We start from the raw sequence: 55,945 nt of genomic DNA on the forward strand, positions 1-55,945 counted from the left end.
TCATTCGGTGGTGGTGGGTGGGGTGGTGAGGAGGGGGCGGAGTTCGAGCCATTCGTGGATGGGCTTGCCGCCGGCGCCGGGGGCGGCGGAGAGTTCTGCGGCGAGTTCGAGGGCGCGTGGGTGGGTGTCGACGTCGATGATCATCCAGCCGGCGATGAGGTCCTTGGTCTCGGCGAAGGGGCCGTCGGTGACGGGTGGGCGGCCTTCGCCGTCGTAGCGGACCCAGGTGCCTTCGGGGGCGAGGGCCTGGGCGTCGACGAACTCTCCGGTCTTCTCCAGTCGGGCGGCGAAGTCGTGCATGTACTGGATGTGGTCGGTGATCTCCTGGGGGGTCCACTGGTCCATGGGTGCGTCGTTCACCGCCGCCGGTGCGCCGCGGTAGTGCTTGAGCAGCAGGTACTTGGCCATCGTGGCTCTCCTTGGTGCCGGTGCGACCCCATTGTGGCCGCCTTCACCACGGGGACGGAGCCGGCCGCGGGTTCTCGACACCACCGCCCGAGTCTTTTCCGCGATTGCTCCGGGGCTCTCCCGGGCGGGCCCGTCCGACGCGGCCCGCCCCGTGGCGGCCCCTGGGGGACAGCGGAACAGGCCGTCGGCTGCCGCACTGCCCGTAGCGGCTCCGACCGGGTCGCCCAGGATGAAAGCGACCGGTCGTCTTATTCGGTCCGGCCGGTTCCGCTGCCCGGAGTGCAAGCTACCAGAGCTAAATGTGAGATTTAAAGTCAGACGCCTCCGTACCCGTCGGTCAGCGCACCGTGACCGAGTGGCTCAGGTCGATCCACTCGCCATTGCCCGCGGTGCGCAGGTGCCCGGCGAGGCCGGCGTCGTCGAAGGCCCGCTCGATGTCGGAGCGGGTCTCGCTGAAGTGCGCCCATCCGTCGCAGTGGGCGGCCACGACCACCGGCGACCCCAGGACCGAGGCGGCGGCGCCGGCCCGCTGCGCGGTGAGCGTCAGCGGCCGGCCGCGCATCTTCGACGGAACGCGCGCCGCGCCCACGAACAGGACGGCCACGTCCACGGGCGGCATGCGGCGGGCGATCTCCGCCACCACCGCGAGCGAGGCGTTGTCACCGCTGACGTAGACGGTGGGAAGCCCTTCCCCCGTCAGGACGAAGCCCGTGACCTCGCAGTTCACATGCCCCTGCTCGTCGCGCTCACCGTCGTCGGGCCCGTGCTGGGCGGGGACGGCGTGGACGGTGACGGTGCCCCCCGAGGGGCGGGTAAGCGTCACGCTCTCCCAGGCCGGCAGCCCCTGGGCCGGGGTGCCCAGGCGCCGCGCGGCCGCGGGGCCGGTCAGCACGAGGGGCGATGCGAGGGCGAAGGCGCGGCCCCGGGTGTCCAGGTTGTCGGGGTGCAGGTCGTGGCTGACGAGGACGGCGTCCACCGGACCGAGGGCGTCCTCGCCGACGGCGGGCCCCGCGGTCTTGGTGAGGTACCCGTGATCGCCCGGATCGTCGAACGTGGGGTCCGCCACCAGGCGCAGCCCCCCGATGTCGATCACCGTGGTGGGGCCCCCGAGGACGCTGACCGCACCGGGGCGGCGGGCGGAACTGACCCGATCGTTCATGACGCACCTTTCCTGTCGGGTGTGTGGCGGAGGGCCTGTCGCGGGCCCCCTGCGATCACATCACACGGAGCGGCCGGGCCCGGCCCGGGCACCGCGGCTCACACCACCGGAGGCCTGCCCAGGGCGGTCATCCGCGCGACAGTGCGCCACCGCATGGGGCGCCGCGCGCCGCACGGCGTGCGCACACCCTCCAGGAAACCGCCCCACCAGGCCCGGAGCCCCTCCGGCGAGGGCCGCCTGAGCACCGTGAGCACCGCCCACACCCCCAGGTACGCGGGGATCAAAGGGGCGGGCAGATGCCGCTTGGCCAGCCACACGCGGTTGCGCGCCACCATCCGGTAGAACACCGCATGCCGCGTCGGCGACGTCCACGGGTGCTGCAGCACCAGCTCCGGCGCGTACCGGATCCGCCAGCCCGCGTCCAGCGCCCGCCACGCCAGGTCCGTCTCCTCGTGGGCGTAGAAGAAGGCGTCCGGCCAGCCGCCGATCTCCTCCAGCATCCGCATCGACAACCCGTGCCCGCCGCCGAGGAACGTCGTCACCAGCCCTCCGCGCATCGGGTCCGACGCGACCAGCCGCGGCACATGGCGGCGCTGGGTCCGCCCGAGTTCGTCCGCGATCCGGAACGACACGATGCCCAGCCGCTCGTCCCCGCGGTACAGCTCGGCCATCCGCCGGAAGACGTCGGTCGCGACCAGCAGCCCGTCGTCGTCGAGGTCGACCACGAGGTCGACGTCCCCGTACTGGCGCAGTCGCTGCAGAGCGACGTTGCGACCGCCCGCCACCCCCAGGTTCTCCGGCAGTTCCACCCGGGTCACCCCGTCCGGCAGCGCCGGCAGCGGCGACCCGTTGCCCACCACGACGACCCGGGCTGCCGGCAGGTCCTGCGCGGCGACCGAGGCCAGCAGCGCGTCGAGTTCGGCGGGCCGGTCGCCCATGGTCAGGACGGCGACCCCGACGCGCAGGTGGCCCACGGGTGAACTCCGTTCGTCCGGCAGTGGTGTCCGCGATGCTAACCGGCACGGGCGTCCACGGCCGCGACCTCGCTCCCGCCGGGAGAGCCGTGCCCGCGCGGACGGTGGGCCCGCGGTGCGCCGGGCGATGGCGCGGCCGACGGCGCCGGGCGTGGTGCGGCCGTACCGGCCCCGACGCGAGCGCCGCCGTGCAGGCTGGACCATTTCCGTACACGGCGGGCGGACGGAACGGACGCGGTTCACCTCACCCGGGACGCATGTCGCCTTCAAGAGTTGATGGCCGATCAAGCTACTTGCCCGTATTTATGTTCAATGTTCTACTTGTTTGCCCGAGCAAGTTTTGCGGGTGTGGGGACGCCTTTTGCTCGGATCATGGGGACGCGGCCTCGCGGTGATGAGCCACCGCGAGGCCGCACATGGCCCGCCCGCCGCCGATCCGCCGGTGATGCCACGGGGCGTCGAGCGGCGTCCCGCCGAGGCGATCGCCGTGGTCGGGCCGGGACAGGGATCGAAGCGCTCGGACACGACCGCTTCCCCTCCGCTACTTGCCGGGTGCTCCGGGGTCGCGCAGGGCCGAGAACGCGGCACGCAGTTCCCGGGTGAAGATGTCGGGGACCTCCCAGGCCGCGAAGTGCCCGCCGCGAGGGGCCTTGTTGTAGTAGATGAGGTCGTGGTACGCGCTTTCGGCCCAGCTCAGCGGCGCCTGGTAGATCTCGCCGGGGAACACCGTGATGGCCGCGGGGACGGACACCGACACGGCGTTGAAGTTGTTGGCGTTGTTCTCCCAGTACAGGCGCGAGGAGGAGACCGCGGTGTTGGTCAGCCAGTAGAGGCTGACGTCGTCGAGGATCTCGTCCTTGGTGAGCACCCGCAGCGGGTCGCCGTCGCTGTCGGTCCAGGCGGCGATCTTGTCGTACATCCAGGCGGCCAGCCCGGCGGGGGAGTCCGTCAGCCCGTACCCCTCGGTCTGCGGGCGGGTGACCATCATCGCCGAGTAGCCGGACCCCGTCTTGTAGAAGGCGTTGAGCTTGTCGTACGCGGCCTTCTCGTCGGCGGACAGCCCGGCCGGGGCCGGGTCGCCGCAGGCGAGCTTCTTGGCGATGTCCGGCGGAACGGTGGCCGGCATGTTGACGTGGATGCCGATCAGCCCGGGGGGCTTCTGCGCCGCCATCTTGTCCGACACGACCGCGCCCCAGTCGCCGCCCTGGGAGACGTAACGCGTGTATCCCAGGCGCCGCATCAGCACGGCCCAGGCCCGGGCGATGCGGCTGGGGTTCCAGCCGGTGGTGGTGGGCCGCTCGGAGAAGCCGTAGCCGGGCATCGAGGGGATGACGAGGTGGAACGCGTCTCGCGCGCGGCCGCCGTGGGCGGTGGGGTTGGTGAGGGGGTCGATGACCTTCAGGAACTCCAGGACGGATCCCGGCCAGCCGTGGGTCAGGATCATCGGCAGGGCGTCCTTGTGGCGGGACCGGACGTGGATGAAGTGGATGTCGAGCCCGTCGATCCTGGTCTTGTACTGCGGAAGGGAGTTGAGCTTCGTCTCGATCCTCCGCCAGTCGTAGTCCTTGCCCCAGTAGCGCGCCAGCTTCTGCATCGTCGCCAGCTGTACGCCCTGGGACTGGTCGGGGACGGTCTCGCGGTCGGGCCAGCGTGTGGCGTTGACGCGCCGGAGGAGCTCGGCGACGTCCGCCTCCGGGATGTCGACGCGGAAGGGCCGGATGCCCGCGGCGTCCGCCGCCGCCTCCGTCTCCTTCGCCGCCCCCGGAGTCCGGGAGGCCAGGCCGAACGCCCCTGTGGTCGCCGCGGTCATCGCGGCGGCGGAGGAGAGCAGGATCTTTCGCCGAGAAAGCAGACTGGAAAAGTCGGGCATGGCAGATCTCCGGTCGTCCCGATTCCGGGGAGGGAAGTCTCGTTGGCGTGCGCGTCCCTCATCGGTGACTGCGGGGAACGCGGCACGGAATTGCCCTGACCCGGGGAGTGCGGGTGGCAGCCGATCCGATGGGCCGAGGTGAGGGCATTACGACGAGACGAGACGCTATGGGGCGTTGGATCACCCTGCAACTCGGGGACCAGTCCGGTGCTCTGCTCCCCGGACGCCGCCGGGTGCGCTCCGTGATGGCGTGTCATCGTGGTGCCGACAACACACGTCGTGGGCGCTCGCGGGGGTCGCCTCCGCGGCCCACGCCCGAGACCGGCAGGGGAACCGAGTGGCAACGTTGAACGACTTCGCGGAGCTCGCCCGCGCCGAGGAGGGCCTCGGTGCGGTGTCGACGCTCCGAGCCGACGGGAGCATCCAGTCCTCCGTGGTCAACCTCGGAGTCATGCGGCATCCGCTCGCCGACGCCGACGTGGTGGCGTTCGTGACCTACGGCAGGGTCAAGCTCGGCAACCTCAGGGAGCGCCCCCGGCTCGCCGTGTGCGTGCGCTCGGGGTGGAACTGGCTGACGGTGGAAGGGGACGCCGAGATCATCGGCCCCGACGACCCGCATCCGGCGCTCGACGCGGACGGCACGCGTCTGCTGCTCCGGCAGATCTTCACCGCGGCCGGCGGCACCCATGACGACTGGGACGAATACGACAGGGTCATGGCCGCCGACCGCCGGGCGGCCGTCATGGTGCGCCCCGAACGGGTCTACGGCGTCTGAGCGTGGTGCCGGGGGCAGCCCGCTCGGCCGCATCGGCGAGCCGGACGACGTCGCCGACGTCGTCCTCTTCCGCCCCTCTGGGACGGTCTGCTCGGCCGCATGGGCATCGACGGCCTGCCGCCCGAGGCCCGCGCCCTCGCCCGGCCCGACGCGGTCCCCCCGAAAACTGCTGCTGTCCTACTGGGACGAGCTGCTGACCACCCCGCCCGCGACGCTGGACGAGCGCAACGCCGGCCGGCTGGCGCGCATCGCGTCCCAGGGCACTCCGTACCACTACGTCACCGGCGCCGAGCCCGATCCGGAGTACCGCGCCTGGCTCTCCCGCGCCCTGCCCGACGTCACCATCAGCGTCCTGCCCGGCAGCGGCCACTTCCCGCACCTCGCCCATCCCGCGGAGGTCGCCCGCCTCCTGAGCTGAGGCGGCGGCGAAGCGGGAGCCGGCGAACCCGCCTGGGGCGCGAGTTCGGCGACGCGCAGAAGCCGTACGTCGACTCCCGCCTCGGCCGTGCCGGCGGCGACGGTCTCCGCGAGACGGTGGATGGTGCCCGGTAGGAGTAGGAGGCGACGGCGACGTCGGGCGTGTGGGGCATGCGGGATCCCTTTCGGTGCGGCACGCCTGAGGGCGGGGTCTCGGCGACGTGCGCTTCGCGGGGCCGGGAGGCCTTCACGAGAGCTGCGTGCGCGAGCAATGAAGTGCGGGATCCGGCGTCCGGGTATCGGGAACACGACCTGCCGCCCGGGCCGTACGGGCCCTTCGCCGTCCCGGTGCCGGTGGTGCAGGGGACCTACGGCGCGGGGACCGGGCGCACACAGGGCACAACGGGTGAGGAAGGGCCGTTGCGTACCCTTGCGGCATGCGCATGCGCCCCACTTTGAGCTGGACCCCCACCGAGGACCTCCCGCCGGGCACCACGGACCTGGGGCCCGTCGCCGACGCACTGGGCGGCGGCGGAGTGCTGGTGCTCACCGGCGCGGGCATCTCCACGGAGTCGGGCATCCCCGACTACCGGGGCGAGGGCGGGAGCCTGAGCCGGCACACCCCGATGACCTACCAGGACTTCGTCGGCAGTGCCCAGGCCCGGCGGCGGTACTGGGCACGCAGCCACCTCGGGTGGCGCACCTTCGGCCGCGCCCGCCCCAACGCCGGGCACCGGGCGGTGGCCGCGTTCGGACGGCACGGCCTGCTCACGGGAGTGATCACCCAGAACGTCGACGGCCTGCACCAGGCCGCCGGCAGCGAGGGCGTCGTCGAACTCCACGGAAGCCTCGGCCGCGTCGTCTGCCTCTCCTGCGGTGACTTCAGTCCGCGCGGGGAACTCGCCCGGCGGCTGGAGGAGGCCAACGCGGGCTTCGAGCCGGTGGCGGCGGGCATCAACCCGGACGGCGACGCCGACCTCACCGACGACCAGGTCGGGGACTTCCACGTCGTGCCCTGCACGGTCTGCGGCGGCGTGCTCAAGCCGGACGTGGTGTTCTTCGGCGAATCCGTACCGCCCCGGCGGGTCGAGCACTGCCGCGATCTGGTCCGGGGAGCGGCCGCGCTGCTGGTCCTGGGCTCCTCGCTGACGGTGATGTCCGGGCTGCGGTTCGTCCGTCAGGCCGCCGAGGCGGGCAAGCCGGTACTGATCGTCAACCGGGACGCGACCCGCGGCGACCGCCACGCCCTCACCCGGGTCGCGCTCCCGCTGGGAACCGCCCTCTCCTGCGTGGCGGAACGGCTGGACATCCCCGTCGGCGGACCGCTCGACGGCCGGGAAGCGGCTCCGGCGAGCCTGTGACGGCGGCCGGTCCGTCCGCGGTGGACGTACCACCGCGGACGGACCGGCCTGCTTGTCGCGGGTCCCGGCAACGGCCGCGCCTCAGCGCAGGCCGAAGGCCCGGATCACGGTTTGCTTCACCGAGTTGCCCGCATCGTCCTTCGCGCTCGCCCGCAGCGACACGAAGGACGCCTTGCCCGGGGCGTCCAGGCGGAACCGCCCGTCACTGCCGCGGGCGGCCTTGTGCCACGTCCGGCCGTCGTCGTAGGACAGCTCCAGGCCGACCGCGCCGATCTTGCCGGCAAGACTGGCGCCCGACAGGTGCGCGGCGGTGACGGAGAGGCCGTCGTGCCGCCCGGCACGCCCCGCCGCGTCGGTACCGATCCGGTAGTCGAGCTGCACCAGCGGCAGCACCACGGTGACGGCGTCGGTCGGCTTCGCCGACGTGAAGTCCCACTCGGTGCGGGTGCGGGAGGAGTACGGGGTGTAGGGCACGTCGCGCTCACCGGTGACGACCAGCTTGTACGGCAGTTTGCGGGCGCTGGGGGCGTCGCCCCAGACGGTCGTGAAGCTCCCCTGGCCCAGCTGCCGGGTGCCCTGGTACAGGGTCTGCTGCTGGGTTCCGGCCGGGTCCTGGTTCCATCCGACGTGGTCCCGGGTGCCCCAGGCCGGGATGTCGATGTACAGCTGGTCGCCGTTGCGGCTGGGCGGCAGGTTGTTGAAGAAGGTGTCGTTCAGGAAGGGGCGCTGGATCGGCTTGAACCACTCCTCGGACTGCCTGCTGCCGGCGCGGTAGGCGGCCTTGGCTCCCTCCTCGAAGCCCAGGTACTGGACGTATGCCTGCTGGTGCCAGCTGACGCCGGTGGTGGACACCCAGTCGGTCCGCTTCCCGTTCGCGGGCTCCGGCATGAGGGGGCCGGAGGACCAGTCGACGCCGTCGAGCCACTCGAAGCGGAACTCGCCGGCGGCCACGTCGTGCTTCGGGCTCGCGAAGTCGACGTCGATCCGGGCCAGGTTCTTGGTGTCGCCCTTGACCGCCATCTTCGAGGGGATCTCGTTGTGCCAGGCGTGCGCGAGGTCGTACACGTACGGGCTCGCCGTCTCGGAGTCCACGGTGACCTTGGCAGCGCCACCCTTGACCTGCCGGATGAGCTCCTCGCCCGCTTCGGTACCGAGGAGGCCGACGTCGAGCGGGATGGGCCGCTCGCCCAGCGGCGCGTAGGAGCGCAGTGGGCGGCCGTAGCCGCTCTCCACGACCAGCATGAGCTTCGCGCCCGCGGCGATCGCGTTGGCCGCCTGGTCGAATTCGTTGACACCGTCGTCGCTGTGGCGGACCACCACGGCCTTGCCGCGTGCGTCGAGGCCGGCGAATTCCGTGCTCGACCCCTGGCCGGCGAAGACCAGCGGCAGCTTGTAGGTGCCTGTGGCCAGCGGGGTGATGCCCTCCTGGCGCAGGATGCCGGTGAACTCGGTCGTGCGGGTGGAGACGGACAGCGCCGGCTTCTCGCCACGCCACCGGGCGGTCAGCCGGAAGTCCCCGTGGGTCACCTTGTGGGTGGTGGGCTGCGCCCAGATGCTGTCGTAGTACACGCTGTCGGCCGACAGACCCGACCTGACGCCGTTCATGACACGGTTGTAGCCCAGCTTCTGGAACGTCACGTCGCTGCGCTGCGGGGTGGTCATGTCGATGCGCTCGGCCTTGGTGGCGTCGAACGTGACCGTGGTGTCACGGTCCACCATGACGTCGGGGTCACCGAGCAGGGCCAGGCCCCTGGAGTGCGGACCGCCGATGCCCTGGACCTCCTGGAAGGAGAGCACCGAGTACACGTCGTCGGGCACGAGGAACTCCCCGGTGCCGGAGGGGCCGACGCCGATCAGGACGGGGTCCTTGTCGCCCGCCCTGAGCAACCAGACGTCGCCGAACGTGGGATCGCCCTCGGAGTCCTTGAACGTCAGCGTCAGCGTGTGCATCGTGGCGAAGCCGAGGGAGACGGCGGTGTGCGCCACGGCCCTGCCCGCCGAGTCCGTCGCGAGCACCTGGCCCGAGTAGTGGTTCTCGGCGGTGCCCGCGGAGCCGTCGATCGCCACCGTGACCTCGGCGGTGCCGTGCGCCGGAACGACGACGCGGGAGGCCGACAGAAGGAACATCCCCGCCGGCGCCTGCGGCGCGTCGACGGACAGCGTGAGCGCGACCGGCGCGTCGGTGATGTTGGTGTAGGTCACCGGACGCCGGAGGGCGCCTTCGTCCTCGTCCTGGGCGGCGTAGGCGGTCGCCGAGGCGAAGACTCCGGCGGTCGCCGCCGCCGCGACGTCGAGCCGGCCGCTGCCGGCCTCGAAGGCGTCATACGCCGGGGTCTGCCGGGAGCTGCTTGCCAGCAGATCCTTCAACTGGCTGCCGGTGAGCTCCGGGTGGGCCGCCGCGAGCAGGGCGGCGGCGCCCGCGACGTGCGGGGTGGCCATCGACGTGCCGCTCATCGACTGGTAGGAGCCCTGGTCGTTGCCCACGAACCGGGAGTTGGCAGCGAGGATGTCGACGCCGGGGGCGGTGATCTCCGGCTTCAGCGCACCGTCGATGCGGGGGCCCCTGCTGGAGAAGGGGGCCAGCGCGTCGTCGGAGTCGACCGCGCCCACGGTCAGTGCCGAAGCGGCTGTACCCGGTGTGGAGATGCTGTCCGGTACGCCCGCGTTGCCGGCGGCGACCACGAACAGCGCGCCGGTCTGGGCGCTCAGCCGGTCCACGGCCAGGCTCATCGGGTCGGTTCCGTCGGAGACCCCGGCACCGAGGCTCATGTTGATGATCTTGGCGTGCTGGTCGACGGCCGCCCACTCCATGCCGGCCAGGGCGAAGGAGATCTGTCCGCTGCCGGTTCGGTCGAGCACCTTGCCGATTCGCAGCCGGGCGCCCGGAGCGACGCCCTTCTCCTTGCCGCCGGAGGCCGCACCGGTGCCGGCGATGATCGACGCGACGTGGGTGCCGTGTCCGGCGCGGTCGTCGGTGTCGTCCTCCTCCGGCACGAAGTTCTGCCGGGTCACGATGCGGTCCGCCAGGTCCGGGTGGCCCGCGTCGACACCGGAATCGAGGACGGCGACGTCCACGCCCTGCCCGGTGTCGCCGCCCTGCCAGACCTGCGGGGCACCGATCTGCGCGGTGCTGTCGGCGAGATCGGCGTGGATGGGGGCGTCGAGCCAGATGTGCGAGATCCCGGCACCGAAGGACGGCTTGGCGTCCTTCGTGCGGGCGCCGTCGTCGGTCGCCGCCCCGGCGACGGACTGCCAGAAGTCGTCCGCGCGGGAGCGGTCCGCGCTCAGGGCGGCACCCTGGATGCTGTCGAGGCTCCGCACCCGCTTCGCGCCCTCGGGCACCGCGGACGCGTGACGGGCGGCACCGGCCTGCGTGTAGGAGACGATCAGCGGCAGCCGGTCGCGGTGCGCGTCGTCGTACCCGTCCGCGATCAGGTCCGTGATGTTGAACAGCTGCCGGTCCAGGGTGCCCTGGGCCAGGAAGGGCAGGACGGACTCGGGGTAGACGTACAGGTCGTCGTTCGACGTCAGGATGCGCGTCCGCGCCGGCAGTCCGTCCGCGCCACGGACGGTGACGGTGCCGCCGGACGGGCCCTCACCGCGCGCGACCTGACTGGTCGTCACAACGTCACCGGTGATCAGTGTGACGGTGTGGGTGCCGGCGGGCACACGGTCCGCGGCGGACGAGTGCGCGGGAGCGGGAACTCCGGAAGGGGCGGCGGCCTGAGCCGTGATGGGGCTCGTCAGTGCGAGCACGGAAGCTCCGGCGATGGCCGGCACGCTCCAGCGCCTGTGGTGTCTCTTCAAGGTGTCCCCGGGTAGGGTCCGGGCAGAGGACGATCACCCTCCGCCGTACAAGGGCGCCAACCGCGGCGGGTTGGAAGCACCTGGGCTGGGTGATCATATGCACGTCTGGATTCGCTGTGAAGAGTGGTGCTTCTCCGTTGTGAACCATGTGGCGACGATGTGGCGCACCCCGGAGCGCCGACGGCGGCGGGACCGTCGCTCCGCCGTGGGCCGGACGAGACCCCGGCGTGGCACAGTCCGGGCAGCAACGGCCTTACTTGTACGGTCGGTTGGCGCCCTTCTCCGGTGGCCTCCGCGGTGCGATCCGGGAGAGCCGTCGACCGGCGAGAGGCTGTCAGGGTTGTCGTGCCGGGGTGTGAGCCATGTGACACTGTTCGTGTGCAGCCACAGCGCCTGTCCCTCGACCCCTTGAGTGGCACCGCGGTTCCGGACCGCCGAACAGCGCAGGATCTGGGAGGAGGGCGGCTTTCTGGGGAGTGAGGCGCAGGAGCAGTCGGACTCGACGGGCCCGGCAGATCCGGTGGATCCCCGCCACCGTGAACGCCGTCCGGCGTCGCCGGAACGGAGCGCCGGCTGCGCGCGGGCTACGAGACGCACGGGGCCGGCGAACTCTCCGACTCCGTCGCCGAGCGCCACATCGACAACAGCTTCTCCCCGCGACAGCGAGCAGCACTCCTGGGGGTCGTGGGCGCCGCGCGGGGTGTCGAGTACCGCGGGGTCGTGACGGACCGCGCGGGCCGATCGGGGGAGGCCTTCTCCGTGGCCACGGTCTACGGTGGCCCTTCCGAAGGTGCGGACCCTCGTGTTCGACCCGCGAACCGGCACGTTGCTGTCGTACGACGAGCAACTGACGAGCGACGCCGGCGCCCTGAACGTGAGGGTCCGAGCCGTCGTCCTCTACATCGACTACCTCGAGGGCGGGTGACGAAGCCGGCGGCCGCACGGTCGCCGCCGCCCGCCGAGGCCGTCCGGGCTACCTGGCGGCCTCGGGGCACGAGCCGGCCGTCTGCGCCCTCGACCAGCCGTTCCCCACCGCGTGCACGGTGCGTGCCGGGGAGCCCGGGTCGGTGGCCGGCGGTGGCTCGGAGGAGCCTCCCGTGCCGCCGATCACGGCCGTCGAGGGCAGCGCGGCAAGCGTGACGTCGACACCGGACACCGTGCACGCCAACTGCAGCATGGCCGTGTGGCTGAACGGCGTGGCTTCCTCCGGGAGCAGGACGTAGACGGCGCTGCCGGACTTCGCCTTGACCTGCGGTCCGATCTTCAGAAGGGGCAGTTCCGTGGTGACGGTCGCTCTCTCGTCCACGTTCGGCCCGGCGAACAGCATGCGGACGGCGTCCTGAACGCTCGCGGGGGCGGTCGCCTTGCGCGCGTAGGCCCTCAGCCTGCCGTCCTCCAGGAAATAGAGGGAGACGAGGGTGGGCCTCGCGCTCCGCGGGGCGGGGGAGGACATACCGGTCGCCGCCTCGCCGGCCTCGATGACGCCGGACGGGGGGACCCCGCAGGCCGTCAGCGCGAGCGCGGCCGTGAGGCCGGTGACGAGTGCCGCGAGGCGCGTGCGCTTCACCGGGCACCCGCGCCGGCGTCGTCGTCGGCGGGCCTGCCGTCGGGCGCGGAGTCGCGGTGCAGGGGGAGTTCGACGGTGAACGCCGCGCCGCCCCAGGGCAGGTTGGCGGCACTGACCCTGCCGCCGTGCAGGTGCACGTTCTCCGCCGTGATGGCCAGGCCCAGCCCGCTGCTCGCGCTCCTGGCCCGCGTGCTGTTCGCCTTGTAGAAGCGTTCGAAGATGTGCGGCATGGCTTCCTCGGCGATCCCCGGTCCGTTGTCGGTCACTTCGATGACGGCCCACGCCGCGCCCGCGGGACCCTCCCGTACGCTCATGGCCAGCCGCACCGGCGGCTCCCCGTGCCGCAGCGCGTTGCCCACCAGGTTGGCGAGCACCACGTCGAGCCGCCGTGGATCCACCCGGGCCCGGAGCACGCCGGGCGGGGGCAGACGCGTCTCCACCCGGCCCTGCCACCCCCGGGCGGCGAGGGTGTGCTGTGCGAAGTCGGCCAGGTCGATCTCGTCCAGGTTGAGTTCCGCCGCGCCCGCGTCGAAGCGGGAGATCTCCATCAGGTCGTTCACCAGCACGCTCAGGCGGCTGGTCCCCTCGCTGATCAGCCGCAGCGCCTCTCCGGTCTCCCGGTCCAGGCGCAGCGCGTTCTCGTCCAGCACGTCGGTGACCGCGGACATCGCGGCCAGGGGAGTCCGCAGTTCGTGGGAGACGTCCGCGACGAAGCGGCGTGCCTGCGCCTCCATGCGGCGCAGTTCCGCGACCGACCGCTCCAGTTCGGCCGCGGTGTGGTTGAACGACTGTGAGAGGTCGGCCAGTTCGTCGGATCCGTTGACGGTCAGCCGTACGTCGAGGTGTCCTTCGGCCATCAGGCGCGTCGCCCCGCGCAACGCCCGTACGGGACGGAGCACACCGCTCGCGGCCAGCAGCGCCAGGACGACGGCGAGGCCCAGTGCCACCAGGGTGGCGTGCTCGATGGCGCTGACCATCGCCTGGACGTAGGCCTGTTCGGTGTCCTGCGGCACGACCAGGTACATCACGAGCCCGGAGAGCCTGGACTCCGTGCCCTCGCCGTCGGTGTAGGTGACCGGCATGCCGACGACGAGCCAGGGGCGCCCGTTGTCGTCGACGCGCTGGAACACCGCGGCGCGCTTCGTCGCGACGGAGCGGCGCAGTTCCGGCGTGATCTTGTCGAAGTCCGCGCTCGGTGCGGAGGCGCGGAGGTCGCCGTAGGTGGCCAGTACCCGCCACCCCTGGGACTGGTTGGCGCGCAGCACGTGGTTCACCGCGACCTCCAGGTCCGACTGGTCCGGCTGCAGGGGGGTGTTGACGGCCAGGTCGTTGACGCCTGCCCGGAACTGCCGGATGACGGTGTCCTGGCTCTGCTGCAGCACCCCCCTGCGCGCCTCCCGGAAGGTGACGGCTCCGGTGCTGAGGGCGCCGGCCATGGTCACCAGGACGAACGCCACGACCAGGCGTGAGCGCAGCCCCCGCAGCGGAAGAGGGACCTTCGCCAGGGCCTTCCGGTGGAAGCGCGTCCACCTCGGCCCCCGGACGCCGGCGGTCGTCGCGGCGGCCTCCCGGTCCCGGACGGCCCGGTGCGCCCGTGCGGATTCCCGGCGGCTCACGCGGTGCCGAAGCGGTAACCGAAGCCGCGTACGGTCTGGATGTACCGGGGGGCGCCGCCCAGTTCACCGAGCTTGCCGCGCAGCCGCTTCACACAGGCGTCCACGAGCCGTATGTCGCCGTAGTAGCTGTGCTCCCAGACCGCTTCCAGGAGTTGCTGGCGGCTGAAGACCTGTCCGGGCGAGGCCGACAGGGTCAGCAGCAGCCGCAGTTCGGAGGGGGCGAGCGCGACGGGTTCACCGCGGTGTGTCACCACGAGCCCGGCCCGGTCGACGACCAGCTCCCCGTGCGACTCGGCCCTGGGCCGGAGGGTGTCGGAGACCGACGCGTCCTGCCGGCGCAGCACGGCGCGTATGCGGGCGTCGAGTACGCGGGCCTGCACCGGCTTGACCACGTAGTCGTCCGCCCCGGCCTCGAGGCCCACGACCACGTCGATGTCGTCGCCCTTGGCGGTGACCATGATGATCGGCACCTGGTCGCGCTCCCGTATGCGCCGGCACACGTCGAGGCCGGAGATCCCCGGGAGCATCAGGTCGAGCACGACGACGTCCGGACGGAAGGGGCGGAGCTGTTCCAGTCCCTCCTCGCCCGTTCCGGCGGCGAAGACGTCGTGCCCCTGGTGCCGCAGCCCCAACTGGACGGCCCTACGGACATCTGGGTCGTCTTCGACAATCAGGACTCGTGGCACCTCGCCAGTTTAAGCAGATCCCGATCGGCGCCCGTCCCGGGAAAGGGCAGCTCACGGGAGCTGTTACAGAAGGGTCATACCCGCGATGCGAGGTGGCCCTTCCGAGCGGCCGGGGGTCCCGGGCGAGCGCTCGTTATCGTTTCGTGATGGGCCGGGCTCATGGCGATCATCTCGGATGACCAGGTTGAGCTGCCATGGATTCATCCCACCGTGCCGGACGCCACCGCACCTCGCGCGGCCACCGCACCTCGCGCGGCCACCGCACCTCGCGCCGCCGGCGGCGCCGTCCGCGCCGCCGGGTCAGGGGCTATCTGGTCGCCACGCTGGTGGTCGGCGGACTGCTCGGCTCCGCCGCGTTCTTCCTGGACGACGGGCCCGGCGACGCCTCGGGCGGTGCGCGGCGGCCGCGGAGCGTGGTGAAGGTCACGCCCACTCCCTCCCGTCCTCCCACACCCACACCGACGCCCACTCCGAGCACGAAGCCGAAGCCGAAGCCGACCCCCACCGAGATCGACGTGCCCGCGACGGGCAGCGGCACGTTCGTCACCGCGCGTGCCGGCGGAGACAAGGTAGGGCGCGGACCGCGGCCGCTCCGCTACCTGGTGAGGGTCGAGACCGGCCTCGACGTCTCGCCGGCCCAGGCGGCCGAGGAGATCGCCGACATCCTCGCCGCCCCCCGCGGCTGGACCCACAACCCGGCCTACGCGTTCCGGTTGGTCGGCGCGGGACAGCCCGCCGACCTCACCGTGAGCATCGCGACACCGGGCACGGCCGACGCACTGTGCTGGGCGGGCATCAAGCAGGACACCCGGGGCGAGTACAACTGCGAGGTCCCCGGCGGGGTCGTGGTCAACCTCAAGCGGTGGGTCGAGGGATCGCCCACGTTCGAAGGGCCGATCCACGACTACCGGGCGCTGATCATCAACCACGAGATGGGGCACTTCCTGCAGTACACGCACACGACGTGCGCGGGCCCCGGGCAACTGGCCCCCGTGATGATGCAGCAGATCAAGGGCCTGCACGGGTGCGTCTCCAACGCCTGGCCGTACGACAGGAACGGTCGCTTCGTCACCGGGCCGCATGTGCCGTGAACCCTGGGGCCTCTGAGCGTGGTGGGGCGGCTGTGACGTGAAACCTCCGCTGATACACGGTTGACGCACGGCCGAGCGCCGGCGGATGCCCGGCGCGGATCCGCCTCGCGCATCATGGAGAGCCTGTACCTGCGTCCGATGGGAAGAGATGTCGGTTTCCATGACAGAGGCGGCGGCCGCCCCGCCGCCCGTGGCGGTCCTGCTCGTCGAGGACGACGAGGTGATCCGCCGGTCGGTCTCCATGGCGCTGGAACGCTACGGCTACCGCGTCACCTCGGCCGCGGACGGCCTGACCGGCCTCGAACTGTTCCGGGAGGGCGGCCACGACCTGCTGCTGCTGGACGTGATGCTGCCGGGCCTGGACGGGATAGGGCTGTGCCGCAGGGTCCGGGAGACCAGCATGGACCCGATCCTGATGATGTCCGCGCGGGGCGACGCCCTGGACGTGGTCTCCGGCCTGGAGGCGGGCGCCGACGACTACGTGGTCAAACCCGTGGACACCGCGGTGCTCGTGGCCCGGATCCGGTCCCTGCTGCGGCGGGCGACCTTCACCCCCGTCGCTCCCGCGCCGTCGGACCCGCCCCCCGCGGGACCGCAGGCCCGGCCGCAGGACCCCGGGCGGCTCGTCTTCGGTGACCTGGAGATCGACACCGCGGGTCTGGAGGTGTCCCGGGCCGGCACACCGGTCGCGCTCGCCCCCACCGAACTGCGGCTGCTCCTGGAGTTCGCCGCGAACCCCGGTGTCGTGCTGGACCGGAACACCCTGCTGCGCAACGTGTGGGACTACGGCTGGGACGGCGACAGCCGCGTGGTCGACCTGTGCGTGCAGCGGCTGCGGAAGAAGGTCGGCGCCGAACGCATCGAGACCGTCCGCGGTTTCGGCTACAAGTTGCGGCGCTGAGGTGGACACCGTACGCGACCTGCTCAACTGGCGTTCGCTGCGCTGGAAGACCACGCTGCTCGTCGCCGTGGCCTGCTGCGCGATCGCGCTGACCGTCGGGGTGCTGGTCCACCGCAGCACGCTGGCGCGGTCGATGAACGACGGCGGTGCGAAGGCCACGGCGGAGCTGGACCGCGCCGTGGAGGACTCCCGGCGCGACGGCGGGCCCCTTGAAGGGCTGGAGACGTCGCCTGCGGCGATGCCCGCCGAACTGCTCGACCGGCTGCGGCACGGGCCGGGGCCGAGCACCGGACACGCCACCTGGTACGACGGCGACGGCCCCGGCGACCACCCGCGGATGTGGGCGGCCCGCATGTACGGGGACAGGCCGGTGGCGATCGCGATCGACATGACCTCCGACCTGCTCACCCGGCGCGCCCTGGACCGGCACATGTGGAAGTACTCCGTCCTCGCGCTGGGCGTCGTGCTACCGCTGACGGCGCTCGCGGCGGAGCTGCCCCATCGAAGGCTGCGGCGGGTGGCTCGGACCGCGCGCCGCATCGCGGCCGGTGACCTGGCCGCGCGGACCGCCGACGGCCGCGAGGGCCGCGCCGACCGCGCCGACCGCGGCGGTCGCGGCGACGAGATCACCGAGATCTCCGCCACCGTGGACTCCATGGCGGACAGCCTGCTCGGGCGCCTGGCGGCCGAGCAGCGCTTCACCGCCGACGTCGCCCACGAACTGCGCACCCCGCTGATGGGACTGGTCACCGCGAGCGGGCTGCTGCCCGAGGGGGAGGCCACCGACCTCGTCCGCGACCGGGTGGGGGTGCTGCGGGTCCTGGTGGAGGACCTGCTGGAGATCTCCCGGCTGGACGCGGGCGCCGAACGCGCCGAACTCAGACCGGTCCCGCTGGCCGAGGTCGTCGAGGAATCGCTGGCCCGCACCGGACTGCCGGCGCGGTTCACGCCGGACGGCGCCGGGTCCGCCAGGACCGACCCGCGCCGGGTCGACCGGATCGTGGCCAACCTCGTCCTCAACGCCCACCGGCACGGAGGCGCGCCCGTCGAGGTCGCGGTGACGGGCACCACCGTGACCGTACGGGACCACGGTCCGGGCTTCCCGCGCGAGCTGCTCGCGGACGGGCCCCGGCGGTTCCGCACCGGGGCGTCGGAGCGCGGGCGCGGCCACGGCCTCGGGCTGACCATCGCGCTCGGCCAGGCCCGCGTCGTCGGCGCGTCGCTGTCCTTCGCCAACGCCTCCGACGGCGGGGCCGTCGCGACGCTCCGGCTGCCCGTGGCCGACTGAGCCACCGCCGGGCAGGCGCGGCGGTGCTGACACACGGCGGCGTTGATACACGACGGATGACCGGCCGAGCGCCCGCTGCGACACGGCCTCGGCCGGCCCGACATCAGTGAGCCCCACGGTAGGCGGTGTGCGTGAGAGCCACGCCGTGAACCCCGTGGAGGTGCCCCGTCCATGCACCCGGTCTCTGAACCCCGCGAGCCCGGCACACCCGGCACAGGCCGTTCGCAGCCGCAGCCGCAGCCGCAGTATCCGCAGCAGCAGCAGCAGCCGCTCGCCGGGCCGTGGAATCCGCCGAGCCGTACACGCCGCTCCCGGCGCGTCCCCGTACCGGTCGCGGCCGGTGCCGCCGCCCTGGTCACTCTGATCGCCCTGGGTGCGGTGGTCGTCCTCACGGACGGCGGCGGCGACGCGGACGGTGCTTCCGGGAGGAGCGGCCACCACGGCGGACAGCCGGGGCACCGCCCGCCGGTGTCACTGCCCTGGCCCCGCCAGGGGCAGGCCAGCGTGCTGGTGGAGGGGCTCGGTGACGGCGGTGACCTCGGCGACCGGGGCGCGCAGAAACCGGTGCCGATCGCCAGCGTCACCAAGGTGATGACCGCGTACGTGATCCTGCGCGACCATCCGCTGCGCGGCGGCGCGTCCGGCCCCCGGATCACCGTCGACCAGCAGGCCGCGGACGAGTCCGTGTCCGGTGTGGAGTCGACCGTGCCGCTGCGGCTGGGGCAGCGACTGGGCGAACGGCGGCTGCTGGAGCTGATGCTGATCCCCTCCGGCAACAACGTCGCCCGGCTGCTGGCCCGTTGGGACGCGGGCTCCCAGGAGGCGTTCGTCGCCAAGATGAACAGGGCCGCCGAGGAACTCGGCATGGACCGGACCACCTACACCGGGGCCAGCGGCATCGAGTCCACGACCACCAGCACCTCCGGCGACCAGCTCAAGCTGGCTCGGCAGGTCATGCGCGACCCGGTCTTCAGAGCGGTCGTCGCCCAGCCGAGCACCACCGTGCCCGGTGTGCCCGGCTCCGTTCTCAACACCAACACCCTGCTCGGCACGTCCGGTGTGGTCGGGCTCAAGACCGGCTCCAGCACCCCCGCCGGCGGCGCCCTGATGTGGGCGGCCACCGCCCCCGACCGGCACGGACACGGCCATCTCGCCCTCGGCGTCGTCCTCCACCAGCGTCCGGGCACCAGTCCGCAGGAGGGCCTGAACGCCGCGCTCGGCGCCGGCCACACCCTGGTGGAGGGCGTACGCCGGTGGGTGGCCGGGACCGGAACGGCGTCCGCGGCCGCCGCCCTGTCCGGGGACCGGTGAGCCGGCGGTGGCCACTCTCCTGCGCACTCCCGGCGCCCCGCCGGCACCGGCTCGCGAACCGCTTCCCGGCGGGTGCGCCGGCATCTGGCGACGGGGACGCGTCCCGGCCGCCCTCGCGGCGGTGGCCGCACTGGTGACGCTCGGCCACGCCCACGTCCCTGACGGGGCCGGCCACCTGGGCAGCCTCGTCGAGACCTTCCTGCCCTGGTCCGGCCTGGCCGTGCCGCTGCTGCTGCTGTGCGCGCTGCTGCGGCGCTCGGCGACCGCGGCCGTCGCCGTTCTGCTGCCCGCGATCGTCTGGTGCTCGCTCTTCGGGGGCACACTGGCCGACAAACGGGCGTCCGGCGGGGACCTGACCGTGGTGACGCACAACGCCAATGAGGAGAACCCGGACCCGGCGCGCACTGCCCGTGCCCTGGCGGCCTCCGGTGCCGACCTGGTGGCCATCGAGGAGCTGGGCGACAACGCAGCGGCGTACGGCGCCGTGCTGCGCGCCGGCCACCCCTACCACTCGGTGCGGGGCACGGTCGGCCTGTGGAGCCGCTACCCGCTCGCCGACACCCGGACGGTCGACATCGCGCCGTGGCCGCGCGCCCTGCGTGCCACTGTCCGCACCCCCAAGGGGCCCGTCGCCGTCTACGTCGCCCATCTGCTGTCCGTCCGGCTCACACCGCTGTACGGCTTCGGCACGAGCGGGCGGGACACCGCCGCGCGCGCCCTGGCCGCCGCCCTGCGCGCCGAACCCCTGCCCCGCACCCTGCTCATGGGCGACTTCAACGGCACCACCGACGACGGGGCCCTGTCCGCGGTCACCTCGCAACTGCGTTCGGCCCAGGCCGAGTCGGGCGCCGGCTTCGGTCTGAGCTGGCCGGCGTCCTTTCCCGTGGCCCGGATCGACCACATCCTGGTGCGCGGTATGGAACCCCGGTCGGCCTGGACCCTCCCGGCCACCGGCAGCGACCATCTGCCGGTCGCGGCATCGATCCGGCTGTAGGAGACGTGTCAACCCGGCGCGCACGGCCCTGTCGCCACCCGGTACGGGGAGCCGGATCGTCCTGGCCGCGTCGGAGCCCGTCAGGGCGACCGCGGCCGGGTGGACGGGGAGCGACGAGCGAGCTCATCGCCGTATGGGGCTGCTGTCGCCGGAGGCCGGCATGTTGTGTCTCCCACGGACACAGCCTGGTCCGCGGGTACGCCCGTCCGTTCCATGGCCTGCGAGACCAGGTCCGGCGCCGGTTTGCTCGCGGTGACGTCGTCCTTGCCGGTCCGCGAGGACGTCGGCGTCGAGGGCGGCCCGCATCACGGCGAGCGCGCACCGCCTGCTCCGCGGCCGAACCGACCCCGGCGGTACCCGGCGCATGGGGAGCCGAGCCCTGGGCAGGCGACCCGTGATCCCGACCCGCGGAGGGAGACGACGGTGACCGTTGCCCTCGACCTGAGCCAAGAACCCGCGGCGCCTGCCGCGCGTGGGCCGCTGTCCGCAGCGGTCCTGAGCACGCTGACCGCCGGGCCTCCCCCGTCGGCGTTGCCCCCGTCGGCTGCCGTCGTCGCTGCGCGAATCGGTTCGCAGGTGTCCTGACCCGCGCTGAAGGGTCGATCACCCGTCCTGACGTGGACGATTCGTGTCGGCGGCGGCGCTGACGTCCTTGCCCGCGACCCGAACATCACCCCCAGGGCTTCCGCGGGTTCCAGGAGGTCCAGGGGGCGAACTTCGACGTCACGCAGGGTGATGTCGGCACCCTGCGGGGGCCGATACATAACGCTCCCGGTCGGCGGCATTCCGTCATCGCTGCTCCGCGGATGCAGCGCACCGGCCGCATGCCTGCCCGTTTGAGTGTCGAATATCGGGCATGGGCTCGAAGAGGGCATATCGCCCCTCGGGGGGGATGAAGGAAGGCTGTCCTGGCGAAGAAGCACGGCGAAGGTCGGCAGGGCGAGGAAACGAGCCGGTTCAAGGGCGATGACCAGCACGGGTGGGCGCAGGACGTGGACGCGACCCACCACGAGGAGAACCCGAGCGCGCATCGCTCCTTCCATCCGGACACCTATGCGCCGGGCGGGAAGAACCGCGAGCCGAGTCAGCAGGACATAGCGGACTCGTCGCAGGGCTCACCCGTGGAAGACATCTCCCGCAGCGGTGAGGAGCGGTCTGGGAAGTGCGGCAAGAGGGGCATCCATGACACGGGACCGCGGGGCCCCTCGGGGCGTCCCAGCGGGACTGAAGACGCCTCGGAATCCACCGCGGTGGACCCGCAGGAGCCGTCTGGCGGTCCTTCGCGAGGGAGGAGGGAGAGGAACCCGTAGGCCTCTCGGAGCCGTTTCGGTGCCACGGTGACGGACGCGGGCCCGTCGACCCCGGACCGCGATCATCCACGCGACGGGGTGCGGGTTCGCGTTCCTCTGGGAACGGGGCGCGTCCCGGAGGAGTCCGTCGGCGACCGCCGCCCTCCGGACCGGATCATGCGGGTGTCCGTGCGATCCGGGTGATGGTGACGGTCACGGTGAGGGCCTTACCGGTCTCGTGGGCCGAGACGAGCGGCATGAATGGGGCCCGGGCCCGGTCGTGGACCGCGCGGGCGAGCTCCACGGCCCGGTGGCCCTCGGCCACGACGCAACGTATCCCCACCTGCCAGCCGAGCCGTCCGGGCAACGCGCGACGCGGACGCCCGACAGCGGTGAAGCCCTGTTGTCGGCCGTTCCCGGAACCGGGCATGCGGCGGCTCGCGCGAGACGGCTGGCGAGAGTGGGCTGCAGGTCGAGTACCCCGTCGATCCCGAGAGGGGCCTCGGCGGCGCTCCGGCGAAGGTCGGCAGGGTCGCAGCCCGTCATACGGTGGCGCCCGGCCCGCCGTGCGCGGGTTCCGGCATGCTCGGCGACCATGCTGCGTGGTGTACGTCGATCACCGTGACGTCCACCGCGGCCGCCAACAGGCCCAGTGCGTCGTCGGCGGCGTCTCGTACCGCGCGGCGCACCAGTGCGGCCGTCTCAGGCAGGGGGCGGTTCAAAGCGGCGGCCAGAGTGATGCTCACGCGTAGGCCCGTCCGCTCGTCGGCTCGGGTCAGGCGGCAACTGGCGGTCGTGACGCCGAGGACCGAGTCAGCCGCGCTGCGCAGCACGCCGGCCGCGGTGCGCCCGGCGATCCGCAGGGTGCGCGTGGGGTCGCCCAGCGGCAGCATCGGCCCCAGCCGTACCTCTCGTCGGACGATGTCCACGACGCGGGAGATGATCTTCTGCGTGCTGGGTGGTTCCTGCTCCCGCAGCGCCTGCGTCGCCCTGGCCAGTGCGGCCAGTCCGTCCACGGCATCGCGGCAGTACGGGCACTCGGCGAGGTGGGGGTCCACGGGCGGACCGGCGTTCCTGGCCTGATCCCAGGCGTGACTGAGCGTGCGCCCGCAGGTGAGCACTTCGTCGCCGGTGTGACGGCGGACCTCGTCGAGAGGGCAGCCGTCCGCCGGAGGCCGGGGGGGATGGTCGTCTAGCGCCATGGGCCCAGCGCCTCCTTCAGGGTTCGTCGTGCTCGGTACAGTCGCCCGCGGACCGTTTGCTCGGTGGTGCCGGTGACGTGGGCGATTTGCGCGTAAGGAAGTCCCTGCAGTTCCCGGAGGATCCAGCAGATGCGCTGCTGCGGTTCCAGGGCGCCGAGCGCGCTGGCCAGAGCGTCGGTGAGGGCGTCCTGTTCGGCCGCCCGCGGCGGCGAGCTCCGCATACCGGGGGCGGCGGGTTCGGCCACCGAGTTCAACGGTACCGGGGCCGGGCGGTGGCGCAGGGAATTCAGGCAGCGGTTGACGGTGATGCGGTACATCCAGGTCCTGAACGCCGAGCCGTGGCGGAAATCGGGCAGGCGCCGCCAGGCGCTGATGAAAGCGTCCTGGACGGCGTCCTCGGCGTCCGGCAGGTTCCCCAGCGTGTGGAAGGCCAGCATCAGCAGAGGGCGGCTGTGGCGCCGCACCAGGATCGCGAAGGCCTCTTCGTCTCCTTCGCCGGCCCGGGTCGCCAGCAGATCGTCCGACGCGGACGGCAGGCCGTCGGCCAGGCCCCGGAGGGCGGGGCCCGTGGACGTACCGGGAGCGGTCGCTCGGCGTGGGGAAGTGCCGACGCTGTGCGTCATGACCGCACCTCCTCCCTGCGGTGTTACGCATGCCCGGCTTCAGGCATGTGATGCCGGTTCGCGGATGTGCATGACGAATTGCCTCCCGGATGTGTCCAACTCTGTGACGGGCCCCGTACGGTGCCCGCGGCAACTGATCGAGGCGACTGCGATGACGGACACCACCGACCGTCCCTTCACCGGACAGGACGGCTCCGCCGGGACCGGGACGATGCTGAAGGGGCCGACCGGCGCGAACACCTCCCCCGAAACGCGGGGCCAGACCACCATCGCCGACGGCGTCGTGGCCAAGATCGCGGGAACTGCCGCCCGCGAGGTCCCCGGGATCCACAACCTCGGCGCGGGCATGGCCCGGGCCATGGGCGCGATGCGTGAACGCGTCCCCGGCGGCGGGACCGGCAGCGTCAGCCGCGGGGTGAAGGTCGAGGTGGGCGAGAGCCAGGCCGCGCTGGACCTCGATGTCGTCGTCGAGTACGGCTACGCGATCCCCGACGTGGCAGCAGAGGTCCGCGTCAGCGTCATCTCCGCCGTGGAACGCATGACCGGCCTCGAGGTCGTCGAGGTGAACCTCGTCGTCGACGACGTGAAGCTGCCCGACGAGGAAGAGGAAGACGTAACCGAGCCGGACGAGGGCCGCGTCCGATGACCTCCGTCAGTGCGCCTTCCAGCGGGCACGAAGGCGGCGGCACACGGGGTGCGGGACAGGTGAGTGAGTCATGAATACAGCGACAGCGGGACTGGCAGCCGGAATGGCACTGGGATTCGCCGGCTACTTCGGCGGGTTCTGGGCCTTCCTCCTGGTAGCGGTCCTGGGCGCCGTGGGGTTGGGCGTCGGTCTCGTCCTGCAAGGCGACGCCGACGTGTTCACCCGGCGGCAGCGGGACACGTCCGCTCGGCGGCCACGGTGAACACCAACGCCCGTGCCGCAGGATCGGCCGGACGTCCCCCCGGTGGGCATGCGGACGACGTCGACGGCCGTGTGCCGCCCGCCGCACGCGGCGCGACGGTGGTACCCGACCGGGTCGTGGCACGGATCGCCGTCCGGGTCGCCGGTACGGCGCTGCGCCGGCTCCTCGGCCCGAGGCATCAGCCCACGGATCTGGCCGCACCAGGGGCTCGCGTGACCACGTACGGAGAGACCGCGCAACTGGCGCTGTCGGTGGACCTTCCATACCCCGCCGACATCGCCGTCACCTGCCGGCAACTGCAGCGCGAGGTCGCCGAACGGGTGGCCCAGCTGACCGGTCTGGACGTCGGTGACGTCACGCTGACGATTCGGCGCCTGGCCACTGTCGGCGGACCTGGCCGGGTTCGGTGACCCCCGCCGCCTCAGCGTCGCCGCGGACCAGCCGATCGTCACGCACCGACCAAGGAGCAAGGAGCCCCCATGTCTCTCCCATCCGGTATCGCACCGCCCGGTCGCCATGAAGCGCCACCCGAGAGCGAGAGGGCCGCAGTCTCGGGCCGGCCCGGCATCCGAGATCCCGAGGCGAGGTCGCCGGCGGGCGATGGCCTTGGGGCGAGCTCACCTCGCCTGTGGTCGGCACGTCGCATTCCGGCCGCCGTGGTGGCTCTGGTGGCGCTCTGCGCCTTCGGGGTGACGCTGTACGACGTGATCGCGGTGCGTGCCGGACAGCGCGCCGGGGCTTGGCGCACCGGCCTCGCCGACGAGTTGGCCAGTCGCCCGGTCGACGACCTGTGGATGCTGATCGGCGCGGCCGTCGCCGTCGTCCTCGGCCTGTGGTTGCTCTCCCTCGCGCTCACCCCCGGCCTGCGCCGACTGCTGCCGCTGCGGGCACCCGACGGCTGTGCGGGACTGCGGGCCTGGCTGGACCGTCGGGGAGCCGAACTGGTGTTGCGCGATGCCGCGATGCGGGTCTCCGGCGTAGGCCGAGCCAAGGTCCGGGTCGGACGCCGGCGCGTGATCGCCCGAGCGGAGGTCCGCTTCCGCGACCCGGCGACCGTCCGCGACGACCTCACTCACGCCCTGCAGGAGCAGTGCCGTGAACTCGCTCTGGCACATGCCCCACGCCTGGCGATCCGCCTACGACATCACACCCGTTGACCCCGCCCCGGGAGCGCGCCATGAACGGCCGATCCACGCTCAACCGCCTCCTCCTCGCCATCAGCGGCCTGGTGTTGCTGGGGGGCGGGCTGCTGATCCTCACCGCAGCTCTCGACCTCTACCGTCGGCTTCATGTGGTTCCGCCCGCCGGCTGGCCGCTGACCTCGCACTATGAAGTGCTGCTCAGCAACGCCGACCGGATCCGCTGGAGCGACCAGGGCTGGTGGTGGTGGCCCGCCGTCATCGCCGGCCTCACCCTGGTGACCGTCCTGGCCCTCCTGTGGCTGCTCGCCCAGTTCACTCGCCAACGTCCCGCCTCGGTGCACCTGGGCGGAACGCCACCACCCGACGGTGTCGAACTGCGCGGTCGCGCCCTCAGCGACGCCGTGGCCTCCGAAGCAAGCGCTCTGCCCGGCGTCGGGCGGGCGGGCGCCCATATGACCGGACGCCCGGTGCATCCCCGGCTCGACCTGGCTGTCACGCTGACGGACCACGCCACACCCGCCCCGGTCCTGCAGGCACTGTGTCACGGCCCCGTGGCGCACGCACGCGAAAGCACCTGCTTGAGCGCACTGCCCATCCGGGCACGCTTCGACGTCGGCAGGCACAAGGCGCGCCGCGTCGAATAGGGCGCCGTCATCGGGCGCAGCGGGGTCACTGACGCGCCCGGTCTCCCACGCTCGTCAGGGGTGCGGGGGGACACGCAGGGCGAGGAGAGCGGTGTCGTCGCTGGTCCGGCCCAGGCTCCGATCTTCATCCGCGTGACTGCGGGATGGCTGCTCGTGCGGGCGTCGGCAACGGCGTCCGCGACCACGAACGGCTCCCCGTGCCCGCCGTCCACGAAGGGGCAGAAGCCCTCCCCCACGGGGTTCTGTCGCTCGGCCATGGCCACCTCCCCGGCGTCCACCCCGATGCACGACTTCCAGAACGATCGACGCTCGTCGACCAGCGTGATGAATGCCCGCGCGCAACCGGTCACCGAGGCCGCGAGCTGGGCCAGGTCGTCGAATGCCGCCTCGGGGCCGGTGTCCAGCAACCCCGTCGCCTCCACCGCGGCCAGCCCCCGTCGATCGGACAGTGCCGAGGGCATGCCGTCGGGCCGCGTCTCGCCTGGGGTCGCAAGGCTCTCGGACAAGTGTCTCCGTGCCCCCATGGCCGCCTCCGCCACATCAGACAGTATTCGATCACTCGCAGACCGGCATGCAATCGTCTGCCGCACGACAACCGTAGCCACCAGAAGGCCGGTCCCGGGCACAAGGAGGACGACCGCCGGTGGGGGCGCCGGTGCAGGCCCCCAGGACATCGGCGCCCACGTCTTCCGCATTCTTCGCGGCGCGTACACGGGCACCCCGGGGTGTGGTCAGCGCCTGCAGACCGCAGGTGAGCTCGCTATCGCCCGCTCGCCGACGTCGTTCTCCACGGCGTCGGCCGGTGTGCCCAGCATGCGGCGATGCCGTAGCCGGACCAACGCGTCAAGCGCCGCGTTCTGTTGAAACCCGCCAGGGACCCGCAGCGGATGTTCATCGAGGATGACCAGAGTCGGGGCTCACTACTGCGTGACGGCGTACATCCCCTTGCGGACGACACGGTTGCGACACGCCATGAAGGGGGTTGACGCTGCGGACAGAGCCTCGGCCCGCCTGGTTTGGGGTCCGGGCTGCGTGGTCGGTTCACACGACCAGTCGGCGGACACCTTCCACGCTACGCTCCACGGGCCCCGCAGCGCACGCCGGGCACCGCAGGTCGAATGCGGGCGGACAGATCGGGCACAGGAGTCCGGGACTTCCTGACGCCGCATGTGCCTCGGACACGTGACGGCCATGGACTTGGGCTGGTCATACGGCCGCCAGGGCGATCGCCGCGTAATGGGTCGCGAAAGCAGCCAGGGTGAAAGTGTGGAAGACCTCGTGGAATCCGAACCAGCGCGGAAACGGATCAGGTCGCTTCATCGCGTACACCACTGCACCTGCGGTGTAGAGAACTCCGCCGGTGACGATCAGGATTACCACCACGGCCCCGCCGACGTGCATGAAGTCCGGTAGGAGAAAGGCGCCGGACCAGCCGAGCACGAGGTAGCAAGGGGTGGACAGCCAGCGGGGAGCTCCCACCCACAGCACCCGCAAGGCGACTCCGGTGAAGGCGCCGGCCCACATGAGCCCCAGCAGGACGGCTCGTCCGTGCTGGGGAAGAAGGACCACGGCCAGGGGCGTGTACGTGCCGGCGATGACCACGAAGATGTTGGCGTGGTCGAGCCGACGCAGGACCGTCTCCCCGCGAGGACCCCAGGTGCCGCGGTGGTAGACAGCGCTGGTGCCGAACAGCAGCCACGCGGAGGCGGAGTAGATTCCACAGGCCAGTGCCGTCGGGGTCGTGCGCGCGAGGCAGATCAGTGTGATGCCCGCGATGATTGAGGCCGGAAGCATGCCGGCGTGCAACCAACCACGCAGCCGCGGTTTCAACGGCTCCATGGCCTCGGCGGCGGCGTCGGCCATCTCACCAACCTGGTGGGCGGCTCCTGCGGCTCCCCTTCTGGTTGCCTCGGCGAGGCCGACCGCTCGTTGATGCGTTCCGTTTGCGCTGCGAGCAGGAACTGCGGCGGTGGGCATGGCGTCGGCCGTGAAGTCCGGCCGCCTCAGCGGTCGCTGGACGTCATCTGCGCACATGTGTCCCATGCTAGGAGCCGGCTCATACCGGCGCATGAGGGCGAGGCGGGAGAGATGGTGGGGCCCTGCCGTTGATGGGGCGCCGTCATCACCTGGGCGTCGTGCCGGGATGTTGTGGCGGCCCCATAGGGATCCGCTCTCCGCATGCGCTTGCTGGCGTGACAACCCAGACTGGAGATAGCGGAGCGAGCAGCGCGGCGACTGCCCGCTACCCCCTTCAGACGCTTCGCCCTGACGGAGCGAGCCCGCGTACCCGACGCCGTCGGGCGCCGGGCCGGAACACCAGCTCGGTCACCCTCTCGAAGGGACACTTGATGAATGACGTACCAAAAGTCGCTCTTGCTGTCGCGGTCGCCGGAGGCTACGTCCTCGGCCGGACCAAGAAGGGGCGGCTGGCCTTCGGCATCGCGACCTACCTGGCCGGACGCCGAGTCGGCCTCGAACCCCAACAGTTGCTGACGGAAGGGGTCAAGAGGCTGCGCGAACTTCCTCAAATCGAAGAACTCAGCGAGCAGCTACGCGGCGAGGCTTTGAAAGCCGGCCGTCAGGCGATGGGTGCAGTTGCCGACCGCAAGCTCTCCGAGTTGGCCGACTCCCTGCAAGCGCGCACTGAGCGCATAGGAAAGCGCAAGGAGGAGGAGCCGGAAGACGAGGAAGAATCGGAGGAGGAATACGAGGAGGAAGAGGAGCCGGAAGACGAGGAAGAAGAGGAAGGCGAATACGAGGACGAAGGGGAGCCCGAAGACGAGGAAGAAGAGGAAGAGGAGGAGGAAGAGGAAGAGGAGCCCGAGGAGGAAGCCTCCCAAGAGGCGGAGATGGAAGAGGAGGAGCCGGAGAAGCCTGAGCCCAGGCGTCGCCGGACAGGCCGCAAGACGGACGAGGGCCGGGATGAGGGTGCGCGCAGCCGTGGGGGAACTCGCCGCCCCGTCAAGGCGGCTCCCCGCCGCCAGGCACCGGCCAAGGGGGCAACGGGGAAGAAGGCGGCGCCCGCGAAGAAGACGACGCCTGCGAAGAGGACAGTAGCGGCGAAGAAGTCCTCCGCGCCTGCCAAGAAGACAGCTGCCAAGAAGACAGCTGCCAAGAAGACAGCTGCCAAGAAGACGGCGGCCAAGAAGACAGCTGCCAAGAAGACGGCGGCGAAGAAGACGGCGGCGAAGAAGGCATCCACACGGCGGAGGTAGGCCCATGGCCGGCACGACAGGCGGAGGCGAACAGGGTTCGGGGCTTGACCAGTTGCGCGGCGCGTTCACGAATTTCCTGGGAGCGCAGGTGCAGAATCTGGCGGACAAGGCCAGCGACAAGCTCGGCGACGTCACCAGCGGGCTCCAAGGTGTGGCGGACGGGGGCGGCGTGCTCCCCAAGGCGGGTCTGCGGATGCTCCAAGGTGATTCACCGGTCAAGGCGTTGATCGGCGAGAAGGCGAAAAGCATCAAGGACAGCGTCGTCGGCAAGGTCAAGGAGGCCTTCGGTGGCGGAGGCGGCAAGGGCCGGAAGTCCGGCACGTCCAAGGTCATGAACATCATCGAGGCGCAGGACGTGGGTGTGCCGCTGCGTTTCGCCTACGACCACTGGACCCAGTACGAGAAGTTCAGCAGCTTCACCAAGGGCGTCCGCAGTGCGTCACGCGGCAAGGACGCCGACAGCGACTGGAAGGTCAAAGTAGGCCCGTCGACACGAGGGTGGAAGGCCACGACGCAGGAGCAGGTGCCGGACGAACGCATCGTGTGGACCTCGGAGGGAGCCAAGGGCACGACACGCGGTTGCGTGAGCTTCCACGAACTGGCGCCCAGCCTCACCCGTATCGTGCTCGTGGTCGAGTACTACCCCTCTGGCTTCTTCGAGAAGACCGGAAACATCTGGCGCGCCCAGGGGCGTCGTCTACGCCTGGATTTCAAGCACTTCCTGCGCTACGTGACCCTTACCGACGAGGAAGCTGACGGCTGGCGTGGCGAGATTCGCGACGGCGAAGTGGTCCGCACGCACGAGGAAGCCATCGAGGAGGAAGAGCAGGCTGCCGACGAGGATGGCTCGGAGGAGCCTGACGAGGACGCGGAGGACGAGTATCCGGAGGACGAAGAAGAAGGGGAGGAGTACTCGGAGGAGGGGGAAGAGGAGTACCCCGAGGAAGACGAAGAGGACGAAGAGGAAGAGGACGAAGAGTACCCCGAGGACGAAGAGGGGGAGGACGAAGAGGAAGAGGACGAAGAGTACCCCGAGGACGAAGAGGGGGAGGACGAAGAGGGGGAGGACGAAGAGTACCCCGAGGACGAAGAGGGGGAGGACGAAGAGGGGGAGGACGAAGGCCGAGCGCCTGATCGCTCCTCCAGCCAGGCGCGTGGAGGCCGTGGGCGCCGGTGAAGCCCGGCTGCAGGCGGCGGGCGCTGGACCGGCGGACCGGGGCCCTCCGGCTTCGCCTCGATGCCTTTGACGCCCCGCGCCAGCCATGCTTGCAGCATGCGCGGGAAGCCGACGGCGGTCCGCCTGTGCAGGGCCTGGGGTCGCGCAGAGCACCTGTGCCCTCGCTTCGAGGCTCCTGCGCCCTTGCCTCGTGGACGGCGGGGGACGGCCGCCGTACCGGGTGAAAGGACCGGACTCGGATGGGCGCGTCCGGGTATGGGGATAGGGAGAATGTTCGAAATGAACGGAGATGGTCCGTATGTCCCGGACGCAACCCGGCATTGAACAGCACCCCGACCTGCTCGAACTTCGCGCGGATTACGAGCGTGCGACGGCGACCAATCGCGGCCAGGCCATAGAGGCGATGGGCCTGCTCACAGGCATATACCTGGCTGCGTCACCATGGATCGTGGGTTTCAATGCACTGTTCGGCTTCAACGCGCTGTCGACGATAGCCGTCAGCAACCTCGTCGCCGGTATCGCGTATGCCCTGCTCATGGGAGGCGTGGGGCGCGGCTTCGAGCGGACCCACTCCAGGGCCTGGGTGGCAGCGATCATCGCCCTGTGGGTGATCATCTCGCCTTGGTGTGTCACGGGCAACGTCAGTACCACCCGCACCATCACCAACAACGTCATTGTCGGCGTGATCGGACTGATTCTGGCGCTCGCGACGGCGTCGCTCCGTCCGGACAGCGCCCTGCGCAAGCGTCGGGGTTCGCCGGACTCGGCGGGGGGCCTGCCCAGGACGTAGCGGGGCACATCGCACCCGCCCGGCGAGACCTCTCGCCCCGTGTCCGGGCGCCGTCTCGGCGTCGCGACGAGCCCGGCGCACCGCACGGTGCGCCGGGCTCGGTCGGCTCAGGTCAGGGCGTCGCGAGCGCGCAAGCGACGACCGCGGTCACGGTGTTGGGCGCCAATCCGGCGGGCACCGCGTTCACCGTCCACCCGGTGGAGGGGTTCGCGAACGGGACACTGGTCACGATCGTGGCCCTGGTGACCTGGAATCCGCCGCCGACGGCCAACTCGCCCGCGGGGCAGGACAGCGTGTGGTCGGCGCCGTCCGCCGTGAAAGTGGCGACCAGGGTGTGGGCCCCGGAGAGCCCGCCACCGGTACCCGGAGGGCCGGCGGGGCCCTGGGGCCCGGCGGGCCCGGTCTGGCCGGGGGGACCCGCGGGACCGGCCGGTCCCTGTGGTCCGGGAGGGCCGGGGATGCCCGGACGGTTAAGGCAGTAGTTGGGGTAGTTGGGGTACGTCGGGTACTGGTAGCACGGGTGCACGGACCGCTGCTGGACGTCCTGCGCGCTCTCGGCCGCCGCCGTGGTGCCGCCGTCCGCGGGCGCGGAGAACGCCGTGCCCGTCACGAAGCAGGACGCGAGTGCGGCGCTCGCGGCGATCGTCATCACGCGGACTCGGCCGTAGCGTCGCTGTGCCGATGACACGGACCTGGTTATTCGGTACAACACGTCACCTCCAGGTATGGATTCTCTGCGGGCGGCCCGTGCCGCCCACCCCGCAGTACGCGGCGGGGACCGTCACGAGGGACGTCGAACCCACAGCAAGGATCACTTTTGGTGCCTGTTTGTGCACGCCGGGTAGCCGAAGGGGTGATGCCGGGCGCCCGGCACGGGCAGGCCGGCTCTCATGCCGGAGGCACACGCAGGGCGAGGAGGGCGATGTCGTCGACGTTGCCGGGGGGCATGCGGGTCAGGATCTGGTCGCAGAATTCGTCCAGCGGCTCCTCGGCGAGTGCCAGGGCGTTGCGACGGAGTCGGCTGAGGCCGGTGTCGAGGTCGGAGCCGGGCAGTTCGATGAGGCCGTCGGTGTAGAGCAGGAGCGTGGACCCCGCAGGCAGGGGTGTGGTGGCGTCGGGCCGGCGGTCGCCGGTGCCCATACGGGCGCCCAGCAGTGGACCTCGTGCGTCGTCGAGGTACCGCCCGTAGCCGTCCGGGGTGAGCAGCAGCGGCGGAGGGTGTCCGGCGTTGGTCCAGCGCAGGGTCCAGGGGCCGTCGCGGGGGCCCTCGACGCGGGCCAGGACGAGGGTGGCCATGGGGACGGTGGTGATCACGGGCATGGCGTCGTCGAGGCGGTCGACGACCGCACTGGGGGGTTCGGTGCGATCCCAGGCCAGGGACCGCAGTATCCCCCGGAGTTGGGCCATGCCCGCCGCGGCCGTCAGGTCGTGGCCCACGACGTCGCCGATGACCAGCGCGGTCACGCCGTCCTTGAGCCGGAACGCGTCGTACCAGTCGCCACCGACCTGGGACGCGGCGGGTGCGGGCTGGTAGCGGGCGGCCATGAGCAGCCGTCCTGACTCGGGCAGGGGCGTGAGCAGGTTCCGCTGCATGGCCTCGGCGACGTCCCGCTGACGGCCGAACCGGCGGGTATTGTCCAGGACTTGGCCGACCCGGCGGCCGATGTCAACGACGACCTGCAGGTCGTCGTTGCCGAAGGGGAAGGCGGGGTCGGTGCGGACCAGGGTCAGTGCTCCGGTGGAACGCCTTCCCGAGCCCAGAGGCACGGTGAGCGCCGATGCCGCACCCACCGACTGCAGGAAGCCGTTGTGCAGGGCGGCCAGCGGCGAGTCCGGCCGTGCGGCCGTACCCGCTTGCTCCTGCAGGACGGGCACCGCCCCGCGCACGGCCTGGACCAGTGGGGAACGGGACTCGCCCGCGAAGGGAAGGCGGGCGCGCCAGCCCTCCTGCCCACGGTCGCGGCCGTCGGGCCCGGTGACCGCCACCCGGTGCGTCTCGTCGTCGCCGACGAGCAGGTCGACCGCCACCCAGTCGGCGAGGCCGGGGACCAGGAGGCGCCCGAGGCGCGTGAGCGCCTCGTCCGTCTCAAGAGTCTGGCCGAGCACCGCGGTGATCTGCGCGACCAGCGTCAGGCGACCGGTCAGGTCCTCCAACGCGTGCATGTGCTCCGCACGTTCACCCCGGTCGCCGGAGAGGCGGCCGAAGAGCATCGCGGTGCCCTCGAACGAGGCACCGTCCGTCACCGGGGCGGCGGACCAGGACACCTCGACCAGCTTGCCGTCGCCGCACAGAAATCTGTCGCCGTCCGCGCGGCCCTCACTCCCGCGGGTCAGCGCTTCGAGCAACCTGCACCGGTTCCCGGGACGTTCGCGGTCCGCGTGCCGGTGCACGAGGTCGTGGAAGTCCTCACCGACCATCGCGCCTGCGGCGCGGCTCAGCAGCCGTTCGGCGGCGGGATTGGCCGCGACGACGCGCCCGGAAGGACCGACCACGACCAGCGACGCTCCCAACTGCTCGACGACCTGCCGCCAGAAACCCGGCTGGGCCGCCCACCGCCGGCCCCCGTCGGCATCGTCCGACACCGCGCCCTCCAAGATCGCGCCCCTGTTCGCCGCACAGCGCGGGCCCGTACCGAGGCACCCTGCCGACGACGACCGACACCCACATGCTCGCGCGTGTGACAACCAGGCCGCGGCCGACACGGCGAAACGCGACCGATCTCCCGGTCCCCGGGCGGCGCCCTTCGCGCCACACGCCCGCGGCGGCCGCCCTCCCGTCCCCGGCTGCCAGGGGAAACCCGTCCTGGTACCGACGGGGCCAGGCACGACACCCGCTCCCGCGACCGCCCGTGGCTACGCTCCGAGGCATGACCACGGGACCCCACGAGACGACCACCCCCCGGCCGCCGGCACTGCGCCTGGAGCACGGCTCGGTCCACGACGAGGCGTGCCCGAGTTTCCAGGGCGCGGTCGAACTCGTCGGACGCCGCTGGACGGGGGCGATCCTGCGCGCGGCGCGCGCCGCTTCGGCGAGTACCGTGCCGTCATCGCCGGCATCTCCGACCGGCTGCTCACTCAGCGCCTGAAGGAGCTGGAGGCCGAGGGGCTCATCGCGCGGTCGGTCATCCCCAGCACCCCCGTACAGGTCCGCTACGAGCTTGCCCCCGACGGCCAGGCGCTCATCGCGGCCCTGCGGCCACTGGCGCAGTGGAGCGCGCGCCGCCTGCGCCGCGTCGGATAAAAATACCCCGGAATGGGTGTATCTCCTATCGAATGGGTAATAACCATGCAAAATCTCCGGAGGTAGCACAGAGGGGTGCCATATGATCCGAGGAGCCGAGGGGATCACCAGCCCCACTCCCCGCGCGGACGTCGAGCTGGCCCGCGAATGCCGACCGTGCCTCGGCTGGGGGACGGTCGTGACCGACGAGGGCCGGCACGAGCTCTGCCCCGACTGCCAGGACGACCGGATCGACCGGATCGACCGGATCACCGCCCCGGAACGCGTCAGGGCCGTGCGCCTGCGCCCCGGCTCCCGCTACGTCTCGCCCCGCTGAGCCCGGTGCGCCCGTCCCGTCGCGTTCACCACGCCTCCGGCCCGCCCCCGCGCCACTCCACCTGCCCGGGGTCGGTCAGGCTGACCGTGCCGGCGTCGTACCCGGCGAGCCACAGGAACCGCAGCAAATCCGCCAGGGAGTGCGCGGTGCCGAAGTAGTCGCCCCGGATCACGACCCTTCGGCCGTCGACCGGGGGTTCCACGACCACCGGCGGCCCCTCGGTGCGCATGCTCCCAGCCTGCCCAGTCAGCGGCGAGGACGCACCGCGGGCGGACCCGCGGGCGTCCCGCGTACCGGCTCCGGGCGTACCGGCGCCCGGCCGTTCACCGGCCTTCGGCGGACCGGCCGCTTCCCGCCACTTTCGCCGGCCGGCACCCCGGTCGGCCGCCGCACTGCTATGTTCGCCCGCATGTTCCTCTCCCGTGCGTAGGAGTCAGTGCCGCCGCGTCCCGCAGGGCGCGGTCCCCGCTGCCCGTGTACGCGCGAGCGCCGCCGGCCGGCGCTGTCTTCTCCGAGGAACACCATCATGTCTTCGTCTGTCGCCGCCCCGTCGTATGCGGCGGTGCTTCGCATCCCCCATGCCTGCCGCACGTTCGGTGCCGCGCTCCTGGGCCGGCTCTCCTACGGAACGGTCTCGCTGTCCCTGATTCTGGCGGTCGAGGGGGCCACTGCCTCCTACGCCGTGGCGGGCGGTGTCATGGCCGTGTTTGGGCTCACCAGTGTCCTTCTCGCCCCTGCCCGCGCCGGCCTGGTCGACCGGCACGGGCCGCGCCGGGTACTGCCGCCCATGGCCGCCGCCTACGCGGTGCTGCTGTCCGGGCTGGCCCTCGCGACCGCATGGTCGGGCACGTCGCCAGTCCTCCTGGGCGCCCTTGCCGGAGCCGCCGGTGCCAGTGCGCCACCGCTCGGTCCGGTGATGAGGAGGTTGTGGAGCGCCCTCGTCTCCGACCGGGAAATGCTGCAACGCGCCTACAGCCTGGACGGAGTGGCCGAGGAGCTTCTGTTCGTGACGGGCCCGCTGCTGGTGGGCGTGCTGGTGGGACTCGCCGCTCCGTGGGCGGGTCTCGCCGTGAGCGCCGCCCTCGTATGGGCCGGGTCACTCATGCTGGCCGCGTCCCCGGCGGCCGGCGGTCCGGCGTACCGGGGCGAGGCCGCCCCGGCGGCGGCACCGGCCGGGGACGTTCCTCAGGGTGCGACCCCCGGCCGGCAGGGGGTCGCACCCGGGCTGGGGCAGGCGATCGCCGTGACTGCCGCGCTCGGTACGAGCCTCGGGGCCCTGGATCTCCTCGTGATCGCCCTCGCCGACGAACGTCACGCTTCCAACGTGGTGCCCTGGGTCCTGGCCGCGCTGTCCGCGGGCAGCGCCGTAGGCGGCCTCGTCCACGGCACCGTCCGGTGGCGCGCCTCAAGCCGGTGCCGGCTGTCGTCACTGGCCCTCGCCCTCGGGCTCGTTCTGTCGGTGACCGGCCTCTCACCTCATCCCTACGTGCTCATCGCCTGGATGGCACTGGGCGGAGTGTTCGTGGCCCCGGCCATCACGACGGCGTATCTGATCGCCGACGAGTGCGCCGCCCCGGGTGCCCGCACCACAGCAGGTGCGTGGGTCAACACCGCCTTCAACGCCGGTTCGACGGGAGGGACGGCCGCGGCCGGACTGCTGGTGGGGCGTGTACCCCTGGCAATGTGCTTCGCCGTGGCCGCCGCCCCGGTCGTGCTGTCCGCCGCGACTGCGCTCACCGGGCGGCCTGACCGAGGGTGGAGACGTCGATCACGAAGCGGTAGCGCACGTCGCCGCGCTCCAGGCGGTCGAGGGCGGTGTCGACCCGGTCCGCCGGCACGGACTCGATGTCCGCGACGATGCCGTGCCGCGCGCAGAACTCCAGCATCTCCTGGGTCTCGCGGATTCCGCCGTTCTTCGTCGAGGTGATGATCCGGCGCGGGTCGCCGAGCAGCATGCCCTGGAACGTGGCGGCCTCGGCGGTGACACCGGCGTTGACCAGCACGCCGTCGAGACGCAGGAGGCCGAGACAGGCGTTGGTGTCGATGCTGCCCGACACGGTGTTGACGATCAGGTCGAAGCTCCGCCCGTGGTCCCGGAACCAGGAAGCGTCATCGGTGGACACGTAGGCGCCGGCGCCGAACCGCAGTCCGTCCTCGCGCTTGGAGACGCTCCGCCCGAGGACGGTGACCTCGGCGCCCATCGCGTGCGCCATCTTCACGCCGATGTGTCCGAGGCCGCCCATGCCGACGACGGCGACCTTCCTGCCGGGCCCCGCGCCCCAGCGGCGCAGGGGCGCGTACATCGTCACCCCGGCGCAGAGCAGCGGGGCGGCGACGTCCAGGCCGAGGCCGTCCGGGATGCGGAGCACGTAGTTCTCGTCCACGACGATCCTGCGGCTGTAGCCGCCGAAGGTGGGCCGCTTGTCGTAGTCCAGCGCGCCGAAGGTGAGGACCTCGCCCTTCAGGCAGTGCTGTTCCTGGCCGGCGAGGCAGTTCTCGCACGCGCGGCAGGAGTCGACGTAGCAGCCGACGCCCACCCGGTCACCGACCGCGTGCCGGGTCACGCCGGGGCCGGCCGAGACGACAGTCCCGGTGATCTCGTGGCCCGGGACCATGGGGAACAGGCCCTCCATCCAGTGGTTGCGCAGGAGGGCGATGTCGGTGTGGCAGATGCCGGTGTGGGCGATGTCGATGACGACGTCATGGGGTCCCGGCTCACGGCGCTCGACGGTGGTGAGTTCCAGCGGCGCGCCGGGACCGGGGGCGGCGAGGGCGGCAACGGTGAAGGGCATGCGTGTCTCCTGGTGGCGCGAGGCGGGACGGGGAGGACTTCCCTCTTCGACTGCACCAGGTGCGGCGCCGCCCGCGAAGGGGAAGCGTGACCGTGCCGAGGGTGCTACTCGCGGAGCCACCTTCGGTGCCCCACGGGCGTGCGGCTCGGCTATACCTGGGGTATGGACGCTGAGCGGGCGCTGCGGGACTTCCTCGTCTCCCGGCGGGCGGCGATCGACCCCGGGCGGACGGGACTGCCCGTCGGCCATGGCAGCCGACGGGTGCCGGGACTCAGGCGGGAGGAGGTCGCGGCCCTCGCCGGTGTGAGCGTGGCCTACTACACGAAGCTGGAGCAGGGGAGGATCGGCCGCATCTCCGAGGAGGTCCTCGGCGCGGTGGAGAGGGCACTCCAGCTCGACCAGCTGGAGTGCGCGCACCTCAGGACGCTGGTACGGAACGCGGGAAGCCGGCCCACCCCCTCGGCGCCGCCTCCCGTGAAGGCCAGGCCGGGCGTCGTCGCCATGGTGCACGCACTCGACCTGCCCGCGCTGGTCCACGGGCCACGCCTGGAGGTGCTGGCGGTCAATCACACCGCGAGGCTGCTCGTCGACGACTTCGACGCCAAGCCCGTCAAGGAGCGCAACCTCGCCCGCTGGACGTTCCTCGACCCCCGGGCCAGGATCGTCTACCCCGAGTGGGACAAGATCGCGCCCCAGGTGGCGGCGGCACTGCGGCAGGTCGCCGCGGACCGCGCGGCGGACCCCGCGCTGGAGCAGCTCGTGGGGGAGATCGCGGTGGCGTCGCCGGACTTCGCGCGGTACTGGGCGGAGTACCGGCTCTACGAGCACTCGTACGGGGTGAAGCGGTTCTTCAACGAGACGGTCGGCGAGATGACCCTGCACTACGAGACGATGGCCCTGCCCGGCGGCAAGGGCCAGAGCGTCATCGTCTTCAGGGCGGACCGCGGCTCCCCGTCGGAGGAGAAGCTGCGCATCCTCGCCAGCTGGAACGCGCCCACCGCCGGGGAGGACGCCCGGCGCATCCACCCGTAGCGGGGCCGACGCCGCGCCCGTCGCCGCGGGCGGTATCGCCGACGGGCGCGGCGTCGCGGCGGCGTTCGCCCTGGGCGCCCAGGGCGTGTCGTCGGGCCCGCGGTTCCTCGCGTCCACCGAGATGAACGTCTCCCAGGACTGGAAGCAGCGGATCGTCGGCGCGGACGCGGTGGACGCCGTCAAGGCGCTCAACGGCGACCGTGTCCTCCCGCCCTACTCCCGGCCGGGAAATCTGGCGTCCCGCGCGCCCTGCGTAGGCAGTCGGCCGGGCTCGTCCACGACGTCCTCCCCGCCGGTGAACTTCGTGCGCGGGATCCTGCGGCTGGCGCAGGCCGTCCTCGCCGCGCCGGCCGACGGAAAGCCGTTGCCGCGTCGCCAGGCCTTGTCGTCAAGCTGCCCGGACCTGCCGCAGGACGCGTGGCGGCGGCTCGACGGCGACCCGGCCGGCCGACGGCGTGCCGGTGCCGGGCCGGCCCCGCCTGGACGACGTCGCACCGCATGTGCGACACCCCCTGGGAGGGAACCGGCCCCCTGAGCGGTGGCGGCGGCGGTGCCACACTGGACGCATGGCCCCCGACGCGCAGCTCGAAGAGTTGGGTGCGTTCCTCAAGGCACGCCGCGCCGAGCTCAGCCCCCGGACGGTCGGCCTGCCCGACGGCGCCGGGAACCGCCGGGTGAGCGGACTGCGCAGGGAGGAGGTCGCCCGGCTGGCGGCGATCTCCACCGACTACTACACGCGCCTGGAGCAGGGCCGGATGCATGCGTCCGCCCCGGTCCTGGACGCGCTCTCCGAGGCCCTCCACCTCGACGAGGACCAGCGCGACTACCTCTTCGGCCTCGCGGGGAAGGAGACCGCGCGGCCCCGCCGCCGGACCCGCCAGAAGGTCCAGCCGCAGTTGCGGCGCCTCCTGGACGACCTCACGGCCACCCCCGCCATGGTGCTCGGGCGGCGCATGGACGTCATCGCCTGGAACGTGCTCGCGGCGGCGCTCATCACCGACTTCGGGAGGATTCCGGAGAAGCACCGGAACTACCCCCGGATCCTGTTCACGGACCCCGCCATGCGGACGCTGTACACCGACTGGGGGACCATCGCCCGCTCCTGCGTGGCCCAGTTGCGCATGGAGGCGGCCAAGTATCCGAGCGATCCCGGGCTGACCGCGCTCGTCGGGGAACTGTCCGCGCAGGACCACGACTTCTGTTCGTGGTGGGCCGGCCACCACGTCGCCGCGCTCACGGTGGGGACCAAGGTCCTGGACCATCCGGTGGCCGGTGAGCTGTCCTTGGACTGGGACACGCTGACCGCCACCACCGACCCCGACCAGAAGCTCGTGATCTGGACCGCCGAGGTCGGTTCGCCCACCCACGACGGGCTGCGCATCCTCGCCTCCTGGGCCGCGGACCGGTCGCTCTCCACGACTCCCGTGGACTGAACGGCCGCCTCAGGACTCCTGGAGCAGCTCGCGGCAAGCGGCACGCGCGATCCAGCTCTGCGCACGGTCGAAGGCCCAGCCGCGTTCCCCGACGAGCGTGCTCCAGGCGTGCGGGCCGAGGTGGAACCACAGCAGGTCGACGGCCTCGGTGCGGCTGGCGTCCGGGCGGAGCGCGCCGAGCGCAGCGAGGCGGTCCGCGACCCGGGTCAGGGCCTGGACGTAGTCGTCCGCCCCTCTGTCCAGCACCGCTTTGACGGCGGGTTCCCCCGGCGGATTCCGGTAGAAGAGCCCGTACACCAGATCCCAGTGGCGTTCGTGTGTGAGCCGGGTGCCCTCGGCGGTCAGCGTGATCACGGCGCGCGGGTCGTCGCTGTGCTCGACCGCGGCGAGCGCTTCGGCGATGGCGGGGTCCGTGAGAGCGGGCTCCAGCAGGGCCGCCAGGATCTTCGGCTTGTTCCCCACGCTGCTGTACACCGTGGGCACGGCGACCTTCCCCGCCTCCGCGATCTCCCCGATGGTCACCCCGGCGTACCCCCGTGCCAGGAAGAGCGCCTGCGCGCTGCCCAGGATCGCTTCGCGCGTAGCGGCCGCCGAATGGGCGCGGAGGGGGGAGTGGTACTTCCGGCTCGTCACCGACGCAGCATACCTCTCCACCGTAAGTGATTATATTGACAGTAATTCCCTCTAATGAATATGTTCCGTTTCATGAACCACTCTCCGTACGAGCCCATGTCCGTCGTCGAGACCCGGCTCGCCCACGAAGTCCACCGCGTGGCCACCGCGCTGCTGGCGGAGGCGGCCCTCCGCCCCTCCGCGCCCCTGGGCACGCTGGCCCAGCTGCGGGACTTCCTGGTGGTGAACCTGCGTCACCACCACGAGACCGAGGACGAGGACCTGTGGCCGCGGATCGTCGCGACGTCGCCGGCCGCCGCCGACGCGCTGGGGGAGCTCAGCGCGGAACACGAGCGACTGGACGAGGCCCTCGACGCGCTCGCCGCCGTGGTGCTGAGCGGTGACGCCGAGGCAGGCAGGCCCGCGCTCCACGAGGCGGCCGTCGCGGTACGCGACACCGTGCACAGCCACCTGGCGCACGAAGAGCCCGTCCTCTTCCCCGCCCTGCGCGAGCACGTCACGCCCGAGTACTGGGCGGACTTCTCCCAGCGGGTGATCGCCACCACGCCGCCCGTCGCCGGCCACCTGATGATCGGCTTCCTCGACGAGGTGGGCACCCCCGAGGAGGTCGCGCTCATGCTCGCGGCCCTGCCCGAGCCGGTGCTGCCGCTCCTGCCCGCCATGCGCGCGCAGGCCGCGGACGACCTCCGGACCCTGCGCGGCGCCGAGGCCTGACCCCTGGTGTCCCGGACTCCCGTCGGGGTGCGCGAGCCGCATCGCGCCCCGGCGGGAGGCGCCGGGTGCCCTCACGGAGTCGTCAGGTGAGTGCGAAGGCGATCGGGGACCGACTCGTCTGCCCGACCGACCGTACCCACAGCCGGTGCGCCGTGCCCTCCGGGTCCGCCGTCCGCGGTACGGGCACCGGCCGTGTGCCCGGCCCGGGCGTCCAGGAGGCAAGCGGCCCCGCTCCGAGGGCGGATTCGGCAAGCCGGAGCGGGGCCGCATCTCCAGGGTGCGCCCGAGGCGCGCCCGGCACACGCCGGGGCAGGTGACCGCCCCGGGAGCACCCCGAGGAGCGCAGGCCCGGTGCGGCGCGGGCCGGTGGGCGCCGCGAAACAATGGACGAAGGTATAGGCGGCGCCTCCCGCCGCGACTTTCGTCACCCGCGGAACACAGACTTTCCGCCGAAGACCGGCGACACGCCCGCGCCATAACTTCGGTGACATGAACCCCACCCCGCGTACGGAATCCGTTCCGCTCGTCCAGCGCCCCGCACAGCTCCTCGCCGGCCTCGCCGGCGTCGCACTCCTCCTGCTGGGCGGTGTGCCGCTCACCGAGCGCATCCTCGCCCACCTTGCGGTGTGGGGCGCCGGCCAGGCCGTCCCAGGACTGCCCCACCTGATCCTCCTCGTCGTGGGCGCCGCGCTGCTCACCCTCTTCCGGCGCCTCCGGCGCGGCACGGCTCCCGCCGCCCAGGACCGGTGAACGACGCACACGCACAGGAAGATCACACGGGCCATCACGTCATGACCGATTCCCCCAACGCCCCCGCCATCGAGACCGTCGGGCTGGGCCGGCGCTACCGCCGCGGCTGGGCGCTGCGCGACACCTCCTTCCGTCTTCCCGCCGGCCGCGTCTGCGCGCTCGTCGGCCCCAACGGCGCGGGCAAGACCACCCTGCTGTCCATGGCCGCCGACCTGATCACCCCGACCACCGGCACGATCACGCTGTCCGGGCACCGCCCCGGCAGCGTCCAGGCCCGCCAGAGCACAGCGTTCCTCAGCCAGCAGAAGGCCCTCTACCCCCGGTTCCGCGTCAGCGAGATCCTGCGCATGGGCCAGGAGCTCAACCCCACCTGGCACCAGGAGACCGCCGAGTCCGTCATCGACGCCGGCCAGGTCCCCATGAAGGCCCGGGTCGGCACCCTCTCCGGCGGACAGGCCACCCGCGTCGCCTTCGCCCTCGCCCTGGGCAAGCGCCCCCGACTGATGCTCCTGGACGAGCCGATGGCCGACCTCGACCCCCTGGTGCGCCACCAGATGAACGACATCCTCCAGGCCGAGGCCCGGCGGCACGGCTCGACCGTGGTGATGTCCTCGCACCTGGTCTCCGAGCTGGAGAGCGCCTGCGACTACCTCGTGCTCGTCAACAACGGCACGGTCCGGCTGGCCGGCGAGGTGGACCTCCTCCTCGCCGAGCACCGGCACATCACCCTGCCCGACCGGCAGGAGCCCGTCCCGGACGGCCACCAGGTCATCGCGAGCTCCGGCGGCGAGGGCGGCCACAGCTCGCTCGTCCGCACCTCCCACGCGTCCCCGCCCGACGCCGGCCACCGCGTCCCCACCCTGGAGGAACTGGTCCTCGGCTATCTGCGCGCGCCCGAGGCGCCCGCACTCCTCACGCCGAGCGCGCGGGTCGACGGCGGCATGGAGGTGGTGGCGGCATGAGCACCGCGACCACCCGCGGCCGCACCGCCGTTCGCCGCGGTCCGCGACTGCGCGGACTGACGTGGCTGATCTGGCGGCAGAACCGCACCGCCTTCTGGATCGGACTGGCGGTCGCGGCGGCGGTCGCCGGCTACGCCCTCGTACAGCACCAGCACGCGGCCGCAGCCGTCACCGCGCAGCACCTGGGCGCCTGCCGGGGCCACCAGCTCACCGAAGGCTGCTTCAGCCGCCTCAACAGGTTCGGGCAGCAGTACCAGTTCCCGATGCGGCGGCCGCTCCAGGCCATGCTGCTGCTCCCGTTCCTCTTCGGCCTCTTCCTGGGCGGGCCGCAGCTCGCGCAGGAGCTGGAGTCGGGGACGTACCGCACGGTGGCCACCCAGTCCGTGACCCGCATGCGCTGGTTCGCGGCGAAGCTGGGTGTGCCGCTCACCATGACGGTCGTCGTCAGCGGTGTCATCGCGGCCGCGATGACCTGGTGGTGGCATCCGGTGGCCGAGGTGATGGGGCCGATGTTCGCCTGGCACGAGTGGTACCCGTTCTACGGGGTGGGGCCCGTCGTCGTCGGCCTGAGCGTCCTGCTCTACCTCCTGGGGGCGACCCTGGGTCTCGTCCTGCGCCGCACCGTCCTGGCCATGGGCGCCACCCTCGTCGCCGGCGCCGGGCTGTTCGCCCTCCTCGAGGCGGTCCGTCCGCACCTGTGGCCCATCCGCACGGGGTACGCGCAGCACACCGATGAACCTCCGGTCCCCGACGGCGCCTGGCAGTTGGCGGACGGCCCGCTGTCCAAGGACGGGCACCGGGTGTCCGAGGCCTGGGACTGCTACGCCTCCGGGAACATCAAGCAGTGCCTCGCCTCCCACGGCGTCACCGGCCGCTGGGCGGAGTTCCACCCCGCCTCGGACCTCTGGCCGCTGCAGTGGACGGCGACGGGGCTGTGCCTGGCGCTGGGTGTGGTGCTCCTCGCGCTGTCCGTGTGGTGGACCCGCCGGAACCCGGCCTGATCACCGAGGCCGGGCCCAGAGGGGGACCGTCCTCCCTGGATCGGTGATGCCTTCATCGGCGCGGCGTCCACGCCGAACCTGGTGGTGAGCGGTGCGGGGCCCGACCGGGCTCCGCGCCGCGGAACGAGGAATCCGGAGGGCTGGACATGGGCGTGCACACGATCGCGGTGATCACCGGCGGCAACCGGGTACCGGGCCGTGCAACCGCCCTCGCGCCGGGCGCGGCGGGGACGGACGGCGTCCGCACGGTACGGCGGCCTCCCCCCGGCGCGGTCCGCGGGTGCCCCGCCCCGCCGTCACGCACCGGGGTCGACTCGATGGACCGGGACCCACACCGGCGGTTCGTCGGGTGCGCAGGGGCGTCTGCCATGGCGATCGGGCTCAGTGCTCGCCGTGCTCCCGGCGCCCACGACCGGGCAGCATCTCCTGCACCTTCGCCTTGAAGCCCTGCCGGACCATCGCGTCCCGGTCGGAGTCCCCCTTGAGGACGGACGCCGCCGCGGCCTCGATCTGGTCGAGTGTGGCGTGCGGCGGGACCGGCGGTACGGCGGGGTCGGTGCGGAAGTCGAGGACGAAGGGACGGTTCGCGGCCAGCGCCCGCCGCCAGGCGTCCTCGACCTCGCCCGGCTTCTCGACGCGCAGGCCGTCCAGGCCGATGGAGCGCGCGAAGTCGGCGTAGGCGACGTCCGGCAGGTCCTGCGAGGGCAGGAACTGCGGGGCGCCGGACATGGCGCGCATCTCCCACGTCACCTGGTTGAGGTCGCCGTTGTTGAGGACGGCGACGACCATCCGCGGATCGGACCAGTCCCGGTAGTACTTGGCGGCGGTGATGAGTTCGGCCATCCCGTTCATCTGCATCGCGCCGTCACCGACCAGGGCGATCGCCGGCCGGTCCGGATGGGCGAACTTCGCGCCGATCACATACGGCACACCGGGCCCCATGGTGGCGAGCGTGCCGGACAGGGAACCGCGCATGCCGCCGCGCATCCGCAGGTGCCGGGCGTACCAGTTGGCGGCGGAACCGGAGTCGGCGGCCAGGATGACGTCCTCGGGCAGCAGCGCGTCCAGGGCGTGCACGACGTGTTCCGGGTTGATCGGGTCCGCCTCGACGCCGGCGCGGCGCTCCATCACCTCCCACCAGCGGGCCGTGTCCTTCTCGATCTTCTTCCGCCAACTGCCGTGCTTCTTGCGCTCCAGTCGCGGCAGCAGCCGCGTCAGGGTCGACTTGGCGTCGCCGACCAGGTTCACCTCGAACGGGTAGCGCAGGCCCACCATGAACGGGTCGATGTCGATCTGCACCGCGCGGGCCTTGCCGAACTCCGGCAGGAACTGCGTGTACGGGAAGCTGGAACCGATGACCAGGAGGGTGTCGCAGTCCCGCATCAGCTCGTAGCTCGGCCGGGTGCCCAGCAGGCCGATGGCCCCGGTGACGTACGGAAGTTCGTCGGAGAGCGCGTCCTTGCCGAGCAGTGCCTTGGCCACACCGGCGCCGAGCGTGTCGGCCAGTTGCTCCACCTCCGGCCGTGCGCCGCGCGCCCCTTGACCGATGAGCACCGCCACCTTCTCGCCCGCGTTGAGCACCTCGGCCGCCCGGTCCAGATCGGCATCGCCGGGCACCGGGGCGAAGGAGGGCATGCCCAGGCTGGAGGGCACCATCTTGAACGCGTGCTGCGGCGGGGAGTAGTCGAGTTCCTGGACGTCGGCCGGGATGATCACGGTTGTGACGGTGCGCTTCGCGGCGGCCACCCGCATGGCCCGGTCGATGACGTTGGGCAGCTGCTCGGGAACCGTCACCATCTCCACGTACTCCGAGGCGACGTCCTTGAACAGGCTCAGCAGATCAACCTCCTGCTGGTAGGAGCCGCCCATGGCGCTGCGGTTGGTCTGCCCCACGATCGCCACCACCGGTACGTGGTCGAGCTTCGCGTCGTACAGACCGTTGAGCAGGTGGATGGCGCCGGGCCCCGAGGTGGCCGCGCAGACGCCGACCCTGCCGGAGAACTTGGCGTAGCCCACCGCCTGGAAGGCGGCCATCTCCTCGTGGCGGGCCTGGACGAACCGCGGCTTGTCGTCCGCCCGCCCCCAGGCGGCGAGCAGTCCGTTGATGCCGTCACCCGGGTAGGCGAAGACATGGTCGACGTCCCATTCCCGCAGTCGCTGCAGAACGTAGTCGGAGACCTTGAGGGACACGGGGGACTCACCTTCCTGTTCGGATTCCACGTTGCCGGTGGCGCACCCGGTCGCGCAGCGCGCGCTTCGGGCCGCTCGGATCCGGTCCGGCCGGATCGGCCCCGGACCCGCGGGCCTCGGTGCTGTCTGCGTCGCGAGCCATCTGCGTCATCCGCCCTCTGCTCGTCGGTGACACGCTCGGGTGCACCAGTCACGCGTTCCCGGACCGTCCGATCTCTAACGCCCCCCGGGCACGGACCGACCGGACGAGCGTGCGGACGGGCGGTTCACCGGCGTGGCCACGGGTACCCGATGGTCCTGTCGCGAAAGACAAACAGCGAGGAAGCGATCGACCATGCGGGCCACCGTGTGGCACGGCAAGCACGACGTACGGGTCGACACCGTGCCCGACCCCCGGATCGAAGAGCCCACTGACGCGCTGGTGCGTATCACGTCCACCGGACTGTGCGGTTCTGACCTGCACCTCTACGAGGTCCTCGCCCCGTTCATGACGCCCGGCGACATCCTCGGGCACGAACCCATGGGCATCGTCGAGGAAGTCGGTTCCGAAGTGGACAACCTCGCTCCCGGTGACCGGGTGGTGGTGCCGTTCCAGATCGCCTGCGGCACCTGCTACATGTGCCGCGAGGGGCTGCCGACGCAGTGCGAGACGACCCAGGTCACCGAGTACGGAAGCGGTGCGGAGCTGTTCGGGTACACCAAGTTGTACGGCAGCGTCCCCGGCGCTCAAGCCGAGTACCTGCGTGTCCCGCAGGCCCAGTTCGGGCCGATCAAGGTCCCGGACGGCCCGGCCGACGACCGTTTCGTCTACCTCTCCGACGTCCTGCCCACGGCCTGGCAGGCGGTGAAGTACGCCGACGTCCCGAAGGGCGGCAGCGTGGCCGTCCTGGGCCTGGGACCGATCGGCGACATGTGCTGCCGCGTGGCGCGTCACCTGGGCGCCGGCACGGTCATCGGCATCGACCACGTACCGGAGCGGCTGACCCGGGCGCGCCGCGACGGTGCCCAGGTCTTCAGCCTCGACGAGTACAAGGACCAGGACGAACTCGTGAAGGCCGTCCGGGACGCCACGGACGGCCGTGGTCCGGACGCCGTCATCGACGCCGTGGGCACCGAGGCGCACGGCAGCACCGTCGGCAAGCTGGTCCAGCAGTCCGCCGGCCTGCTCCCGCGTGCCTGGGCCGCCAAGCTGATGCAGACCGCGGGAGTCGACCGCCTCGGGGCCCTGCACCTGGCCATCGAGCTGGTCCGGCGAGGCGGCACGATCTCGGTCACCGGCGTCTACGGCGGCATGACCGACCCGATGCCGATGCTGACGCTGTTCGACAAGCAGATCCAGCTGCGCATGGGTCAGGCGAACGTCCGGCGCTGGAGCGACGAGATCCTCCCGCTGCTGACCGACGAGGACCCTCTCGGCGTGGACGGCTTCGCCACGCACCACGTCCCGCTGGAGCAGGCCCCGCAGGCCTACGACATGTTCCAGAAGAAGGCCGACGGCGCCATCAAGGTCCTCATGGTCCCGTGACGCCCGCGATCACCCAGGCGGCGCGCCGAGGGGCGTGGCCGCCAGGGGTTGGACGCCCGCGGCGACGGTTTGAGGGTGCGGTTGATCACGAGGGCTCTCACGGCCTCTACCTCCACCGGCACAAGGGATCCCGTGTACGCGCCGGACTCACTCTCCCGGTCAGTGCCTGCCGTGTACCGAGCTGCCCGAGCCGCCCCCGGCGCCGCGCACAACGTCCGCCACGGCAGTGAACATGTATTCCTCCACAGGCCGGTGTGCGGTGCCGACGCTTCGGCTCCCCGCGGCGCGCGGTGGAAGCAGTACGAGACGAAGCGGTGCGCTCTCGCGGGTACCACGGAGGGGAACCGGACCATCGAACGACGGGAGAACGACATGCCTGCTGAGGGCACCGGCCGCCAGAAAGGTCGTGACGAGACCCGGGACGAGCGCGCCGACCGCCAGTGGGCGGAACTCCTGCAGGAGGTCCGCGTCGCCCAGACGGGCGTGCAGATCCTCTTCGGTTTCCTGCTGACGGTGGCCTTCACACCGCGCTACCCGCAGCTCGGAGAGACCGACAAGATCATCTATATCCTCACGGTCGTCCTGGGCGCGTCCGCCACCGGTGCTTTGGTCGGGCCGGTCTCCTTCCACCGGATCGTCGCGGGACGGCGCATCAAACCGGAGACGGTCCGCTGGGCCGCACGCCTCACCGTCGCGGGGCTTGTGCTGCTGCTGGCCACCATGACGTCCGCACTGCTGCTCGTCCTTCGTGTGGCCACACACGACTCGCACGTGGCCTACCTGGTGGCGGTGATCCTCGCCTGGTGCCTGTTGTGCTGGTTCGTGTTGCCGCTGTGGGCCCGGTCCCGCTTCACCGAGGACTGAACGCTCCGGCCCTGTCACCCGGATGTCCCATCAAGGAGGCGGTCCCGGTGCCGATATCGCGGTAGTGCGCCAAGAGTCCTCGTGAACAGGCAGTCCGTGTCCCGCGACCACGGAACGTGTCATACGTGGAAGCCCAAGCCCTACCCGGTCCGGAAGCGTGGTGGCGGCGGGGGCTGGACGAGAGCGACGTGCTGTCCCTCGTCGTGCGGGAATTGTGCGCCCGCGGGCTGCTCGCACTGAAGCCTGCGAGTGCGGGAAACGTGGCCGACCATCGCGCCTGAGGCCCGGTTCGGACGGGCCGCACGGGGTACCCGGAAGGCGTCCGCGAGCGGAGCCGCACCAAGGGCGAGGGCATGTCGCCGTTCGTCCGGCCGGCACGGAGGGCACCGCACCCGGAGGCGGACCTCGCGAGCCCCGCCGGGGACGGGCTGCGCCCGCTGGAGGAGGCGAAGAAGGTCGGGCCGCGGGAGGCCGCGGGAGTTGTCGAAGCCTCTTCGGGCGTATGGCCGTCAGCGGTTGCACCGCGGGGTCGCTGGACAGCGCCCTCGATCCCGACGACGAGGACAACGGGGCGTTAGCGGGACGTCTTCGTGCCACCGACCCCGCCGTCGAAGGCGTGGAGACCTTCTCGCCCTCCGGCCGGTCACCGCAGGCCTCGGCCAACGCGACCGGTGCCTGCCGCAGATGCGGTGCGTCAGGAGATGACGCAGTCGCAGACAGGCGACGCCCTCGGGGTCAGCCATCTGCACGTGTCGCGGTTGCTCAACAGGCTCGTGGCGCGCCTGCGCAGCCGCCTCGACGCGGACGACGCCTAACCCTTGCGGGTTGCGGAAGCGGGGGTGCGCCGACGATGACTGGTGTCGCACCACGGGTACTTCCGGCTGCGCCGGCAGGCGCAGATGGCCACGACGAAACGGTCGGAACGCACCACGCGGCCGTCGTCCAGGACGACCTCCACGGGCCCCTCGATCAAAATCGGGCCGTCACGGGTGAGCGTCACACGCGTCGGAGACGGTTCATCGTCCACGTTCGGCACGGATCACCACCAGCTCTTCCTTCTCCTCGCCCGGGGATATGAGCCCCCGCGCCTCCAGCCACGCCGACCTGCCGCGCAGTACCGGCCCGAACGGGATGTACCGGCGATCGGTGACCCTCGCCCGCAGTCCCGCGCGCCGCAGTCGTCCCAGCGTGCGTTCCGCCCCGCAGAGGCCCGAATGGACGAGCAGCAGCACGCCTCCCGGTGTGAGCAGCGGCGGTGCGTCGGAGCAGATCCGGTCCAGCAGCACCCGGCCGTCAGGCCCCGCGTCCCATGCCACGGAACAGCCCCGGCTGGGCGGACGCGCCCGCGGCGACGGCACGTACGGCGGGTTGGCCATGATCAGGTCGAAGCGGCGATCCGTGACGGGTGCGGTGAGGTCGCCGCGCAGCACCCTGACGCGCAGACGGTTGAGGCGGGCGTTGAGGCGCGTCGTGAGCACGGCTCCCACGGAGGCGTCGACGGCCGTCACCCGGCCGGCGCCGCGTTCGGCGGCCGTCAGCGCCAGCGCGCCCGCGCCCGTCCCCAGGTCGAGGACATCGACATCGGCTGCGAGGGACTCCCGCTTCAGCGCGTCCTCCAGCAGAAGCGTGTCGTCCTGGGGGTGGTAGACGCCCGGCGGGCACAAAAGCCACATAGAGCCCTGCTACCCCACGATGCGCCGGCTAACGTGATTCTCCCGATCCGACCGATGGCCCGGCCTGGCAACCCATGGCTGACAAGGGCCCTGCGGAGAGCGTGGCCGAGGGTCCGCATTCCGTCCGGCATGGGATCCTGCTCCAGGGGTATTCCAAGAGACCGAGGTCGCCCCTGAGGACGGGAGAGCATGGACGCCGTCGTACCGGAAGCGGGATCCCCGGCCGGATCCCGGGCGCTGACCGTCACCCTGCCCGGCGGCCCGGTGGAGGGCGTGATGGCGCCTGCCTATGTGGTGGACGGCGAGGGACTGATCATCGCGGTCAACGCCGCAGCGGAAAGCCTTCTGGGGCGGTCCGGTCCGGATCTCCTCGGTCACGACGCCCACGATCTTCTGCACCGTGACAGCCACGGCCGCACTCTGGACCGGTCCCGCTGCGAGATGCGCGCCGCCCTCCTCGGACACCGCACTGGGCACAGCGAGCTGGGGTGGTTCACCCGAGGCGACGGCAGCCTGCTCGGGCTTTCCTGGTTCCTGACCCCCTACGACCTCGGCCCGGGAGGCCTCGGAGCCCTCGTGATGCTCTACCGGCGACACGAGGTCACGGAGCACCCGGAGAACGCGGACGAGTCTCCCAGGGACCTGACGGAACTGGACCGCCTCGCGCTGCTGGCAGAGACGACCACTCAGCTCACCTCGACCCTGGACGTGGTCGAGGCTTTGCACCGCCTGGCTGCGCTGACCGTCCCATTGCTCGCCGACTGGGCCGTCGTCGACCTGCTCACGGAGAACGACGAGGTGCGGCGCGCCTTGGTCGTGGAGTACGCGGACGGCCGCCTCGTAGAGCGATCGGACCTGCAGGGGCCGATGCCGCCGCTGCCGCAGGACTCCCCGATGCCGCTGTCCCGCGCGCTGCGCGGGGCGGCCTCCAACATCGCCACACCGTCGACGTACCACGGCCCACCGGACTCGGGCATCGCCGTGGAACAGCACCGGCTCTTCGAGGAGACCGGCATGCACTCCGCGGCCATCGCCCCGATCCGCGGTCTGCGGGACGTGCTCGGAGCGCTCACACTCGGGCGGGCCGCGCGCCCGGACACCTTCACCGCCTCCGACCTGCCGCTGCTGGAGGACGTGTCCCGCCGGGCGGGCCTCGCGCTCGACAACGCCCGCCTCTACCAGCGGCAGCGCAAGGTCTCCGAGACGATGCAACGCCACCTGCTGCCGCAGATGCCCACGATCCCCGGGCTGCAGATGACGGCCCGGTACGTGGCCGCCCCCCAGGCCTCACAGGTCGGCGGTGACTGGTACGACGCCTTCCCGCTCATGGACGGGGCCACCGCGCTCGCCATCGGCGACGTCGTGGGACACGACCTCGACGCCGCCGGCGGCATGGCCCAGATCCGCAACATGCTGCGCGCCTTCGCCTGGTCGCACCCCGAGGCGCCCAGCGACGTCGTCAGCCAGCTCGACCAGGCCGTCATGCACATCGCCGAGGTGCCGATGGCAACGGTGCTCCTCGCGCGGCTCACCAGCGGGGACGACGGTCTGTGGCGCCTGCGGTGGACCAACGCCGGACATCCGCCGCCGCTGCTGGTGGACCACGACGGACGCACGCGCTTCCTCACCGGTGGCCACGGCATCCTGCTCGGCACCGGCACCACCCAGCCCCGCGAGGACGCCGTCGTCACCCTTCCCCCGCGGTCCACCCTCGTGCTCTACACCGACGGACTGGTCGAATCCACCCGGCACTCCATCGACGACGGCCTGGACCGGCTCCGCAAACACGCGGCCTCCCTCGCCCGGCGCCCCCTGGACCCGTTCAGCGACGCGCTGCTGGACCGGGCACGGCCCACGGACAACGACGACGACGTCGCCTTCCTCGCCCTGCGCACGCCCGACCCCGCGGACTGACCGTTCGCTCCCTCCCGTCCACGGCCGGGTGACATCTCCGCGCTCCGGGGAAGGAGCGCAGGGAGCGAGGGAGGCCACCGTGTCGCATGACCAGTTCGGACTCGAAGACGTCCTCGCGGCGGCGGCGGCGGCCGCGCCGATGCGGTCCCTGGACGTCGTGGCGCGCAGTCTCAGGGAGCGGTTCGGAGCCGGATCGGTGTCGTTCCTGCTCCCCGACGTCATCGGCCAGAAGATGGTGCGGGTGAGCGAGGATGTCGCCTCACAGGACGGCACCAGCGCCGAGCAGATCCCCTTGCACGGCAGCATCTACCACGACGTCCTGCGCAGCCAGCGGGTGATGCGGGCACCCCTCGACGGGGCCGGGCAGCGGGTGGTCGCGCCCGTCACCAACCGGGGCGACACCATCGGCGTGCTGGAGCTGACCCTGCCCGACGGCTCCGACGAGGTGCTGGCCCAGGTCGCCGACGCCGCGCACGCGCTGGCCTACATCGTCGTCACCGACCGCCGGTTCACCGATCTCTACCACTGGGGCAAGCGCACGACACCGCTCACCCTGGCCGCCGAGATCCAGCGCGGGCTGCTGCCGTCCGCCGCATCATGCGAGGCGGACGAGTTCACCGTCGCCGCGGCACTGGTGCCCGCGGACTCCGTCGGCGGCGACACCTACGACTACACCGTCGACCGCGACACGCTGCACCTGTCCATCACCGACGCCATGGGCCACGACGTCGAGTCCGCCCTGCTGGCCACCGTCCTCGTGAACGCCTCGCGCCGTGCCCGCCGCGCCGGGCACGACCTCGCCGAACAGGCCCTGGAAATGCACACGGCGCTCCGCGAGCACGGCAGCCACGGCCACGCCACCGGGCAACTCCTCCGCATCGCCGTGGACGGGACCGGCTGCCGACTGGTCAACGCCGGACACCCCTGGCCACTGCGACTGCGTGACGGCACCGTCGAGGAACTCGACCTGCGGATCAACCTCCCCTTCGGCGTCCCCTCCGCGCCGCCCTTCCGCGTCCAGGACGTCGATCTGCGACCCGGCGACCGGCTGGTGCTCTACACCGACGGCATGCAGGAGCGCGAGGCCCGCAGCGTGGACCTGGCCGCCGTGCTGCGTGACTCCGCCGCCGAGCACCCCCGCGAAGTGGTCCAGGTGATGACCTCCGCCGTGTCCGTGGCCTGCCACGGTCATCTCCAGGACGACGCCACGGTCATGTGCCTCGACTGGCGTGCGCAGACGCCCCGGCCCGGAGAGCGATGAGCGCCGGGTTTGCCCTGGAGTGTGAGGGAAAGCCGCTCAACATGAGGCTTACAAGGCTTACGAAGCAAAGCTCCCCCAACGGTCCCATCCCCGCTGCGATGGACACCCTGGAAGGGCAGGCGTGGCTCGACGGACTCGCCGCCGGTGCCCGGAAGGTCGTGCGAGCGGTACCCCTGGGCCGGGGGCGAGACGTGTTGCGCGGCCTGTGGCTCGGCCACCCCGTGCACCCGGTGCTGGTGCAGGTGCCGATCGGCGCCTGGACCTGCGCCGGGATCCTCGACCTGCTCCCCGGCGAGAGCCGCGCCGCGCGCCGTCTGGTAGCGGTGGGCCTGGCCGCCGCCGGGCCCGCGGCCCTCGCCGGGTGGGTGGACTGGGCGGAGCAACGCCCCCGCCAGGCCCGCGTGGGCCTGGTCCACGCGACCGCCAACATCGCCGCCGTCAGCGCCTACGCGGCCTCGCTCGTGTACCGCGTCAAGGGACGCCCCGTGCTCGGCCGGGCCCTGGGCTTCGGCGGTATGTCACTTGCCACGATGGGCGGTGTGCTCGGCGGCCACCTCGCGTACCGGCAGGGTGCGGGCATGAACCACGCGGAGGCGGTGCCCGTGCTGGTGGAGCCGGGCTGGCACCGCATCGGGGTGCCGGAGGACTTCCCGGTCGGCGAACCGGTCCGGCGGATGGCAGACGAGGTGTCGGTGGTCGTGGTCCGGGAGTACGACGGGCGGTTCCACGCCCTGGCCGGTCGCTGCAACCACATGGACGGCCCCCTGCACGAGGGCAAGGTCCTCGAGGGCTGCCTCGAATGCCCGTGGCACGGCAGTCAGTTCCGCCTCTCGGACGGAGCCAACGTCCAGGGCCCGGCGACCGCGCCGCAGCCCCGCTTCGACTGCCGGATATCCCCGGACGGGCACGTGGAGGTCCGGCTGGACCGGGAGTGAGCGACGAGGAGGAGCCGCCATGAGTCACGAAGCCCTCGAGATCTACATGAACGACCATCTGGCCGGTTCCACCACCGGTCAACTGATCTCCCGCCACCTCGCCGAGCACCACCGCTCCTCTCCGCACGCCGGCGAGCTGCGACGCTTGGCCGACGAGATCGAAGAGGACCGGCAGAGCCTCCTCGACCTGATGGCCGAGCTCGACGTACCGGCACGCCGGCACAAGGTCTACGCGGGGTGGCTCGCCGAGAAGGCACGCCTGCTCAAGCTCAACGGACGGGTCACCCGCCGCTCCGGCCTGAGCACGGTCATCGAACTCGAGGCACTGCGCCTGGGCATCGAGGGCAAGAGCCTGCTGTGGCAGTCGCTTCTGACGCTCACGCCGAAGATGGAGCTCGACGAGGACCGGCTGCGGGCGCTGCTGGACCGCGCGCAGGAGCAGATCGACACGGTCGAGACCGTGCGACGCGACGCCGTCGGCGCCGGCCTGGGCTGACCGGCCCGACGAGGGTCATCGTGGTGCACCTGGTGATGATCCGCCGGTACGGGGTAGCCGTCCCTCAGGACCACGACGAGCAAATGGGGTGAAGGGAATGCCCGCAGGTTCGAGCCGCAAGCGCGAGCGGCAGTACGAGCACATCAAGGAGAGCGCGAAGGACCGGGGCGAGAGCGAGAAGCGGGCCGAGGAGATCGCCGCCCGCACGGTCAATAAGGCACGCGCCCGCGCGGGCGAGTCGAAGACCGCCAGTCGCAGCTCCACCCAGGACATGTCCTCGGGCAGGCGCGGTGGGCAGCGCTCCGGCAAGGGCTCGCAGGGGCCCACTTACGAGCAGCTCTACGCCGAGGCCAAACGCCGCCACGTCGACGGCCGCTCGCACATGAACAAGGCCGAACTCCAACGCGCCCTTGGCGGCAGCTGACCGCACGCGGGCCGACCAGCGGAGGACATCATGGTCATTCTCGGCATCATCCTTCTGATCATCGGCTTCCTCGCCGGGATCTCGATCCTCTGGACCATCGGACTGATCCTGGTCGTCATCGGCCTCGTGCTCTGGGTGTTGGGCGCCGTGGGGCACTCCGTCGGGGGACGACGGCACTACTGGTAGGTCGCGCGGCGACCCACTCGGTCAGGCGTCGCGGAGGCCGCGCGCGACCGCCACGGCGGCCGCGGCGGCCACTGCCGCAACCCCCACTGCCGTGTGGTGACGCGAGGCCCACGACTGAGCACTCCGCGAGTGCGCCTGCTCCCCGAAGCGGCCGTGCGCGCCGAAATCGTGTCCCTCGGGACCGTCGGCCGGTGACCACAGGTTAACCGGAGCCCCGGGATCGCGTTCCTCGGCGGTCTGCTGCGAACTGAAGCCGGTGCGAGCCAGGTACCTGTCCAGAGGACAAGGCGATGGAGGAGGCCGGCATCGATCCCGCCGACGCCTACGTCACCAACGCCGTCAAGCACTTCAAGTTCACCGTTTCCGAGCGGGGCAAGCGGCGGATCCA

General features: G+C 71.8%; 56 protein-coding genes and 2 pseudogenes (1 of these 58 cut by a window edge). 36 read left to right on the plus strand and 22 right to left on the minus strand.

The window, feature by feature from the left end:
* The 4 genes from B085_RS0129495 to B085_RS0129510 form a co-directional block, all read right to left on the minus strand.
* Positions 1-408 (minus strand): YciI family protein, encoded by a 408-nt coding sequence (locus B085_RS0129495; protein WP_018560820.1) that lies wholly within the window; start codon positions 406-408, stop codon positions 1-3.
* 337 nt (positions 409-745) lie between these two features.
* A complete protein-coding gene (locus B085_RS0129500; RefSeq protein WP_018562206.1) occupies positions 746-1,567 on the minus strand; it encodes an MBL fold metallo-hydrolase in 822 nt (273 codons plus the stop codon).
* 98 nt (positions 1,568-1,665) lie between these two features.
* Complete coding sequence (locus B085_RS0129505; protein ID WP_018562207.1) at positions 1,666-2,541, minus strand: glycosyltransferase family 2 protein; 876 nt, start codon at positions 2,539-2,541, stop codon at positions 1,666-1,668.
* A 541-nt stretch (positions 2,542-3,082) separates the two neighbouring features.
* On the minus strand, positions 3,083-4,411 hold the full coding sequence (locus tag B085_RS0129510) for an epoxide hydrolase family protein (RefSeq protein WP_018562208.1): 1,329 nt from the start codon (positions 4,409-4,411) through the stop codon (positions 3,083-3,085).
* 337 nt (positions 4,412-4,748) lie between these two features.
* On the opposite strand from B085_RS0129510, the gene B085_RS0129515 reads away from it, so the two are divergent.
* The 3 genes from B085_RS0129515 to B085_RS0129520 all read left to right on the plus strand — a co-directional run bounded on the left by B085_RS0129515 (position 4,749) and on the right by B085_RS0129520 (position 6,964).
* Positions 4,749-5,186, plus strand: coding sequence for a TIGR03618 family F420-dependent PPOX class oxidoreductase (locus tag B085_RS0129515; RefSeq protein WP_026251575.1), 438 nt, complete (start codon positions 4,749-4,751; stop codon positions 5,184-5,186).
* Positions 5,098-5,604, plus strand: coding sequence for an alpha/beta fold hydrolase (locus B085_RS49635; RefSeq protein WP_158689853.1), 507 nt, complete (start codon positions 5,098-5,100; stop codon positions 5,602-5,604). Before B085_RS0129515 ends, B085_RS49635 begins: the two co-directional genes overlap by 89 nt.
* A gap of 436 nt (positions 5,605-6,040) precedes the next feature.
* Positions 6,041-6,964 (plus strand): NAD-dependent protein deacetylase, encoded by a 924-nt coding sequence (locus tag B085_RS0129520; protein ID WP_018562210.1) that lies wholly within the window; start codon positions 6,041-6,043, stop codon positions 6,962-6,964.
* A gap of 81 nt (positions 6,965-7,045) precedes the next feature.
* On the opposite strand, the gene B085_RS0129525 is transcribed toward B085_RS0129520, so the two are convergent.
* A complete protein-coding gene (locus tag B085_RS0129525; protein ID WP_018562211.1) occupies positions 7,046-10,720 on the minus strand; it encodes a S8 family peptidase in 3,675 nt (1,224 codons plus the stop codon).
* Between the two features lie 853 nt (positions 10,721-11,573).
* On the opposite strand from B085_RS0129525, the gene B085_RS51520 reads away from it, so the two are divergent.
* Positions 11,574-11,696 (plus strand): hypothetical protein, encoded by a 123-nt coding sequence (locus B085_RS51520; protein WP_267881102.1) that lies wholly within the window; start codon positions 11,574-11,576, stop codon positions 11,694-11,696.
* A gap of 48 nt (positions 11,697-11,744) precedes the next feature.
* On the opposite strand, the gene B085_RS44185 is transcribed toward B085_RS51520, so the two are convergent.
* From B085_RS44185 to B085_RS0129545, 3 genes are read right to left on the minus strand one after another with little or no spacing between them, the layout of a single operon-like run.
* On the minus strand, positions 11,745-12,338 hold the full coding sequence (locus B085_RS44185; RefSeq protein WP_018562213.1) for a hypothetical protein: 594 nt from the start codon (positions 12,336-12,338) through the stop codon (positions 11,745-11,747).
* Positions 12,335-13,954, minus strand: coding sequence for a sensor histidine kinase (locus B085_RS0129540; protein WP_018562214.1), 1,620 nt, complete (start codon positions 13,952-13,954; stop codon positions 12,335-12,337). The genes B085_RS44185 and B085_RS0129540 overlap by 4 nt, the downstream gene beginning before the upstream one ends.
* Positions 13,951-14,640 (minus strand): response regulator transcription factor, encoded by a 690-nt coding sequence (locus B085_RS0129545; RefSeq protein WP_026251577.1) that lies wholly within the window; start codon positions 14,638-14,640, stop codon positions 13,951-13,953. Before B085_RS0129545 ends, B085_RS0129540 begins: the two co-directional genes overlap by 4 nt.
* A 194-nt stretch (positions 14,641-14,834) precedes the next feature.
* On the opposite strand from B085_RS0129545, the gene B085_RS0129550 reads away from it, so the two are divergent.
* The 5 genes from B085_RS0129550 to B085_RS0129570 all read left to right on the plus strand — a co-directional run bounded on the left by B085_RS0129550 (position 14,835) and on the right by B085_RS0129570 (position 20,225).
* Complete coding sequence (locus B085_RS0129550) at positions 14,835-15,731, plus strand: DUF3152 domain-containing protein (protein ID WP_018562216.1); 897 nt, start codon at positions 14,835-14,837, stop codon at positions 15,729-15,731.
* 160 nt (positions 15,732-15,891) lie between these two features.
* Positions 15,892-16,632, plus strand: coding sequence for a two-component system response regulator CseB (gene cseB, locus B085_RS0129555; protein WP_086020750.1), 741 nt, complete (start codon positions 15,892-15,894; stop codon positions 16,630-16,632).
* Position 16,633: 1 nt separating this feature from the next.
* Complete coding sequence (locus tag B085_RS0129560) at positions 16,634-17,920, plus strand: sensor histidine kinase (RefSeq protein ID WP_018562218.1); 1,287 nt, start codon at positions 16,634-16,636, stop codon at positions 17,918-17,920.
* Positions 17,921-18,091: 171 nt separating this feature from the next.
* Entirely contained in the window at positions 18,092-19,231 is a 1,140-nt protein-coding gene (locus B085_RS0129565; protein ID WP_018562219.1) for a D-alanyl-D-alanine carboxypeptidase family protein, read from the plus strand.
* 82 nt (positions 19,232-19,313) lie between these two features.
* Complete coding sequence (locus B085_RS0129570) at positions 19,314-20,225, plus strand: endonuclease/exonuclease/phosphatase family protein (protein ID WP_234018690.1); 912 nt, start codon at positions 19,314-19,316, stop codon at positions 20,223-20,225.
* Positions 20,226-20,305: 80 nt separating this feature from the next.
* Here the strand turns inward: B085_RS0129570 and B085_RS51090 are convergent, their stop codons facing one another.
* The 4 genes from B085_RS51090 to B085_RS0129585 form a co-directional block, all read right to left on the minus strand.
* The gene (locus B085_RS51090) at positions 20,306-20,455 is read right to left on the minus strand and encodes a hypothetical protein (RefSeq protein ID WP_234018691.1); all 150 of its coding nucleotides are present in this window, start codon (positions 20,453-20,455) and stop codon (positions 20,306-20,308) included.
* A gap of 1,234 nt (positions 20,456-21,689) precedes the next feature.
* Positions 21,690-21,839 carry a hypothetical protein gene (locus B085_RS49645; RefSeq protein WP_018562221.1) on the minus strand — a complete coding sequence of 50 codons (150 nt, stop codon included), beginning with the start codon at positions 21,837-21,839 and terminating at the stop codon, positions 21,690-21,692.
* A 217-nt stretch (positions 21,840-22,056) separates the two neighbouring features.
* Entirely contained in the window at positions 22,057-22,716 is a 660-nt protein-coding gene (locus B085_RS44190; RefSeq protein ID WP_018562222.1) for an Asp23/Gls24 family envelope stress response protein, read from the minus strand.
* Complete coding sequence (locus tag B085_RS0129585) at positions 22,707-23,339, minus strand: RNA polymerase sigma factor (RefSeq protein WP_018562223.1); 633 nt, start codon at positions 23,337-23,339, stop codon at positions 22,707-22,709. The genes B085_RS44190 and B085_RS0129585 overlap by 10 nt, the downstream gene beginning before the upstream one ends.
* Positions 23,340-23,490: 151 nt before the next feature.
* Between B085_RS0129585 and B085_RS0129590 the strand changes: the two genes are divergently transcribed.
* From B085_RS0129590 to B085_RS0129610, 5 genes are all read left to right on the plus strand, one after another.
* A complete protein-coding gene (locus B085_RS0129590) occupies positions 23,491-23,985 on the plus strand; it encodes an Asp23/Gls24 family envelope stress response protein (RefSeq protein WP_018562224.1) in 495 nt (164 codons plus the stop codon).
* Positions 23,986-24,055: 70 nt separating this feature from the next.
* Positions 24,056-24,247, plus strand: a complete 192-nt coding sequence (locus tag B085_RS0129595) for a membrane protein (protein ID WP_026251579.1) — start codon at positions 24,056-24,058, stop codon at positions 24,245-24,247.
* 212 nt (positions 24,248-24,459) lie between these two features.
* Positions 24,460-24,657, plus strand: a complete 198-nt coding sequence (locus B085_RS51095; protein ID WP_234018687.1) for an Asp23/Gls24 family envelope stress response protein — start codon at positions 24,460-24,462, stop codon at positions 24,655-24,657.
* 246 nt (positions 24,658-24,903) lie between these two features.
* Complete coding sequence (locus B085_RS44195) at positions 24,904-25,404, plus strand: DUF6286 domain-containing protein (protein WP_037732747.1); 501 nt, start codon at positions 24,904-24,906, stop codon at positions 25,402-25,404.
* A gap of 20 nt (positions 25,405-25,424) precedes the next feature.
* Positions 25,425-26,033, plus strand: a complete 609-nt coding sequence (locus B085_RS0129610) for a hypothetical protein (protein ID WP_018562228.1) — start codon at positions 25,425-25,427, stop codon at positions 26,031-26,033.
* Here B085_RS0129610 and B085_RS50175 read toward each other — a convergent pair.
* Together B085_RS50175 and trhA are read right to left on the minus strand one after the other, a co-directional pair.
* Positions 25,931-26,539, minus strand: coding sequence for a GAF domain-containing protein (locus B085_RS50175; protein ID WP_199789247.1), 609 nt, complete (start codon positions 26,537-26,539; stop codon positions 25,931-25,933). The genes B085_RS0129610 and B085_RS50175 overlap by 103 nt on opposite strands.
* A gap of 700 nt (positions 26,540-27,239) precedes the next feature.
* Entirely contained in the window at positions 27,240-27,896 is a 657-nt protein-coding gene (gene trhA, locus B085_RS0129615) for a PAQR family membrane homeostasis protein TrhA (protein WP_018562229.1), read from the minus strand.
* A gap of 485 nt (positions 27,897-28,381) precedes the next feature.
* On the opposite strand from trhA, the gene B085_RS47520 reads away from it, so the two are divergent.
* The 3 genes from B085_RS47520 to B085_RS0129630 all read left to right on the plus strand — a co-directional run bounded on the left by B085_RS47520 (position 28,382) and on the right by B085_RS0129630 (position 31,215).
* The gene (locus B085_RS47520) at positions 28,382-29,248 is read left to right on the plus strand and encodes a hypothetical protein (protein WP_018562230.1); all 867 of its coding nucleotides are present in this window, start codon (positions 28,382-28,384) and stop codon (positions 29,246-29,248) included.
* Positions 29,249-29,252: 4 nt separating this feature from the next.
* On the plus strand, positions 29,253-30,425 hold the full coding sequence (locus B085_RS0129625; protein ID WP_018562231.1) for an SRPBCC family protein: 1,173 nt from the start codon (positions 29,253-29,255) through the stop codon (positions 30,423-30,425).
* A gap of 289 nt (positions 30,426-30,714) precedes the next feature.
* Positions 30,715-31,215 carry an SPW repeat domain-containing protein gene (locus B085_RS0129630; protein WP_018562232.1) on the plus strand — a complete coding sequence of 167 codons (501 nt, stop codon included), beginning with the start codon at positions 30,715-30,717 and terminating at the stop codon, positions 31,213-31,215.
* A 112-nt stretch (positions 31,216-31,327) separates the two neighbouring features.
* Here the strand turns inward: B085_RS0129630 and B085_RS45960 are convergent, their stop codons facing one another.
* Positions 31,328-31,864, minus strand: a complete 537-nt coding sequence (locus B085_RS45960) for a hypothetical protein (RefSeq protein WP_018562233.1) — start codon at positions 31,862-31,864, stop codon at positions 31,328-31,330.
* A gap of 239 nt (positions 31,865-32,103) precedes the next feature.
* Positions 32,104-33,798, minus strand: a complete 1,695-nt coding sequence (locus B085_RS0129640) for a SpoIIE family protein phosphatase (RefSeq protein ID WP_018562234.1) — start codon at positions 33,796-33,798, stop codon at positions 32,104-32,106.
* A 364-nt stretch (positions 33,799-34,162) separates the two neighbouring features.
* On the opposite strand from B085_RS0129640, the gene B085_RS44210 reads away from it, so the two are divergent.
* Both B085_RS44210 and B085_RS44215 read left to right on the plus strand, forming a co-directional pair.
* A complete protein-coding gene (locus tag B085_RS44210) occupies positions 34,163-34,456 on the plus strand; it encodes a winged helix-turn-helix transcriptional regulator (protein WP_199789248.1) in 294 nt (97 codons plus the stop codon).
* Positions 34,457-34,538: 82 nt separating this feature from the next.
* Entirely contained in the window at positions 34,539-34,772 is a 234-nt protein-coding gene (locus B085_RS44215) for a hypothetical protein (RefSeq protein ID WP_018562235.1), read from the plus strand.
* Between the two features lie 25 nt (positions 34,773-34,797).
* Here the strand turns inward: B085_RS44215 and B085_RS0129655 are convergent, their stop codons facing one another.
* On the minus strand, positions 34,798-35,001 hold the full coding sequence (locus B085_RS0129655) for a hypothetical protein (protein WP_018562236.1): 204 nt from the start codon (positions 34,999-35,001) through the stop codon (positions 34,798-34,800).
* A 333-nt stretch (positions 35,002-35,334) separates the two neighbouring features.
* Here B085_RS0129655 and B085_RS51105 point away from each other — a divergent pair.
* Positions 35,335-36,525: pseudogene (locus B085_RS51105) on the plus strand (MFS transporter); the annotation flags it as partial.
* On the opposite strand, the gene B085_RS0129665 reads toward B085_RS51105, so the two are convergent.
* Positions 36,506-37,564 (minus strand): NAD(P)-dependent alcohol dehydrogenase, encoded by a 1,059-nt coding sequence (locus B085_RS0129665; protein ID WP_018562238.1) that lies wholly within the window; start codon positions 37,562-37,564, stop codon positions 36,506-36,508. The pseudogene B085_RS51105 and the gene B085_RS0129665 sit on opposite strands and share 20 nt — an antisense overlap.
* A gap of 162 nt (positions 37,565-37,726) precedes the next feature.
* Here B085_RS0129665 and B085_RS0129670 point away from each other — a divergent pair, with 162 nt between their 5' ends.
* From B085_RS0129670 to B085_RS0129675, 3 genes are all read left to right on the plus strand, one after another.
* Positions 37,727-38,596, plus strand: a complete 870-nt coding sequence (locus B085_RS0129670) for a helix-turn-helix transcriptional regulator (protein ID WP_018562239.1) — start codon at positions 37,727-37,729, stop codon at positions 38,594-38,596.
* A 70-nt stretch (positions 38,597-38,666) separates the two neighbouring features.
* Positions 38,667-39,131, plus strand: coding sequence for a hypothetical protein (locus B085_RS47530; protein WP_234018692.1), 465 nt, complete (start codon positions 38,667-38,669; stop codon positions 39,129-39,131).
* A 31-nt stretch (positions 39,132-39,162) separates the two neighbouring features.
* Positions 39,163-40,029, plus strand: coding sequence for a helix-turn-helix domain-containing protein (locus tag B085_RS0129675; RefSeq protein WP_018562240.1), 867 nt, complete (start codon positions 39,163-39,165; stop codon positions 40,027-40,029).
* Positions 40,030-40,038: 9 nt separating this feature from the next.
* On the opposite strand, the gene B085_RS0129680 is transcribed toward B085_RS0129675, so the two are convergent.
* Entirely contained in the window at positions 40,039-40,662 is a 624-nt protein-coding gene (locus B085_RS0129680; protein WP_018562241.1) for a TetR/AcrR family transcriptional regulator, read from the minus strand.
* Positions 40,663-40,734: 72 nt separating this feature from the next.
* Between B085_RS0129680 and B085_RS0129685 the strand changes: the two genes are divergently transcribed.
* The 4 genes from B085_RS0129685 to B085_RS0129700 all read left to right on the plus strand — a co-directional run bounded on the left by B085_RS0129685 (position 40,735) and on the right by B085_RS0129700 (position 44,089).
* Positions 40,735-41,376: a hemerythrin domain-containing protein gene (locus tag B085_RS0129685; RefSeq protein WP_234018688.1), complete on the plus strand. Its 642-nt coding sequence runs from the start codon at positions 40,735-40,737 to the stop codon at positions 41,374-41,376.
* A gap of 489 nt (positions 41,377-41,865) precedes the next feature.
* Positions 41,866-42,126 carry a hypothetical protein gene (locus B085_RS0129690; protein WP_018562243.1) on the plus strand — a complete coding sequence of 87 codons (261 nt, stop codon included), beginning with the start codon at positions 41,866-41,868 and terminating at the stop codon, positions 42,124-42,126.
* Between the two features lie 41 nt (positions 42,127-42,167).
* Positions 42,168-43,088 carry an ABC transporter ATP-binding protein gene (locus B085_RS0129695; protein WP_018562244.1) on the plus strand — a complete coding sequence of 307 codons (921 nt, stop codon included), beginning with the start codon at positions 42,168-42,170 and terminating at the stop codon, positions 43,086-43,088.
* The gene (locus B085_RS0129700; protein ID WP_018562245.1) at positions 43,085-44,089 is read left to right on the plus strand and encodes an ABC transporter permease; all 1,005 of its coding nucleotides are present in this window, start codon (positions 43,085-43,087) and stop codon (positions 44,087-44,089) included. The genes B085_RS0129695 and B085_RS0129700 overlap by 4 nt, the downstream gene beginning before the upstream one ends.
* Before the next feature lie 381 nt (positions 44,090-44,470).
* Here the strand turns inward: B085_RS0129700 and B085_RS0129705 are convergent, their stop codons facing one another.
* The gene (locus B085_RS0129705) at positions 44,471-46,279 is read right to left on the minus strand and encodes a thiamine pyrophosphate-requiring protein (RefSeq protein WP_018562246.1); all 1,809 of its coding nucleotides are present in this window, start codon (positions 46,277-46,279) and stop codon (positions 44,471-44,473) included.
* A 334-nt stretch (positions 46,280-46,613) separates the two neighbouring features.
* Here B085_RS0129705 and B085_RS0129710 point away from each other — a divergent pair, with 334 nt between their 5' ends.
* Positions 46,614-47,804 carry a zinc-dependent alcohol dehydrogenase gene (locus B085_RS0129710; protein ID WP_018562247.1) on the plus strand — a complete coding sequence of 397 codons (1,191 nt, stop codon included), beginning with the start codon at positions 46,614-46,616 and terminating at the stop codon, positions 47,802-47,804.
* Between the two features lie 372 nt (positions 47,805-48,176).
* Positions 48,177-48,668 (plus strand): DUF6328 family protein, encoded by a 492-nt coding sequence (locus B085_RS0129715; protein ID WP_018562248.1) that lies wholly within the window; start codon positions 48,177-48,179, stop codon positions 48,666-48,668.
* An 811-nt stretch (positions 48,669-49,479) separates the two neighbouring features.
* Here the strand turns inward: B085_RS0129715 and B085_RS47545 are convergent.
* On the minus strand, positions 49,480-49,704 hold the full coding sequence (locus tag B085_RS47545; protein ID WP_078620136.1) for a CDGSH iron-sulfur domain-containing protein: 225 nt from the start codon (positions 49,702-49,704) through the stop codon (positions 49,480-49,482).
* Entirely contained in the window at positions 49,685-50,341 is a 657-nt protein-coding gene (locus B085_RS0129725; protein WP_018562250.1) for a HemK2/MTQ2 family protein methyltransferase, read from the minus strand. Before B085_RS0129725 ends, B085_RS47545 begins: the two co-directional genes overlap by 20 nt.
* A gap of 189 nt (positions 50,342-50,530) precedes the next feature.
* Between B085_RS0129725 and B085_RS0129730 the strand changes: the two genes are divergently transcribed.
* The 7 genes and pseudogenes from B085_RS0129730 to B085_RS44220 form a co-directional block, all read left to right on the plus strand.
* Complete coding sequence (locus B085_RS0129730; RefSeq protein ID WP_018562251.1) at positions 50,531-52,255, plus strand: SpoIIE family protein phosphatase; 1,725 nt, start codon at positions 50,531-50,533, stop codon at positions 52,253-52,255.
* Positions 52,256-52,334: 79 nt separating this feature from the next.
* Positions 52,335-53,516, plus strand: a complete 1,182-nt coding sequence (locus B085_RS0129735; protein WP_018562252.1) for a PP2C family protein-serine/threonine phosphatase — start codon at positions 52,335-52,337, stop codon at positions 53,514-53,516.
* A 98-nt stretch (positions 53,517-53,614) separates the two neighbouring features.
* A complete protein-coding gene (locus B085_RS0129740) occupies positions 53,615-54,451 on the plus strand; it encodes a Rieske (2Fe-2S) protein (RefSeq protein WP_018562253.1) in 837 nt (278 codons plus the stop codon).
* Positions 54,452-54,470: 19 nt separating this feature from the next.
* Positions 54,471-54,947 carry a hypothetical protein gene (locus B085_RS0129745; RefSeq protein ID WP_018562254.1) on the plus strand — a complete coding sequence of 159 codons (477 nt, stop codon included), beginning with the start codon at positions 54,471-54,473 and terminating at the stop codon, positions 54,945-54,947.
* Positions 54,948-55,044: 97 nt separating this feature from the next.
* A complete protein-coding gene (locus B085_RS0129750) occupies positions 55,045-55,371 on the plus strand; it encodes a hypothetical protein (protein ID WP_018562255.1) in 327 nt (108 codons plus the stop codon).
* 30 nt (positions 55,372-55,401) lie between these two features.
* Positions 55,402-55,557 (plus strand): DUF6131 family protein, encoded by a 156-nt coding sequence (locus B085_RS50180; RefSeq protein ID WP_018562256.1) that lies wholly within the window; start codon positions 55,402-55,404, stop codon positions 55,555-55,557.
* Positions 55,558-55,838: 281 nt separating this feature from the next.
* Positions 55,839-55,945, plus strand: a pseudogene (locus B085_RS44220) (uracil-DNA glycosylase family protein); its annotated part runs 301 nt beyond the window's last position; the annotation flags it as partial.

The organism is Streptomyces sp. BoleA5 (genome assembly GCF_000373665.1).
Classification (GTDB): domain Bacteria; phylum Actinomycetota; class Actinomycetes; order Streptomycetales; family Streptomycetaceae; genus Actinacidiphila.

Bases quoted from the DNA above. Each gene is read 5' to 3' on its own strand.
- B085_RS0129655 (WP_018562236.1), bottom strand. From the start codon at position 35,001: ATGCGCACCGAGGGGCCGCCGGTGGTCGTGGAACCCCCGGTCGACGGC.
- B085_RS0129740 (WP_018562253.1), top strand. From the start codon at position 53,615: ATGGACACCCTGGAAGGGCAGGCGTGGCTCGACGGACTCGCCGCCGGT.
- B085_RS50180 (WP_018562256.1), top strand. From the start codon at position 55,402: ATGGTCATTCTCGGCATCATCCTTCTGATCATCGGCTTCCTCGCCGGG.
- B085_RS0129565 (WP_018562219.1), top strand. From the start codon at position 18,092: ATGCACCCGGTCTCTGAACCCCGCGAGCCCGGCACACCCGGCACAGGC.
- B085_RS0129495 (WP_018560820.1), bottom strand. From the start codon at position 408: ATGGCCAAGTACCTGCTGCTCAAGCACTACCGCGGCGCACCGGCGGCG.
- B085_RS0129520 (WP_018562210.1), top strand. From the start codon at position 6,041: ATGCGCATGCGCCCCACTTTGAGCTGGACCCCCACCGAGGACCTCCCG.
- B085_RS0129675 (WP_018562240.1), top strand. From the start codon at position 39,163: ATGGCCCCCGACGCGCAGCTCGAAGAGTTGGGTGCGTTCCTCAAGGCA.
- B085_RS0129610 (WP_018562228.1), top strand. From the start codon at position 25,425: ATGAACGGCCGATCCACGCTCAACCGCCTCCTCCTCGCCATCAGCGGC.
- B085_RS0129710 (WP_018562247.1), top strand. From the start codon at position 46,614: ATGCGGGCCACCGTGTGGCACGGCAAGCACGACGTACGGGTCGACACC.
- B085_RS0129750 (WP_018562255.1), top strand. From the start codon at position 55,045: ATGCCCGCAGGTTCGAGCCGCAAGCGCGAGCGGCAGTACGAGCACATC.
- B085_RS0129730 (WP_018562251.1), top strand. From the start codon at position 50,531: ATGGACGCCGTCGTACCGGAAGCGGGATCCCCGGCCGGATCCCGGGCG.
- B085_RS49635 (WP_158689853.1), top strand. From the start codon at position 5,098: ATGACGACTGGGACGAATACGACAGGGTCATGGCCGCCGACCGCCGGG.
- B085_RS0129745 (WP_018562254.1), top strand. From the start codon at position 54,471: ATGAGTCACGAAGCCCTCGAGATCTACATGAACGACCATCTGGCCGGT.
- B085_RS0129630 (WP_018562232.1), top strand. From the start codon at position 30,715: ATGGTCCGTATGTCCCGGACGCAACCCGGCATTGAACAGCACCCCGAC.
- B085_RS0129510 (WP_018562208.1), bottom strand. From the start codon at position 4,411: ATGCCCGACTTTTCCAGTCTGCTTTCTCGGCGAAAGATCCTGCTCTCC.
- B085_RS47520 (WP_018562230.1), top strand. From the start codon at position 28,382: ATGAATGACGTACCAAAAGTCGCTCTTGCTGTCGCGGTCGCCGGAGGC.
- B085_RS44215 (WP_018562235.1), top strand. From the start codon at position 34,539: ATGATCCGAGGAGCCGAGGGGATCACCAGCCCCACTCCCCGCGCGGAC.
- cseB (WP_086020750.1), top strand. From the start codon at position 15,892: ATGACAGAGGCGGCGGCCGCCCCGCCGCCCGTGGCGGTCCTGCTCGTC.
- B085_RS0129685 (WP_234018688.1), top strand. From the start codon at position 40,735: ATGAACCACTCTCCGTACGAGCCCATGTCCGTCGTCGAGACCCGGCTC.
- B085_RS0129700 (WP_018562245.1), top strand. From the start codon at position 43,085: ATGAGCACCGCGACCACCCGCGGCCGCACCGCCGTTCGCCGCGGTCCG.
- B085_RS0129625 (WP_018562231.1), top strand. From the start codon at position 29,253: ATGGCCGGCACGACAGGCGGAGGCGAACAGGGTTCGGGGCTTGACCAG.
- B085_RS45960 (WP_018562233.1), bottom strand. From the start codon at position 31,864: ATGACGATCGCCGCGAGCGCCGCACTCGCGTCCTGCTTCGTGACGGGC.
- B085_RS0129695 (WP_018562244.1), top strand. From the start codon at position 42,168: ATGACCGATTCCCCCAACGCCCCCGCCATCGAGACCGTCGGGCTGGGC.
- B085_RS0129715 (WP_018562248.1), top strand. From the start codon at position 48,177: ATGCCTGCTGAGGGCACCGGCCGCCAGAAAGGTCGTGACGAGACCCGG.
- B085_RS0129590 (WP_018562224.1), top strand. From the start codon at position 23,491: ATGACGGACACCACCGACCGTCCCTTCACCGGACAGGACGGCTCCGCC.
- B085_RS0129670 (WP_018562239.1), top strand. From the start codon at position 37,727: ATGGACGCTGAGCGGGCGCTGCGGGACTTCCTCGTCTCCCGGCGGGCG.
- B085_RS0129550 (WP_018562216.1), top strand. From the start codon at position 14,835: ATGGATTCATCCCACCGTGCCGGACGCCACCGCACCTCGCGCGGCCAC.
- B085_RS0129690 (WP_018562243.1), top strand. From the start codon at position 41,866: ATGAACCCCACCCCGCGTACGGAATCCGTTCCGCTCGTCCAGCGCCCC.
- B085_RS0129585 (WP_018562223.1), bottom strand. From the start codon at position 23,339: ATGACGCACAGCGTCGGCACTTCCCCACGCCGAGCGACCGCTCCCGGT.
- B085_RS0129595 (WP_026251579.1), top strand. From the start codon at position 24,056: ATGAATACAGCGACAGCGGGACTGGCAGCCGGAATGGCACTGGGATTC.
- B085_RS0129500 (WP_018562206.1), bottom strand. From the start codon at position 1,567: ATGAACGATCGGGTCAGTTCCGCCCGCCGCCCCGGTGCGGTCAGCGTC.
- B085_RS44190 (WP_018562222.1), bottom strand. From the start codon at position 22,716: ATGGCGCTAGACGACCATCCCCCCCGGCCTCCGGCGGACGGCTGCCCT.
- B085_RS0129725 (WP_018562250.1), bottom strand. From the start codon at position 50,341: ATGTGGCTTTTGTGCCCGCCGGGCGTCTACCACCCCCAGGACGACACG.
- trhA (WP_018562229.1), bottom strand. From the start codon at position 27,896: ATGGCCGACGCCGCCGCCGAGGCCATGGAGCCGTTGAAACCGCGGCTG.
- B085_RS0129665 (WP_018562238.1), bottom strand. From the start codon at position 37,564: ATGCCCTTCACCGTTGCCGCCCTCGCCGCCCCCGGTCCCGGCGCGCCG.